Origin of the sequence: Nocardia sp. JCM 34519.1, assembly GCF_020361265.1 — a bacterium.
GTDB classification, from domain to species: Bacteria; Actinomycetota; Actinomycetes; order Mycobacteriales; family Mycobacteriaceae; genus Nocardia; species Nocardia arthritidis_A.
Genome location: NZ_JAIRBR010000011.1, coordinates 171,751 through 229,421, shown reverse-complemented (window position 1 = coordinate 229,421; position 57,671 = coordinate 171,751). Strand labels below are relative to the sequence as shown.

At 66.7% G+C, this 57,671-nt stretch carries 51 protein-coding genes (2 of these 51 only partly in view); 25 read left to right on the top strand and 26 right to left on the bottom strand.

Features of this window, described 5'->3' with window-relative positions; all coding sequences use genetic code 11:
- On the top strand, positions 1–223 hold the 3' end of the coding sequence (locus tag LGY53_RS25965; protein ID WP_225729329.1) for an LLM class flavin-dependent oxidoreductase. The gene continues 635 nt to the left of window position 1, outside the view; 223 of the gene's 858 nt are visible here — the last part of the coding sequence; its start codon lies beyond the left edge, outside the window; it ends in the stop codon at positions 221–223.
- Positions 224–418: 195 nt separating this feature from the next.
- Here LGY53_RS25965 and LGY53_RS25960 read toward each other — a convergent pair whose 3' ends face one another.
- Positions 419–868, bottom strand: coding sequence for a hypothetical protein (locus LGY53_RS25960; RefSeq protein ID WP_225729328.1), 450 nt, complete (start codon positions 866–868; stop codon positions 419–421).
- A 14-nt stretch (positions 869–882) separates the two neighbouring features.
- The gene (locus LGY53_RS25955) at positions 883–1,296 is read right to left on the bottom strand and encodes a VOC family protein (RefSeq protein WP_225729327.1); all 414 of its coding nucleotides are present in this window, start codon (positions 1,294–1,296) and stop codon (positions 883–885) included.
- A 66-nt stretch (positions 1,297–1,362) separates the two neighbouring features.
- Here LGY53_RS25955 and LGY53_RS25950 point away from each other — a divergent pair, with 66 nt between their 5' ends.
- Positions 1,363–1,734 (top strand): helix-turn-helix domain-containing protein, encoded by a 372-nt coding sequence (locus LGY53_RS25950; RefSeq protein WP_225729326.1) that lies wholly within the window; start codon positions 1,363–1,365, stop codon positions 1,732–1,734.
- Positions 1,735–1,770: 36 nt separating this feature from the next.
- Positions 1,771–2,490, top strand: a complete 720-nt coding sequence (locus LGY53_RS25945) for a haloacid dehalogenase type II (RefSeq protein WP_225729325.1) — start codon at positions 1,771–1,773, stop codon at positions 2,488–2,490.
- Positions 2,491–2,556: 66 nt separating this feature from the next.
- Here the strand turns inward: LGY53_RS25945 and LGY53_RS25940 are convergent, their stop codons facing one another.
- A complete protein-coding gene (locus LGY53_RS25940) occupies positions 2,557–3,480 on the bottom strand; it encodes a LysR family transcriptional regulator (protein WP_225729324.1) in 924 nt (307 codons plus the stop codon).
- Between the two features lie 152 nt (positions 3,481–3,632).
- Here LGY53_RS25940 and LGY53_RS25935 point away from each other — a divergent pair, with 152 nt between their 5' ends.
- The 3 genes from LGY53_RS25935 to LGY53_RS25925 are packed head-to-tail and all read left to right on the top strand — an operon-like array spanning position 3,633 to position 6,471.
- Positions 3,633–4,349: a TauD/TfdA family dioxygenase gene (locus LGY53_RS25935; protein WP_225729323.1), complete on the top strand. Its 717-nt coding sequence runs from the start codon at positions 3,633–3,635 to the stop codon at positions 4,347–4,349.
- A complete protein-coding gene (locus tag LGY53_RS25930; RefSeq protein WP_225729322.1) occupies positions 4,350–5,120 on the top strand; it encodes a TSUP family transporter in 771 nt (256 codons plus the stop codon).
- 34 nt (positions 5,121–5,154) lie between these two features.
- Positions 5,155–6,471: a KamA family radical SAM protein gene (locus LGY53_RS25925; protein ID WP_225729321.1), complete on the top strand. Its 1,317-nt coding sequence runs from the start codon at positions 5,155–5,157 to the stop codon at positions 6,469–6,471.
- A 59-nt stretch (positions 6,472–6,530) separates the two neighbouring features.
- On the opposite strand, the gene LGY53_RS25920 is transcribed toward LGY53_RS25925, so the two are convergent.
- Positions 6,531–6,833 (bottom strand): DUF4286 family protein, encoded by a 303-nt coding sequence (locus tag LGY53_RS25920; protein ID WP_225729320.1) that lies wholly within the window; start codon positions 6,831–6,833, stop codon positions 6,531–6,533.
- A gap of 122 nt (positions 6,834–6,955) precedes the next feature.
- Between LGY53_RS25920 and LGY53_RS25915 the strand changes: the two genes are divergently transcribed.
- The 6 genes from LGY53_RS25915 to LGY53_RS25890 all read left to right on the top strand — a co-directional run bounded on the left by LGY53_RS25915 (position 6,956) and on the right by LGY53_RS25890 (position 14,297).
- Positions 6,956–7,405, top strand: a complete 450-nt coding sequence (locus LGY53_RS25915) for a helix-turn-helix transcriptional regulator (RefSeq protein WP_225729319.1) — start codon at positions 6,956–6,958, stop codon at positions 7,403–7,405.
- Positions 7,406–7,410: 5 nt separating this feature from the next.
- Positions 7,411–7,821 carry a VOC family protein gene (locus LGY53_RS25910; RefSeq protein WP_225729318.1) on the top strand — a complete coding sequence of 137 codons (411 nt, stop codon included), beginning with the start codon at positions 7,411–7,413 and terminating at the stop codon, positions 7,819–7,821.
- A 50-nt stretch (positions 7,822–7,871) separates the two neighbouring features.
- Positions 7,872–8,687 (top strand): LLM class F420-dependent oxidoreductase, encoded by an 816-nt coding sequence (locus LGY53_RS25905; RefSeq protein WP_225729317.1) that lies wholly within the window; start codon positions 7,872–7,874, stop codon positions 8,685–8,687.
- Positions 8,688–8,748: 61 nt separating this feature from the next.
- Positions 8,749–10,002, top strand: coding sequence for a threonine/serine exporter family protein (locus tag LGY53_RS25900; protein ID WP_225729316.1), 1,254 nt, complete (start codon positions 8,749–8,751; stop codon positions 10,000–10,002).
- 245 nt (positions 10,003–10,247) lie between these two features.
- Complete coding sequence (locus tag LGY53_RS44220) at positions 10,248–13,052, top strand: CdaR family transcriptional regulator (protein ID WP_225729315.1); 2,805 nt, start codon at positions 10,248–10,250, stop codon at positions 13,050–13,052.
- Between the two features lie 180 nt (positions 13,053–13,232).
- Complete coding sequence (locus LGY53_RS25890; RefSeq protein WP_225729314.1) at positions 13,233–14,297, top strand: chitinase; 1,065 nt, start codon at positions 13,233–13,235, stop codon at positions 14,295–14,297.
- Here LGY53_RS25890 and LGY53_RS25885 read toward each other — a convergent pair.
- Complete coding sequence (locus LGY53_RS25885) at positions 14,270–15,451, bottom strand: aminotransferase (RefSeq protein ID WP_225729313.1); 1,182 nt, start codon at positions 15,449–15,451, stop codon at positions 14,270–14,272. The two genes, LGY53_RS25890 and LGY53_RS25885, sit on opposite strands and share 28 nt — an antisense overlap.
- Positions 15,452–15,686: 235 nt before the next feature.
- On the opposite strand from LGY53_RS25885, the gene LGY53_RS25880 reads away from it, so the two are divergent.
- Positions 15,687–16,487, top strand: a complete 801-nt coding sequence (locus LGY53_RS25880; protein WP_225729312.1) for an acyl-[acyl-carrier-protein] thioesterase — start codon at positions 15,687–15,689, stop codon at positions 16,485–16,487.
- A 76-nt stretch (positions 16,488–16,563) separates the two neighbouring features.
- On the opposite strand, the gene LGY53_RS25875 is transcribed toward LGY53_RS25880, so the two are convergent.
- Complete coding sequence (locus tag LGY53_RS25875; protein ID WP_225729311.1) at positions 16,564–17,121, bottom strand: TetR/AcrR family transcriptional regulator; 558 nt, start codon at positions 17,119–17,121, stop codon at positions 16,564–16,566.
- Between the two features lie 80 nt (positions 17,122–17,201).
- Here LGY53_RS25875 and LGY53_RS25870 point away from each other — a divergent pair, with 80 nt between their 5' ends.
- The 3 genes from LGY53_RS25870 to LGY53_RS25860 all read left to right on the top strand — a co-directional run bounded on the left by LGY53_RS25870 (position 17,202) and on the right by LGY53_RS25860 (position 20,206).
- The gene (locus LGY53_RS25870; protein ID WP_225729380.1) at positions 17,202–17,738 is read left to right on the top strand and encodes a DinB family protein; all 537 of its coding nucleotides are present in this window, start codon (positions 17,202–17,204) and stop codon (positions 17,736–17,738) included.
- Positions 17,739–17,756: 18 nt separating this feature from the next.
- On the top strand, positions 17,757–18,581 hold the full coding sequence (locus tag LGY53_RS25865; protein ID WP_225729310.1) for an LLM class flavin-dependent oxidoreductase: 825 nt from the start codon (positions 17,757–17,759) through the stop codon (positions 18,579–18,581).
- A gap of 200 nt (positions 18,582–18,781) precedes the next feature.
- The gene (locus LGY53_RS25860; protein WP_225729309.1) at positions 18,782–20,206 is read left to right on the top strand and encodes an amino acid permease; all 1,425 of its coding nucleotides are present in this window, start codon (positions 18,782–18,784) and stop codon (positions 20,204–20,206) included.
- A 66-nt stretch (positions 20,207–20,272) separates the two neighbouring features.
- On the opposite strand, the gene LGY53_RS25855 is transcribed toward LGY53_RS25860, so the two are convergent.
- The 8 genes from LGY53_RS25855 to LGY53_RS25820 all read right to left on the bottom strand — a co-directional run bounded on the left by LGY53_RS25855 (position 20,273) and on the right by LGY53_RS25820 (position 29,788).
- Positions 20,273–20,908, bottom strand: a complete 636-nt coding sequence (locus tag LGY53_RS25855; protein ID WP_225729308.1) for a hypothetical protein — start codon at positions 20,906–20,908, stop codon at positions 20,273–20,275.
- 138 nt (positions 20,909–21,046) lie between these two features.
- Positions 21,047–22,627, bottom strand: a complete 1,581-nt coding sequence (locus LGY53_RS25850) for an NAD(P)/FAD-dependent oxidoreductase (RefSeq protein ID WP_225729307.1) — start codon at positions 22,625–22,627, stop codon at positions 21,047–21,049.
- Positions 22,628–22,643: 16 nt separating this feature from the next.
- Positions 22,644–24,218: an NAD(P)/FAD-dependent oxidoreductase gene (locus tag LGY53_RS25845; RefSeq protein WP_225729379.1), complete on the bottom strand. Its 1,575-nt coding sequence runs from the start codon at positions 24,216–24,218 to the stop codon at positions 22,644–22,646.
- 173 nt (positions 24,219–24,391) lie between these two features.
- The gene (locus LGY53_RS25840) at positions 24,392–25,078 is read right to left on the bottom strand and encodes a class I SAM-dependent methyltransferase (RefSeq protein WP_225729306.1); all 687 of its coding nucleotides are present in this window, start codon (positions 25,076–25,078) and stop codon (positions 24,392–24,394) included.
- A 52-nt stretch (positions 25,079–25,130) separates the two neighbouring features.
- Positions 25,131–25,532, bottom strand: a complete 402-nt coding sequence (locus tag LGY53_RS25835; RefSeq protein ID WP_225729305.1) for a hypothetical protein — start codon at positions 25,530–25,532, stop codon at positions 25,131–25,133.
- 103 nt (positions 25,533–25,635) lie between these two features.
- Positions 25,636–27,441 carry a hypothetical protein gene (locus LGY53_RS25830; RefSeq protein ID WP_225729304.1) on the bottom strand — a complete coding sequence of 602 codons (1,806 nt, stop codon included), beginning with the start codon at positions 27,439–27,441 and terminating at the stop codon, positions 25,636–25,638.
- Positions 27,438–28,499 carry an ATP-binding protein gene (locus tag LGY53_RS25825; protein WP_225729303.1) on the bottom strand — a complete coding sequence of 354 codons (1,062 nt, stop codon included), beginning with the start codon at positions 28,497–28,499 and terminating at the stop codon, positions 27,438–27,440. Before LGY53_RS25825 ends, LGY53_RS25830 begins: the two co-directional genes overlap by 4 nt.
- Positions 28,500–28,567: 68 nt before the next feature.
- Positions 28,568–29,788 (bottom strand): MFS transporter, encoded by a 1,221-nt coding sequence (locus LGY53_RS25820; RefSeq protein WP_225729302.1) that lies wholly within the window; start codon positions 29,786–29,788, stop codon positions 28,568–28,570.
- Positions 29,789–29,874: 86 nt separating this feature from the next.
- On the opposite strand from LGY53_RS25820, the gene LGY53_RS25815 reads away from it, so the two are divergent.
- The gene (locus LGY53_RS25815) at positions 29,875–30,327 is read left to right on the top strand and encodes a helix-turn-helix domain-containing protein (RefSeq protein WP_225729301.1); all 453 of its coding nucleotides are present in this window, start codon (positions 29,875–29,877) and stop codon (positions 30,325–30,327) included.
- A 286-nt stretch (positions 30,328–30,613) separates the two neighbouring features.
- On the opposite strand, the gene LGY53_RS25810 is transcribed toward LGY53_RS25815, so the two are convergent.
- From LGY53_RS25810 to LGY53_RS25800, 3 genes are all read right to left on the bottom strand, one after another.
- Complete coding sequence (locus tag LGY53_RS25810; protein WP_225729300.1) at positions 30,614–31,264, bottom strand: DUF4360 domain-containing protein; 651 nt, start codon at positions 31,262–31,264, stop codon at positions 30,614–30,616.
- Between the two features lie 342 nt (positions 31,265–31,606).
- Positions 31,607–32,776 (bottom strand): PLP-dependent cysteine synthase family protein, encoded by a 1,170-nt coding sequence (locus LGY53_RS25805; protein ID WP_225729299.1) that lies wholly within the window; start codon positions 32,774–32,776, stop codon positions 31,607–31,609.
- A gap of 108 nt (positions 32,777–32,884) precedes the next feature.
- On the bottom strand, positions 32,885–33,304 hold the full coding sequence (locus LGY53_RS25800) for a hypothetical protein (RefSeq protein WP_225729298.1): 420 nt from the start codon (positions 33,302–33,304) through the stop codon (positions 32,885–32,887).
- Positions 33,305–33,561: 257 nt separating this feature from the next.
- Between LGY53_RS25800 and LGY53_RS25795 the strand changes: the two genes are divergently transcribed.
- The 5 genes from LGY53_RS25795 to LGY53_RS25775 all read left to right on the top strand — a co-directional run bounded on the left by LGY53_RS25795 (position 33,562) and on the right by LGY53_RS25775 (position 46,501).
- Positions 33,562–34,527, top strand: a complete 966-nt coding sequence (locus tag LGY53_RS25795; RefSeq protein WP_225729297.1) for an ornithine cyclodeaminase — start codon at positions 33,562–33,564, stop codon at positions 34,525–34,527.
- Complete coding sequence (locus LGY53_RS25790; RefSeq protein WP_225729296.1) at positions 34,524–35,837, top strand: alanine racemase; 1,314 nt, start codon at positions 34,524–34,526, stop codon at positions 35,835–35,837. Before LGY53_RS25795 ends, LGY53_RS25790 begins: the two co-directional genes overlap by 4 nt.
- Before the next feature lie 14 nt (positions 35,838–35,851).
- Positions 35,852–37,264 carry an MATE family efflux transporter gene (locus LGY53_RS25785; RefSeq protein ID WP_225729295.1) on the top strand — a complete coding sequence of 471 codons (1,413 nt, stop codon included), beginning with the start codon at positions 35,852–35,854 and terminating at the stop codon, positions 37,262–37,264.
- A gap of 36 nt (positions 37,265–37,300) precedes the next feature.
- Positions 37,301–38,536, top strand: a complete 1,236-nt coding sequence (locus LGY53_RS25780) for an MFS transporter (protein WP_225729294.1) — start codon at positions 37,301–37,303, stop codon at positions 38,534–38,536.
- A gap of 102 nt (positions 38,537–38,638) precedes the next feature.
- On the top strand, positions 38,639–46,501 hold the full coding sequence (locus LGY53_RS25775; protein ID WP_225729293.1) for a non-ribosomal peptide synthetase/type I polyketide synthase: 7,863 nt from the start codon (positions 38,639–38,641) through the stop codon (positions 46,499–46,501).
- A gap of 5 nt (positions 46,502–46,506) precedes the next feature.
- Here the strand turns inward: LGY53_RS25775 and LGY53_RS25770 are convergent, their stop codons facing one another.
- From LGY53_RS25770 to LGY53_RS25750, 5 genes are all read right to left on the bottom strand, one after another.
- Positions 46,507–47,373 carry a hypothetical protein gene (locus LGY53_RS25770; RefSeq protein WP_225729292.1) on the bottom strand — a complete coding sequence of 289 codons (867 nt, stop codon included), beginning with the start codon at positions 47,371–47,373 and terminating at the stop codon, positions 46,507–46,509.
- A 48-nt stretch (positions 47,374–47,421) separates the two neighbouring features.
- A complete protein-coding gene (locus LGY53_RS25765) occupies positions 47,422–48,579 on the bottom strand; it encodes a radical SAM protein (protein WP_225729291.1) in 1,158 nt (385 codons plus the stop codon).
- An 85-nt stretch (positions 48,580–48,664) separates the two neighbouring features.
- Positions 48,665–49,048, bottom strand: coding sequence for a hypothetical protein (locus tag LGY53_RS25760; RefSeq protein ID WP_225729290.1), 384 nt, complete (start codon positions 49,046–49,048; stop codon positions 48,665–48,667).
- 135 nt (positions 49,049–49,183) lie between these two features.
- Positions 49,184–49,768, bottom strand: a complete 585-nt coding sequence (locus tag LGY53_RS25755; RefSeq protein WP_225729289.1) for a hypothetical protein — start codon at positions 49,766–49,768, stop codon at positions 49,184–49,186.
- A gap of 101 nt (positions 49,769–49,869) precedes the next feature.
- Positions 49,870–50,163: a DUF1330 domain-containing protein gene (locus tag LGY53_RS25750; protein WP_167474286.1), complete on the bottom strand. Its 294-nt coding sequence runs from the start codon at positions 50,161–50,163 to the stop codon at positions 49,870–49,872.
- A gap of 135 nt (positions 50,164–50,298) precedes the next feature.
- Here LGY53_RS25750 and LGY53_RS25745 point away from each other — a divergent pair, with 135 nt between their 5' ends.
- The 3 genes from LGY53_RS25745 to LGY53_RS25735 all read left to right on the top strand — a co-directional run bounded on the left by LGY53_RS25745 (position 50,299) and on the right by LGY53_RS25735 (position 53,580).
- Positions 50,299–51,150 carry a LysR family transcriptional regulator gene (locus LGY53_RS25745; protein ID WP_225729288.1) on the top strand — a complete coding sequence of 284 codons (852 nt, stop codon included), beginning with the start codon at positions 50,299–50,301 and terminating at the stop codon, positions 51,148–51,150.
- Positions 51,151–51,270: 120 nt separating this feature from the next.
- Positions 51,271–52,446, top strand: coding sequence for an MFS transporter (locus tag LGY53_RS25740; RefSeq protein WP_225729287.1), 1,176 nt, complete (start codon positions 51,271–51,273; stop codon positions 52,444–52,446).
- 105 nt (positions 52,447–52,551) lie between these two features.
- On the top strand, positions 52,552–53,580 hold the full coding sequence (locus LGY53_RS25735; protein ID WP_225729286.1) for a GAF domain-containing protein: 1,029 nt from the start codon (positions 52,552–52,554) through the stop codon (positions 53,578–53,580).
- A gap of 301 nt (positions 53,581–53,881) precedes the next feature.
- Here the strand turns inward: LGY53_RS25735 and LGY53_RS25730 are convergent, their stop codons facing one another.
- From LGY53_RS25730 to LGY53_RS25715, 4 genes are all read right to left on the bottom strand, one after another.
- A complete protein-coding gene (locus tag LGY53_RS25730) occupies positions 53,882–55,180 on the bottom strand; it encodes an MFS transporter (protein WP_225729285.1) in 1,299 nt (432 codons plus the stop codon).
- Positions 55,173–55,934: a DeoR/GlpR family DNA-binding transcription regulator gene (locus LGY53_RS25725; RefSeq protein ID WP_225729284.1), complete on the bottom strand. Its 762-nt coding sequence runs from the start codon at positions 55,932–55,934 to the stop codon at positions 55,173–55,175. Before LGY53_RS25725 ends, LGY53_RS25730 begins: the two co-directional genes overlap by 8 nt.
- Before the next feature lie 108 nt (positions 55,935–56,042).
- The gene (locus LGY53_RS25720) at positions 56,043–57,167 is read right to left on the bottom strand and encodes an NAD(P)/FAD-dependent oxidoreductase (RefSeq protein WP_225729283.1); all 1,125 of its coding nucleotides are present in this window, start codon (positions 57,165–57,167) and stop codon (positions 56,043–56,045) included.
- A 79-nt stretch (positions 57,168–57,246) separates the two neighbouring features.
- Positions 57,247–57,671, bottom strand: partial view of a hypothetical protein gene (locus LGY53_RS25715; RefSeq protein ID WP_225729282.1) — the 3' end only. The gene runs 463 nt beyond the window's last position; 425 of the gene's 888 nt are visible here — the last part of the coding sequence; its start codon lies off the right edge, out of view — the gene reads right to left on this strand; it ends in the stop codon at positions 57,247–57,249.

The window sequence follows — 57,671 nt, the reverse complement described above, 5'->3', positions numbered from 1 at the left end:
TCCCGGCGCGGCCGACCGCGCCGAAGCCGAAGTGCGAAAACTGGGCCATACCAGCGAAGATGGTCTCTGCGCCGTCGGTGATGCCCAGGCGATCGCCGATACCGTCACACAATGGGCTCGGGCTGGTGCCGACACCGTCATCCTTGAACCCACACCCGATGAGCCCGATCCCGTGGGGTTCGTCCGTTTCATCGCCGAAAAGGTGTGCCCGCTCATCGCTTAACGCGCGTCGCCAGCAACGCCGTCCGCAGACCGCGCATGGTCGCAGCGAATGCGGAGGTACGCCTAGGTGGTGCTGTCGGCAACGCCGTGCCCGGCCCGCGCTTGGCCGGAGCGAATGGCGGAGGCACGCCTAATCGGCGCTGCCAGCAACGCCGTCTCTGGCCCGCGCATGGCCGGAGCGAATGTGGAGATACGCCTATGGCTTGTCAGGCCCGATCCTGCGCGGTTTGGCGATGCGCCGAATCCCCGCTGCCGAGGCGTCGTTGCCTGCTCGTTTCCGCCGCACCGCACCGAAATCGATGACGCTCCCGTCGTGTTCGGTTCGGCCCGGGTCGGATATCGGGGTGTGCTGCCACGCGGGACCGAGGTCCAGCGGCCAGGCGCCCGTCTCCCGCTGCAGCTCCGATCGGAGTACGGGTTTGGTGGGTGTCGGATCGAAGACGGAGCCGCTGTCGGAGCGCCAGGTTTTGCGGCGAGGTTCGGCGGCGTCGTCCGTCACGCGCCGGGGGCGATGCGGTAGCCGGATGAGTTTCGCTGTGTGCTTGCCCGTTTCGGGGCGACCGGTTTCGGCGGCATCCTTGTCTTCCGGCGTACCAGGTCGCGCCGCGTCGAACTCGTTTTCACCGGGCCCCGGCAAGTCACTCACGCCCCTATTCTGCCTCAGGTTCGCGCGGTCGTTCCGACGCTCCTTCCCTGGGCACCGAATTCACCCAGAATTCGGGCCCGCAGCCGTGGTGACCACTGCACGTATTCGACATTTGTTCCGTCACTGTGACGCAGGTAGGCGTATCGGCCGGTTTCGCTTTGGAAGGGGCCACCGGTGATCACGGCCGCGGTGAGGTCGGCGATCAATTCGTCGAGATCGTCGACGATCACCGGACCGATCGTCGCGCGGTAACGGTCGGTGTGTTCGGGTGCCCCCGCGATGAGCAGAAAATCACCGACGGCGGCGAGTTCGGCCTGTTCGAAAGCGAATCGGAGATCCGCGGGGGCGCCGACGAGTTTTTCGTAGGTGGGTAGCGCCGTGTCGAGGTCGGCGACGAACAACCGGGCATAGGTCTTCAATATCTGCACGTCGGCGACGCTACTGTTGACATTGCGGTGGCGGGAGTACGCACGTGAAGGTGAGCGGTGTTGTCGATGCGCGAAGAAGAGCGACTAGGGCAAGACGTCGCATTGCGGGTGTTCGCCGCGGTCTCCACGAAGTGGGGTCTGCGAGTTCTCGAGGAGGTCGCGGCGGGCCGCCACCGCTTTCGCGAACTGCACCGCGCCGTCGACGGCATCAGCTACAAGATGCTCACCCAGACGCTGCGCGAACTCGAAAGTCACGGTCTGCTCACCCGATTCGACCATCACACCGCCAATCCGCGCGTCGACTACACCCTCACCGCGGCCGGAGCGGGGCTCGTGGAGACCGTCCACACCTTGTGCGTATGGTCTCGCACCCACCTGGACCAGCTGCTCACCGCACCCGCGCACCGATCGATCGGAGAGCCGGGTCACATGAGGTAGCTGTGAAAGTGCCGGGCGCTTAAGGTGATACCGCTAATGATCTTGAAAGGGGCGGGTGTGGATATCGACGCTGCGGTGTTCGATGTGTTCGGCACGTTGACCGATTGGCGTTCCAGTGTGGCGGGTGAGCTGGCCGCGGCCGGGGCCGGACAGGCCGCGGATTGGTTCGCGGTCACCGACGCATGGCGCGGCCGGTACAGTCCGACATTGGCGAAAGTCCTTGCGGGAGAGCTGTCTTGGCAGTCGCTCGATTCGCTGCACCGGATCATGCTCGACGAGGTGCTTGCGGAATTCGGTCTGGACGGGTTCGACGAGCCCACCCGCGACGAGCTGGTGACGGCCTGGCATCGCCTCCGCCCGTGGCCCGACGCACCGGACGGCCTCGACCGACTCCACCGGTCCGACGTGCTCACCGCGACGCTCTCGAACGGCGGCGTCAGTCTGCTCACCCGCCTGACCAAACAGGCCGGGCTGCGCTTCGACTGCATTCTGTCGGCGGAGTTGGCGAGCTCGTACAAACCCGATCCGAAGGTCTATCTGCGCGCCGCCGAACTCCTCGATGTCGCGCCGGGACGACTCCTGATGGTGGCCTGCCACCCCACCGATCTCGCGGCCGCCGCGCGGGCCGGTCTCCGCACGGCCTACATCCCCCGCCCGTTGGAATGGGGCCCTGACGCCCCGCCGGTCGCGCCACCCGCCGACGTCGACCTCATCGCCGCCGATGTCGTAGACCTGGCCGAACAACTGGCGCGCTGATCGAATTCGGTGGGAGGTCAGTCAGGTACGCAGTGCCCGGCAAGACCGAATGCGGCCGGATAACTGCTACTCGCCGACCGCAGGCAACGTGCGCGCACGCTGAGTGACGGCGACCGCGATCTTGACGAACGCATCGCGGAGTGGATGGTGGGTGGTGTTCAACCAGACGATTTTCAGGAACACCGGCGGAGCGTCCGTCAACTCCCGGAAGCGGACGTGTGGATGCCCGTGAAAGGTCGTGGTCGATAGGGGTGTAATCCCTACACCCCGCCTCGCGGCGATCGCTTCGAGCCATTCATCGATATTCCGGGCCGTGGTGATCATCCGGCCGTCCGTCGCATGTCCCCAGAGGTCGACCTCCGTGGTGCCGACAATTCCGATGACGAGTGGTTCGGCGGCCAGGTCGCGCAGCGAGACAGTCCTGCGGTTACTCAATGGATGGTCTGCCGGAAGTGCCGCCACCCGGGGCTCGCTGAGCAAGAACGCGCTGGCGGCTCGATCGTCCGGCGGCTCGCTGCGCAGGAAGGCGACGTGGGTATCGCCCTCGTCGAGGCCGGCCAGCGGTGTCATGGTGCGGACCAATTCGACCTGCGCACCCGGGCACGTCTCCTCGAACTCGCGCACGATTTCCGCCGTGTACACCCCGGCCGCGGTCCAGGTGAAGCCGACTCGGAGCACGATCCGTTGCCCGCGAACGGCATGCTCGGCCTCTCGAATGGTCGTCAGCACCCGATGCGCGTACGGCAGCAGCCGGGCTCCGGCCTCGGTCACCGTCACTTGTTGACCGGATCTGTCCACCAGCCGCGCATCGATCAGCCGCTCGAGTTGCGCGACCGTCCGGCTCAGCGCGGGCTGACTCACGAAAAGTGCGTTCGACGCGCGCGTGAAACTCCCTTGCTCGACGAGGGTGACCAGCGCGCGCAGATGCCGGACCTCGATTCTGCTCCCCGAAGAAACCATTTTGCCCATGCCGTCCCCCAAGTGCGTCACGACACCACCATGCAGAGTAAACCGATAACCACCGGATATGTGTTCAGCGTATACACCATGCGATCTTTGCATTGGCTACACCCCGCCGTACAGATCTAGCCTCCTAATTGAATCGAAAGACCTTGTAACCTATTACCAGTAATGGGGTTGATGTGCGGATCACTGACGAGAAGAGTTTTTCCGAGGCCGTGCTGGCGGATACCGGCCACGCTCTTGTCACGGAACTCCGGAACGAAGGGGAAGCGGTCCACCTGCTCGAGTCCCTTGGTTCGATAATTCCGCAGTACGACGGCAAAGTCCGGCATGATGTGACCTATCAGCCCGGATACCAGGATCAGTCCTATTCGCGCAGTACTAATACGATCCGCGCGCATACCGAGGCGCCGGGGTGGACTCCGGAACCGCCCCGCTACCTGGCGCTGTACTGTCACCGGCAGGACCGGTTCGGCGGCGGCCACACCGATCTGCTCGACGGTGCGGTGCTGCGCGAACGGCTGCCAGCCGCGGAACTGGATCTCATGACCGCTATGCCGATCACATTCCCGGGACGAAACGGCTCGATCACCGCGCCGATGTTCGAGACATATGCGGACGGCCGCAAACTGTTGCGGTTCAGCTTCAATTTGTTGACCAGCGGCAGCTACGAAGCGAAATTGACCGAGCCGGCTCCGGACCCCGCGGATCTTCCGGCGGGCGCGGCGGGGGTTTCTCTTGCCCACCAGGTCAGTGCGCTGTTCGATGAATTCCGGACACGAATCCTTATTCCGGAAAACGGCCTTTTGATCTGGGATAATCAGCGCCTCCTGCACGCCCGATCCGAATATTCCGACCGGGCGCGCCATCTGACCAGATTCTGGCTCAGCATATAAATGGATTTCTCGACCGCCGTACTTCTGTTGCCGATCGTCGCCTTCGCCGCGGGCTGGATTGATTCCATCGTGGGCGGCGGCGGCCTGCTACAACTTCCGGCCCTCATGATCGCGGTTCCCGGCGCTCCGGTGGCCACGCTGCTCGGAACGAACAAACTGGCATCCGCCGCCGGCATGTCGATGGCCGCGCTGACGTACACCCGCCGACTGACCGCGGACCGGCAGATCGCGTGGCGCGCCGGGCTGCTCGGCATCGGCACGGCGGCCACCGGAGCCGCCTGCGCGGGGGCCATGTCCTCGGCCGTGCTGCGCCCGATGGTCCTCGCGGTCCTCGTCGGCGTGCTGGCAATCGTCGTGCTGCGCCCCGGTTTCGGAGCCACCGAGCGGGTAGTAACGAGACCTGTGCTGCGCGGTGTCCTCGCCACCGCGGTCGCCGGACTGGCCATCGGTTTCTACGACGGAATCGTCGGCCCCGGCACCGGCACCTTCCTCGTCTTGGCGTTCACCAGCATCATCGGCACGGACTTCCTGCGCAGTTCCGCGCTCGCGAAGATCGTCAATACCGGCACCAACGCGGGGGCGCTGACCGTCTTCGCGCTGCAGGGGCACGTGCTGTGGAGCGTCGGTCTCGAGATGGCCGCGGCCAGTGTGCTCGGCGCGCGGCTGGGTTCGATAACGACCCTCCGGCGGGGAGCCACATTCGTGCGGGCGGTACTGATCTGTACCGCGATATCGCTGATCCTCAAGCTCGGCTACGACGAATTCGGCTGAGCCGCAACAAGACCCATGGAAGAAGGGTGACACTGTGACCGCGGCGATTTCCCGCCCGCCGGTCCGGACGTTCCGGGCCTACACCACAAAACACCTCGACGAACTGACCGCGCGAGCCGGGCTTTCCCCGGCCGATCGCCTGGCCGTCAGAGCGGTTGCGACCGTATTGCCGTTCCGCACCAACAGTTATGTCGTCGACGAGCTCATCGATTGGTCCGCCGCACCCGATGATCCGATCTACCGGCTGGTCTTTCCGCAGGCGGACATGCTGCCGGCCGAGGACGTCGCCGTCATCGCGGATCTGCTCAGCGGCGCGGCCCCTCGGTCGCAGATCGAGGCCGCCGCGCACGCGGTGCGGATGAAGCTGAATCCGCATCCGGCCGGGCAGCGGCAACTCAACGTGCCCAGACAAGGGACCGAAGCGTTACCCGGCATGCAGCACAAATACCGGGAGACGGTGCTCTTCTTCCCGAGTCAGGGCCAGACCTGTCACGCGTACTGCACATACTGCTTTCGCTGGGCACAGTTCGTCGGCGAACCCGAGCTCAAGATCACCGGCGGGATGATCGATCGGCTGGTCTCGTATGTGACCAGCCACCCCGAGATCACCAGCGTGCTCATCACCGGCGGTGACGCGATGATCATGAACGAGTCGGTATTGCGTCGTTACGTCGATCCGCTGCTGCGGATCGAGCAACTCGAGTCGATCAGGATCGGTACCAAATCGCTGGCGTATTGGCCGCAGAAGTTCATCGGCGATCCGGACGCCGACGATATGCTCCGCCTGTTCGAACGCGTCCGCGCGGCCGGGAAGAACCTCGCGTTCATGGCGCATTTCACCCACCCGCGCGAACTGGAGCCGCCGTCGGTGGCCGAGGCGATGCGCCGCATCACCGATACCGGTGCGACCATCCGGACCCAGTCACCGCTGATTCGCTCGATCAACGACGACCCCCTAATTTGGGAAACGATGTGGCGCAGCCAAATACGGCTCGGTGCCGTGCCCTACTACCTGTTCGTCGAGCGTGATACCGGGCCGCGGGACTACTTCGCGGTACCGCTCACCCGCGCGTACGAGATCTTCCGGGACGCCTACAAGAACGTCTCCGGGCTGGCGCGAACCGTTCGCGGCCCGTCGATGTCGGCCACCCCCGGCAAGGTGTGCGTGGACGGCCTGGTGGAGGTGAACGGTGAGCAGGTCTTCCAGCTGCACTTCATCCAGGCTCGCGATCCGGAGCTGGTCAACCGGCCGTTCTTCGCGAAATACGATCCGGCCGCGGTGTGGCTGGATCAGCTCACCCCCGCGTTCGCCGACCGATTCCCGTTCGAACCGGGCACGCGGGCGGCATGAGATCCGCCTCGAATTCCTCGACGAGCGCTGAATTCCCGGGTGCACGGTTCGCTCATCCCTCAACGAACGCTGAATACGACCTCCCCGGTGTACCGGGTGAAGCTCACCTTCCCCGACTCGACGAACCGTGCGCCCTCGGCGCGCAACGCGACGGCCGGACCCGACTCGTACGCGGCGAAGGTCTCCCGATCCGGGAAAAGGTAGCGGCTCTCGACGCGCCCGTCGTCGAGCAGGACGACCTGGCCGGATACGGCCGCGCCGAGCTCGACCACCTTCGCGACATGCCCGTTACGCATCCAGTCCAGGTACTCCGTCCGCGCCTCGTCGTCGGCGAACTCCGCAGTGACCACATATGTGAACATGTTTGAAAACTAGTACAGGACAACGGTATCCGGCTCGACGAGAAATTCGCATCGCCGGAACAGATCCGGCCCCGGCCGACCTGAGCTGGGCAAATCTGGCCGGTCGTGGCACTATCTGGCAGGTGAGCAGCACATCCGCCACGGAGCAGCACCTGCGTGATCTGGCCCGGTTGCGCCGCGTCCGGGACCGGATCGACCGCGAATACGCGCAGCCGCTGGACGTCGAATCGCTCGCCAGGGATGCGCATATGTCGGCGGGCCACCTCAGCCGCCAGTTCCGGCTCGCCTACGGCGAATCGCCGTACGGCTATCTGATGACGCGGCGCATCGAGCGCGCGATGGCGCTGCTGCGGCGCGGTGATATGAGCGTCACCGAGGTTTGTTTCGCGGTCGGGTGTTCGTCGCTCGGCACCTTCAGCACCCGTTTCACCGAACTGGTCGGCGTCGCGCCGAGCGTCTACCGGCGTGACGCCGCGCTCGCGACCGCCGGGATGCCGTCGTGTGTCGCGAAGCAGGTAACCAGACCGATCAGAAATCGAGAAGCCTCGGTTACCTCGCAGCAACTAACGTGACCGCTATGGATATCAGCATCGACGCCAGCTTTCTTCCGCAGCGGGATCCGGACGCCGCGCTGGAGTTCTATCGCGACATCCTCGGCTTCGAGGTGCGCAACGACGTGGGTTACAACGGGATGCGCTGGATCACCGTCGGCCCGGTCGGTCAGCCGGATACCTCGATCGTGCTGTATCCGCCGGAGGCGAATCCCGGGATCACCGAGGACGAGCGCCGCATGATCGCGCAGATGATGGCGAAGGGCACATTCGGGCATATCATCCTGTCCGCCAAAGACCTCGACACCGTCTACGAGCAGGTGCGGGCCCGCGGCGCCGAGGTGGTGCAGGAGCCGACCGAGCAGCCGTACGGGGTCCGTGACTGCGCGTTCCGCGATCCGTCGGGCAACCTGGTCCGCATCAACGAGCAGAGCTGACGCATTCGATCGAGCGGAATATTCGACGGCCGGACCTGGTTCGTCCCCGTATGCAGATAGGTGTGAACACCTTCGTCACCGATGAGGGCATCAGCGGTCCGAAACTCGGCGTCGCGCTGGAAGAGCGCGGATTCGAATCGTTGTTCGTCGCGGAACATTCGCATATCCCGGCGAGCAGGCAGAGCCCCTATCCCGCCGGCGGCGAACTGCCGCGGGTGTATTACCGCGCGATGGATCCGTTCGTCGCCCTCGGCGCCATCGCGGCCGTCACCGAGCGGCTGGTGCTCGGTACCGGGGTCACCCTGCTTATTCAGCGCGATGTCATCCACACCGCCAAGGAGGTCGCGACCCTCGACACGATCTCCAACGGCCGCTTCGTCTTCGGCGTCGGCGTCGGCTGGAATCTGGAGGAGATGGCCGATCACGGCACCGACCCGCGCACCCGCGGCGCGCTGCTCGACGAGCAGCTGCGGGCCATCCGGCAGATCTGGACCGAGGATCTCGCCGAATTCCACGGCCGCTTCATCGATTTCGATCCGATGTACGCCTGGCCGAAACCCGTCCGGCAGCCACCGATCTATATCGGCGGCGGGGATGCCGCGGTGCGGCGCGCGATCCGGCACGGTGTCGGCTGGCTACCGATCGCGGTAGCGGATCCCGCCGAGGTGCCCGCGCAATTGGCTCCGCTCGAGGGCCGGGATCTGCCGATCACGGTGCTCGGGGCCGCGCCCGTTCCGGCCCTGCTCGACGCGTACGCCGAGGCCGGGGCGGAGCGGGTGACCTTGGTCCTGCCGGGCCAGCCGGAGTCGGAAACCCTGCGCACCCTCGACAAATTCGCGAATGTCGCCGAGCGCTACCTGAGCTGAGCCGCCGACCCGCCGGTCGGGCTGCGCCGCAATTCCGCAATCGGACAGCTACCTTGAGCACATGCCGGATACGGATGCCGACGGCCCGCCAGCGTACGGCGCGCTGGATTTCCTCACCCGGCTGACGGTGGCGATGCTGGAATCGGGATCCGCCACCGACGCCGTGGTCGACTCGGTCGGGCGCTGCGCCGTCGCGCTCGGCGTGCGCGGCGCGACCGTCGTGACGCTCGGCCGCGTCGTGACGATCGACCACGCGGTCGGCAATCGGCACGCCGTCACCCGGGTCGCGATGGCGCGATCGCTCGACATCTTCGACTGTGACCGGATGCGGCGACTGGATCGGGTCGCGAAGACCGTGATTCGGGAACGGCCCGAAACGGCAAGGGCCACCGCATTATTGGCGGATGCGCTGCGCGCCAGGCCGCCGTGGCCGTGGTGGGTGGTGCCCGGCGGCGGCGCGCTGCTCGCGGTGTGCATCGCGCTGCAGGTCGGCGGTTCGCCCGCGGCCGCGGCGCTGGCGGCGGTCGTGTTGATCGCGGTGAATCTGATCGGTCGCGGGGTCGGCAGGCTGCGGTTGCCGTCGATGTACACCGTCGCCGCGCAGTCGGCGGCGACGGTGGGTCTGGGCGGTGCGCTGTACGCGGCCGGGCTGCTGCCGATCACCGGGACCGCGGTGCTCATCGCCACCAATTGGCTACTGCTCATGCCGATTCCGCAATTGCTGCTCATCGCGACCGATGCGGTCGGCACGCGCGGGCTCACCGCGCTGGAGCGCGCGGCGTCAGCGGGTGTGACCGTGATCGGCATCGGCGTCGGCGGCGCGCTCGCCCTCGCCGCCTCGCACCGGGTGGTCTTCACCGGGCCGATCCATTCGGAGCTGCCGGTGCTGCCGGTCTGGCTGGCGCTGATCTTCGCGATCCTCGCCGCGGTCGGCAATGCCGTGTTCAACCGGGGCGGACCGGATCTGCTGATACCGGCCGCGATCGAGGGCCTGGTGACGGGTGCGATCTATCAGGTGCTCGTCCATGCCGCCGAGGTGAAACCGCTGATCGCCGCGCCGCTCACCGCGATCGTGCTCGGATTCGCCGCCGGGATCGTCGCCGACCGATTCCATCTGCCGGTCACCGCGATGGCGTTGATCGGAATCACCGGTGCGCTGCTGCCCGGTCTCACGGTGTATCAGGGACTCATCTCGGAGCTGTTCCATCGGTCCGGTTTCGGATTCTTCGCGCAGGCGGTCGGCATCTGCGTCGCGCTGGGGGCCGGTGCGGCGCTCGGGGTCGCGCTTTATGTGCGGTCGATCCGGCGGGTCTGAGCGCATCGCGGTTGACCGAATCCTGGTGCGTTACAACAGCGGCTCGGTCCGCGATATGTCATCGACGGCACGGCTTCGCGGATGCCGGTTTCGGTCGGATGACAAAGTTCGGCCGCCGATGTTGTTCCGCAACCGAATTCGCGGAATTCCCAACGGTATTTCTCGTCGGAATGCCTGGTCGGCGCACCGAACTCCTTGTGAATAGCCCAATGTCCGGGCCGGTCGGGCGTGGAAACGTGTCGCGCGTGAGATATGCGGCGTGGCATGGAATCAATGGTTGGGCCGCGACGGCCGCGGTGGCGTTCGTTGTGGCGGGTGCTCTGCAGCCCGGTGTCGCGGCGGCCGGGCCGCCGGTTTCGGCGGCCACCGATCGGCAGGAGCAGCAGCTGGCGACCCGTGACGGGGTCGCCGTGTCGTATGTGAGCTTTCGGCTGCCGTTGCCGGATAACGCTCCACCGCACCCGGATTCGTGCGACCGAGCGGGTTTCCTGCGCTACCGGCCGGTGGGCGGGCCCGCGGATTCCCGGGATGCCGACGCGGTGGTGGTCCAGCAGCAGGGGTTCACCGGCGGTGCGATGAATTCGGATGCGGTGGCGGCGAATACGGTCCGCTCGGCGAAGGCGTCGGGGCGTTCGGTGGAGTTCTGGGCCTTGGCCCGGCGTAGCCAATGCCTGGATGAGACAACGGGTTTCGACTACGCGCTGCGCACGGGCAACTACCTCGACGCGGTCGATTACTACTTCAACGGCAAACCGGTCGACGGTCGAACGTTCCCGGGTTTCAAGAACTCCGGCGATCTGGCGATCCTCGACTGGATGGGGCTGGAACGGATCATCCGGGACCAGTACGAGATCATGCTGGCCGAGATGCCGGATCAGGCTGAGCGGCAACGCAAGTACGTGTGCACCGGGATCTCCATGGGTGGATTGGTCACCGGGTTCTTCTCCGATTGGGATTTCGGCGGCGGCGATCCCGCGACCGCGGGCTACAACCAGTGCGCCGCATTCGCCGCGCAGGACACCATGGTGTCATCGGATCCGGCCGCGATCCAGAACACCCCGTTCTTCCACGACATCACCGACGCCATCGTCGGCCCGGTCAACGGGCTGGTGAAGGCCGGGCTGGACAGTGGGGTCCTGCCGGTGCGAATCCTGGGTCCGACTCCGGTGATCGGTACCAAGGCGCTGCTGCTCTACCGGCTCGCCGGGCTGGCGGCATATCTCGAGCCGGATGCGGAAAGTCAACTGCTGGCACATATTCCGCGTGATCCGGAGATCGAGGCGACGCTGGCGTTCATGTCCGGTCAGAGCTGGGGCGGGGTGCTCACCGGCAGCGACGGCACGCTGCGCGACTACCGGCTCACCAATACCGCGTTGCTGGGCAGCCTGATCGACAACAACTCCGGCAACTTCGCGCTCTTGCAGCAGGGCGTCGGTGCGCTGTCCGGCGGTCCGGTGGCCGAGAAGACATTCCCGAATCCCGGTGGTGCGGCACAGATTCCGGTGTTGGGCAACTTCCTGCGGATGAGCACGGGGCCGCAGACCCGAGTCGCGCCGACCGATCACAACGTCCTGTACACCTGGCGCAACTACAACGACGTGGCGGGCATCCCGTGGACCGCGCCCAACCATGAGATCGCCGATATCCGAGAAGTGGCCCGCCAGTTGGGTTCCGGCGGCCCGGCCGCCTATTGGGAGACTTATTTCCCGCTGCGGGTGGTGCTCGACATCGCCGCGGGTTACGGCGGCGCACGCGGCGGTGATATGTCGAATCTGCGCTACCACAATATGAGTCGCACCAAGCCGAATCTGGTGCTCTACGCCGGTGACAGCGTGGTGCAGTACGGAATGACCTGGCTGCCCAATCCGCCACTGGCACAGGTGGAATCCCTGCCCGGCTACACCCACATCGACTCCATCGGCGCGGCGGCGGTGCAGAACAACGGCAAACCCGACTACAGCGGCCAGTACCTCGCGGAATTCATCGGTGCGGAATTGCCGAGGGCGACCGAGGCGAACCTGCGCCTGTTCCTGCGATCGGTGCAGGAGCAGCGGGTGCCGCGCCAGGACGAACTGGCCGAACTGATCGCGATCGCGGTGCGCCGGGCGCGGGCGGGAATGGCGCTGGACACCGTGCTTTCGGTGTATCACCAGGGTGCGGTGGTGGCCTGGAACGCCATCGCGTCGGCGGCGCGAACTCCGGAACAGCGCGAGCAGTTGCTGGCCGCGGTGCCGTTCATCCTGGGCTATCTCGGCGCGGTGACGCCCGGGGTCGCGGCCGCATACGTGCGTGAGCGCCAGGATCTGCACTGGGAGCAGCGCGAGGCCAAACGCGCGGTGGCGCAGGCACTTTTGCAGGGCAACCCCGTCGAACTGCTGGCCGAGCGGTTCGGCATCGCGCTCGACGGCGGATTCCAGGTGCTGGTCTTCCGGCTGGCGGCGGAGCCGGATGACGAACCCGGCGGCGTCCGGCCGGTGCTGCGCATCGCGCAGACCGAGGTGGACGCGCTCTCACCGCGTGCGCTGAGCGTGCTGGAGCGCGGCGGCGGCACCGTCCTGCTGCCGACCGCCGAAAGCGATGCGGTCGCGAAGCTGAGCGGATTCGTGACCAGGTTGTCGGCGAGTGCGGGTGTGCGCACCGTCGCGGGTCTGGCCACCGCCGCGAGCGTCGCGGATATCGTGACGGGCGCGGCGGAAGCCGCCGAGCTCGCGCTGCTGGCCCGCCAATTGCGCCGTCCCACCGGCATTTACCGGATGAGTGAGCTGGCGCTGCAATATCAGCTGGCCAGGCCGGGCCCCGCGCGGGCGTGGCTGCTGGGCCTGCTCGGCCCGCTGCTGGCCCATCCGCATCTGCTGGAGGCGTTGCGCGCGTTGATCGCCCACGACTACAACCGGCAGGAGGCGGCGGCTTCCCTTGTGCTGCACCGCAATACGCTCAACTATCGGCTGGGCCGGATCGCCACGATCACCGGATACGATCCGGGAAGGCCCGATCACGCCCAGCTTTTCGCCGCCGCGCTCACCATGCGGGATCTCGCCGACGCCGATTGATCACCCCAGTTGTCGCCAGTCGAGATGATCACGCCGGATGTGGTTCAACTTTGTCATGAATTCCACATTTGACGCGCGCGGTCGGTCGTTCGGCGATTCCGGGATGCGCGAGGGCGGTATCGGACTCGGGCGGAGTGAGACATGAACGTCCGGGTAGCGCGAAAAGCGAACAGTCGGCGAATGCGCTTGGCGGCGATCGGAATCGGGCTGCTGCTCGGGCTGACCGGATTCGCCCCCGCCGCGACGGCTCGGGACAACGGCACACCGGCGGACAGCACCTGCGCGACCAAGCCGCGCCCGACAGGTCAAGTGCTGCAAGGCTATTGGGAGAACTGGGACGGCGCGTCCAATGGCGTGCACCCCGGCATGGGCTGGATCCCGATCACCGATTCCCGCATCGCCGGACACGGCTACAACGTGATCAACGCGGCGTTCCCGGTCATCGAATCGGATGGCACCGCGCTGTGGCAGGACGGGATGGACCAGACCGTCAAGGTCGCGACCCCGACGGAGATGTGCCAGGCCAAGGCGGCGGGCGCGACCATCCTGATGTCCATCGGCGGCGCGGCGGCCGGTATCGACCTCAATTCCAGTGCGGTCGCCGACCGGTTCATCGCGACCATCGTGCCGATATTGCAGACCTACAACTTCGACGGCATCGATATCGACCTGGAAACCGGCCTCACCGGCTCCGGCGACATCAATACGCTGTCCACCTCGCAGGCGAATCTCGAGCGGATCATCGACGGCATCCTGGCCCAGATGCCCGCCGGCTTCGGCCTGACCATGGCGCCGGAGACCGCGTACGTCACCGGCGGCAGCGTCACCTACGGCTCGATCTGGGGCGCGTACCTGCCGATCATCAAGAAGTACGCGGACAACGGCCAACTCTGGTGGCTGAACATGCAGTACTACAACGGCAGCATGTACGGCTGCTCCGGCGACTCGTACCAGGCGGGGACCGTCCAGGGGTTCACCGTGCAAACGGATTGCCTGGCAACGGGTTTGACCGTGCAGGGCACCACCGTCACCGTGCCGTACGACAAGCAGGTCCCCGGCCTGCCCGCACAACCGGGTGCGGGCGGCGGCTATATGTCACCGGATCTGGTCGCGCAGGCGTGGAACCATTACGGATCCGCGCTGAAGGGCCTGATGACCTGGTCCATCAACTGGGATGGCTCGCTGGGCTGGACCTTCGGCGATAACGTCCGGTCGCTTCAGGGTCGCAGCGCCGCGGCGGGCTGAGTGCCGGAGGCGGCGAGCCGTCCGGCGAAATCGGTGATCGAATCCGGATCGGTATTGCTGAAGCTGACCCGGATGGTGCCGCGGTCGTCCGGCATGAACGCGGTGCCCGGGATGACCAGGGTGTCGTATTCGAGTATCAGCTCGCGCACCACATCCTCGGTGGACCGCCCGGCGAACGGATGCCGTATCCAACCGAAAAACCCACCGGTGGAAAGCATTTCGTAGCCGCCGGGCCGACCGGCCATCACCTCGGTGAACCGGTGCCGCCGCACGGCGATATCGCGGGCCCGCGCGCGCCGCCACGGTCCGGCCGACCGGAGACCGGCCAGCGCGGCCTCCTGGCCGATCCGGGGCGCGCAAATCGCAACGCAGTCGAGCAGTTTGGCGACCTCGGCGCCCAGCTCGGTGGACGCGACCACCGCGCCGACCCGGTAGCCGGGGATGGCCAGATCCTTGGAGAAGCTGTGCAGGCCGACGACGGTGCGGGTCCACTCCGGGTCGGCGAAGAGCGGATGCGGCGGCTCGGTGGTGTCGCGGAACGAGCGGTAGGTCTCGTCGAGGATCAGCGCGATATCGTGGCGCGCCGCCACCTCCGCCAGCGCCGCGATCCGCTCGGGCGGCACCGTGACGCCGCTCGGATTGCCCGGCGTCACAACGAGTATCGCCCTGGTGCGCGCGGTGATCAGCGCCTCGGCCGCCTCGGGATCCGGAATCAGATCGGGGCCTGGATCGAGGTAGACCGGCATGATGCCGGTCATCCGCAGCCACATGTCGTGGTTGAAGTAGTACGGCAGGCTCAGCACGATCTCGTCGCCGGGCGCGGCGAGCGCCGACGCGACCAGACAGAAGGCCTGGTTACAACCGGCGGTGATGATCACGTTTTCCGGACGGACCAGGCCGCGGTAGTCGACGGTCAGCTCGGCGGCGAACGCCTCGCGCAGCGCGGGCAGCCCGGCGGTGGCCACATAGGCCGCGCCGTGCGGATCGCGCGCGGTGGCGGCGATATGTTCGACGACCTCGGGGGCGGGCGGATACTGCGGCACCGCCTGCGCCAGATCGAGCAGGTCCAGCCGCCCGGCGCGCTGGCCGAGCAGGGCGTGCGCGCTGGCGATCGGCGAGTAGATGGCCTCGATTGCCAACGGGTTCAATCGCATACCGCGCTCCAGCGGTTCGGCCGGCCGAGCCTGGATAGGTCTGTCATATAAATACCTTCGCACGGATCCGCGGTCGCCCGCCTGCCGCCGGAGTAGGGGCCACCGCGCCGCATGTTGCGGCAACCTGCCCGCGACCGATAACTGAGTTAGGCTCGATCCACTGTGGCCCAGCGTTGTCGTCACAGGCAGTCCACCGTTGTCCCGCCGTTCGGCCGAATATCCGGAGATCGCAACCATGCCGAAAGAATTCGCCAGCCCGGCCTCGTCCGCGGGGACGGTTATCGAAGAGCATCCAGCGCTGCGCCCGCTGGCCCCGGTGCCGCCGACCGGTCATATCTTCGATATCCGGCGCCGGATGGGGACCGTCGACATGGACGAGCGCATGTGCCTGCGCATCGACGGCATCGCCCGCCAGCTCCAGGAGGCGGGCGTCGACCACCTGTTCCATGTCGATGCGATGGACGACCATCCGCACTGGATCGTGCGCCGCACGGTGATCGATGTGATCCGGCCGATCGAATGGCCCGCCGAGCTGCGGCTGCGTCGGTGGTGCTCGGGGCTTTCGCCCCGCTGGTGCAATATGCGGGTGCGCATCGACGGCGACAACGGCGGCCTGATCGAGACCGAGGGCTTCTGGATCCACATGAACAAGCAGACGATGGGCCCGTCCCGCGTCGCCGACCGCTTCTTCGAGCTCATGTCGAGCACCACCGCCGAGCACCGGCTGCGCTGGCAGCAGTGGCTCACCGATCAGCTACCGTCGGTCGCCGGTACACGATTCCCGTTGCGCCGCACCGATATCGATCACTTCGACCATCTCACCAATACGGCCTACTGGCACGGTGTGCACGAATCATGCGCCGAGGCGGCCGATCTCATGGCGGGCCCGCACCGCTACATCCTCGAATACAACAAGCCGGTGCGGTTCGGTGAGCACGTCGATATCCACACCGACCGCACCGCCGACGCGCTCACCATGTGGTTCGCGGTGGACGGCGACGTTCGCGCGATCGCGCGGATGCGCGCGCTTTCCTGACTCAGGTCGACCTACCACGAGCATCGACAATTGAAGCTCGTCAGACCGGAAAGTTGCTGCGGAACGCGCCCCAAAGTTACTTATAGAGCAGCTTTTCCAGCTGAGCGAATGCCGTAGCGGCCGTATTCGGTGTCAGCTGAACACCTTTGACCACCGCGATCACCAGCTCGACCGCCTCGTCCGGATCGACGTGCGCCGACCACGCGCCCGATTTCATTCCGGCGCCGAGCAATTCGCGTAACCAGCGCCGCCAGTTGGCCTCGTGCCGCTCGAGTACCGCCCGCACCGCGGGATCGCGGCGTGCGCGCAGATCGAGTTCGGCGGTGACGACGAACACCTCCGGCGCGTCGGCCAGCAGGTCGCGCAGATGGGTCAGGTAGGTGCGCAACGACTCGGTCGCACCTTCGGCGGGCGCCACGGCGAACCGGCCGATCGTGTACCGCGCCACCTCGGCGATGATGTCCTGTTTTCCGGGGAAGTGATGGTGCAGGGTCGAGTGGTCGATGCCGACGTCCTCGGCGATCTGCCGCAGCCGCAGACCCTCGAACCCGCCCCGGGCCAACTGGTCGAACGCCGCCCGGACGATCTCGGTCCGCCTGTCCGCCCGCTCGCCCACATCCGCCTCCTCGCTCACCAACCAGTTGGTTGATCGTAGCGTCTGTGGTTGACTGTACTCACTCAACCAAGTGGTTGGTGGAGGAGGGACTGTTGACTATCGATTGGGCAAACGAACTCGGCGATCAACTGGACTGGCACTGGCGAGAACGCCTGCGGCCCAGGCTGATCGGGCTGACGGATGCGGAGTACTTCTGGGAGCCGGTCCCGGATTGCTGGACGGTGCGCCCGCGCCGCGGCGAGCACGAGATGGGCGGCGGCCGATTCACCGTCGACTACGCCTTTTCCGCCCCGACCCCCGCGCCGGTGACCACCATCGCGTGGCGGCTGGCCCACATCACCGTGCACGTGCTGGCCAAACGCGCCGAAATACATTTCGGCACAACACCTGTCGACTACGACACACACGTGTACGCGGGCGCCGCCGCCGCGGCGCTCGACCAACTCGACCGCGCCTACGCCGCCTGGGCATCCGGTATGCGCACGGCGGATCTCGAACGCGGCTGCGGTCCGGACTCCGGCCCCTTCGCGAGCCGTCCGCTGGCGGCGCTGGTCCAGCACGTCAACCGCGAGGTGATTCATCACGGCGCGGAAATCGCGCTGCTGCGCGATCTGTATCTGCGTATGGCTCGGTGAAATAGAGGAGAAATGATGATGGATAGACGTTTTCGCTTCGGGGTGATCGGAGGACCGGACCACACCGGGGCCCAGTGGCGCGAACTCGCCTGCCGCACCGAGGAACTCGGTTATTCGACCTTGCTGATGCCGGATGGTCTGAGCCTGCTCGCACCGTTGCCCGCCGCCGCGGTGGCGGCCTCGGTCACCAAGACGCTGCGCGTCGGCACCTTCGTGCTGGCGAGCACTGTGCGGATGCCGCGAACGGTGGCATGGGAGGCCGACAGCGTCGCGGTGCTGACCGACCACCGGCTGGAATTGGGCATCGGCACCGGGAATCCCTGGATGAACCGGGCGGCCGTCGACGAGCTCGGGATGCCCGAGACCACACCCGCGCAGCGGCTGGCCCTCGTCGAGCAGACCGTGCGGCACCTGCGGGAACGGGAGACAACCGCACACACCCCCGTGCTGATCGCCGCAGGCGGCCCGCGCTCCCGCAAATTGGCCGGGCAACTCGCCGATATCGTCACCCCCGCCAACCACCCACTGGCCGACCGGCAGGAGATCACGCGAATCGTCGCCGAGATCGACGAGGCCGCCGGACCACGCGCGGACCGACTCGAATACCTGATGAACGTCCTCATCGTCGGCGACGCCATTCCCCGGCGGCTGGCACCACTCGCCGGTGACGACATCAGCGCCCTGATCGCGGCCGACTCGCTGAGCCTGTTGCGCGGTACCCCTCGGCAAATGGCCGACGAGATCCAGCGTCGCCGCGACGCATTCGGCTTCTCCTACATCGCCGTCAACGAGCTCTTCATCGAACAGTTCGCACCGGTGGTCGAACTGCTCGCCGGACGATGAGTAGCCGGTTCGTCGCTCGATGATCGGCATTCGCGTTGACGGCGTCGGATATGGGCCGATTTCCCTGGATGGTGGTCGAGCTGGCATCCTTCCGGCGTATGCGGCGACTCGGTCGCCTGACCATTTTGCCTTTAGGAGCCTGTACAGATGCCTCTCGCCGAAGCCGTGATGCCGGATGCGCGACGATGGGGTGCCGGGTTGTGGCGTGGGGGCCGGGTCTCGGTGGTTCGGGCGGGCGCGCGGTGACGACGACGCGAGATCAGGTGGGTACCGAGCTGCGGAGGTCGCTCGGGCGTCGGCAGATGACGATGCTCGGGCTCGGGTCGGCATTGGGTACGGGACTTTTCCTGGGGTCCGGTGCGGCCATCGGTATCGCCGGGCCCGCCGTGATCGTCGCGTACGTGATCTGCGCGGTGATCGCGGGCATCATCTCGGCGTGTCTGGCGGAGATGACCGCGCGCTATCCGCTGCGCGGTGCGTTCGGTGCGCTGTGCGCGCGGTTCCTGTCGCCGTTCGCCGGGTACGTCGCCCGCTGGTCCTATAGTGCGGCCGCGGTGATCGCGGTGGGCAGCGAGGTGGTGGCCGCGGCCACCTATCTGCGGTTCTGGTGGCCCGGCCTGCCGATGTGGGTGGGCGTCGCGGTGGTCGCCGGGATCATCGTCGCGATCAATCTGGTCGGCGTCGGCTCGTTCGGCGCGGTGGAATTCGTGCTGTCCAGCGTGAAAGTCATTGCGCTTTCGCTGTTTATCGTCTTCGGATTGCTGCTGGTCTTCGTCGGGCTGCCGCGTTTGGACGCGGTGGGCGTCGAAAACCTCACCGGGCACGGCGGATTCGCCCCGCACGGCTGGGCGGCGGTGTGGCAATCGATGTCGATCGTGATCTTCGGATTCGTCGGCATCGAGCTCGTCGCCATCTCGGCGCCGGAGGCGAAGGATCCGCGCGGCGCCATCGAGGCGGCGATGCGCACGCTGATCTGGCGGCTGGCGTTCTTCTATATCGCGGCGGTCGCGATCGTGCTCTGCGTCGTGCCGTGGACCGACGCCGCGACGGGCGGCGGCGTCCGGTCGAGTCCGTTCGTGCAGGTTTTCGGCGCGGTCGGGATTCCGGCGGCGGCCGCGATCACGAACTTCCTGGTGCTGGTCGCGGCGGTCTCGGCGGCGAACGCCAACCTCTACGGCGCGACGCGATTGATCAACTCGCTGGCGCTGGACGGTATGGCGCCCCGGATACTCCGCGCGACCTCGGGGCGCGGCGTTCCGGTGGCGGCGGTCGCGCTGGCCGCGACCGGCACCCTCGTCGCGGCGGTGCTCACGATGTCCGGCGTCGCCGATATCTATGTGCTGCTCACGTCGGTGTCGATGTTCGGCGTGCTGGTGACCTGGCTGCTGATCCTGGTGTCGTACTTGCGTTTTCGCGACGGGGCGCCGCGGGCGGGATTCGCGGCGAAACTGGGTAAGCCCGCCGCGCTGGTCGGCATCGCCGGTGTGCTCGCGATCGTCGCGACCGCCGCCGCGGTGCACATGATGACGATGTCGCTGGTGATCGGGCTGCTGTTCCTGCTGATGCTGGCCGGGGTGTATCGAGCCGCCGGGTTGCACAACCGCTTGCCCGCCGCGACGGACTGATCGTTGGGCGCGGGCGAGCCCGTGGTGCGGGGCTCGCCTGGCCGTTATTCGTTGTGTGACAATCGGTTACGGGCCGACGGTGATCGGCTGTGACGGATCCGTCGTGTTGTTCAACACGAGGGTGCCGGATACCGATCCGGTCGTGGCGTCCGTCGGGCAGATCGGGTCACCGGTGGTCCTGATCGGGGCCGAGACGTTGTCGATCGTCACCGTCGGGGGATTCCCGTTGGTGAAGGTGCCGGACAGCGTCACGGGGCCGTCCGGTGCGACCACGGTGGTGCAGTTGGCCAGGCCACTGCCCTGAATTACCATGCCGCCCTGCGGAATTGTGAGGCTTCCGGTGATCGTCGACCCGTACTGCACCTGGACCCCCCAGGTGCCGCTGGTGCTCACCGAGATCGTGACCGGCAGGCTGCTGGAGCAGTCGCCGATCGTCGGCGACCCGATCTGCACCGACACCGGACCGCTCGAGTTCTGATTGGCCGGCGCCGCGGGTACGGAACCGTTCGCGTTGACGGTGTTGCAACTTCCGGTCACTTCGCCCGCGGCGAAGGTCAGCGGGCCCTGGTTGGTGGCCGAGACGGCGGCGCCCGCCGGGGTGACCGTTGTCGAGGCGTCGGCCTGAGCCGGGCTCGCGACGGCGACCGCGGTACAGCTCGCCGCGGTCAGCGCCAGGCATGCGAAGGTGAATCTGCCGAGCATTACGCACTCCTCGTGGAATGAGGGATTATTCGACGACGGTGATTCCGTCGTCTGAAAAAGATGTGATTAAGATACCGGCGAGAGTGATCCGAGCGGGCGGTCTCAACTGGGGAAAGGTTCCCCAGGATCCCCACAGCTTTATCCGCTACTTCGGGCCGCTCGGAATAACTCCGGAAAATCAACCGAACCGACAGAATTCCCACCGGTGCGGTAGCTGTAGTCGTTCAGCGGGAAGTGCCGGTTCTCCCAATACATTTCGAGCTGGGTCGAGGGGCGGAAGGCGGCGCCGTCGCCCTGGTAGTTGATGTAGTAGGTGTTGGAGGTGACGCAGCCCTGGGTGAACAGGTGGGTCCGCTTGGCGCGTTCGTCCATGCGGGCGAAGTAGCGGTCGTGCGGACCCTGGCGCACCTCGACCCGGGTGGCGCCGCGCCTGCGGGTTTCGGCGATCACCCTGGCGGCGTGTGCCGAAGTGGCCTCGATCAAGGGGATATACGAGCCGGGCGCGTACGCGTACGGGCCGATCACCAGGAACGCGTTGGGGAATCCCGGGACCGAGACGCCCTGGTATGCCTGATACCTGTTGGTGTCCCAGAATTCGCCGAGTTCGATGCCGCCGCGGCCGTATATCGGATAGGCGGGTGTCGCGCCTTTTTCCATCACCCGGAATCCGGTGGCGCACAACACCATATCGAATTCGCGTTCGGCGCCGTCCGCGGTGACGATTCCGGTGGGGGTGAACCGGGCGATCGGCGTGGTGTCGAGTTCGACGTGTGATCGGGTGAAGGTCTTGAAGTACACGTTGGAGACCGACGGCCGCTTACAGCCGAGCCGATAGTCGGGGGTGAGCTTGCGGCGCAGTTCCCGATCGCGCACCTGGCTGAAAAGGTAGCCCTTGAGCGCTATTTCACCGATGCCGATGGCCGCACCGGTGAGCCTCGGGTAACTCGAAAGGGCCAGGCCGGCGCCGAGACCGGCGTTCACGCCGACATTGCCGACGAACCGGACCGTCTTCTGCAAGGGCGGAAAGTTGAGGACCGAGTTGAGCGCCGGGCCCATCGGGAAGTCCAGTTTGGGGCCGATCCAGATCGCGCGCCGCTGATACACCGTCAGCTGCGCCACCGACTTGGCGAGCTCCGGTATCACCTGTAAAGCCGTTGCGCCCGTGCCTATTACGGCTACTCGCTGGCCCCGATAATCGTAGGAGTGGTCCCACCGCGCGCTGTGCATGATCTTGCCGGTGTATTCGTCGATACCAGGAATGTCCGGTGTCTGCGGCACTTCCAGGCCGCCTACCGCGCCGATGGTGAACCGGGCGGTGATCTCGTCGCCGTGTTCGGTGCGGATCCGCCACATATCGGCCGCCTCGTCGAAGGACGCGCCGACGGCGCCGCAGCCGAGCCGCAACTTGTCCCGCAGGCCCTGCCTGTCGACGACTTCCTCGGCGTAGCGCTGGATTTCGTGACCGGGTGCGAAGAATCGCGACCAGTTCGAGCGCTGCTGAAAGGAGAAGTTGTAGACCGGCGACGGCACGTCGACGGCGACGCCGGGATAGGTGTTGGCGAACCAGGTTCCGCCGACCCTGCCCCATTTATCGATGATGAGGAAATTCTCGACGCCGACCCTGCGCAGCGCGACGCCGGCGCCGATCCCGCCGAGTCCGGCGCCGATGATCACGACATCGTATTGGGGGACGGTGCGAGAACCGTTGGTGGAACTCATCGTTGAGACCTCTTCTTCAGGATCGTGCCGACGCCTCGGCGACGCGCGCAACCCTGTTGGTGGCCACCACGGGCGGCGCCTCGTAGCTGTAATCGTCGAGAGGGAACCGGCGATGCCCGCGGCGGGCGCGGAAGAATCCGGTCGGCCTGATATAAGTGCTGTCGCCCTGCGAATTTCGGTAGTACGTCGGCACGTGACCGTTGAGTTCGGTCAGATAGAAACGCATGGCCGCGCCGTGACGGTAGATATCGCGGTGATACGCGTCGTGCACGTCCTGGCGGATCGCCATATAGGTAGCGCCACGGCGGCGCGCCTCCCGGATGGCGCGCACCGCGTGATCGGCGGTCATCTCGACGAAGGCGTGCCAGCCGCTGCCGGTCCACGAATAGGGTCCCACCAGCGTCCACCGATTGGGTAGGCCGGGCAGCGAAACGCTTTGGTACGCCTGCAATCCGTGCTCGGCGTAGAACGCGCCGAGATCCAATCCGTTCGCACCGACCACCATGCCGGGCAGGTACGTCTCCGGGTCGGAGAAGACGTGGTATCCGGTGGCCAGCACGATCGCGTCGAAGGTGCGCTCGACGCCGTCGGTGGTGCGGATGCCGTTCGCGGTGATCCGTTCGATCGGTGTGGTTTCGAGTGCGACATTCGCGCGGTTGAAGGCGAGCAGGTAGCCGGTATTCGCGGTGGGGCGCTTGGCGATCGGGCCGTAGTCGGGTGTGAGCTTCGCTCGCGTCGCCGGATCACGCACCATGAGCCGCAGCAGCCCCCGGTATCCGGCGATGGCGGTCGCGTCGGCCGCACGCATGGCCGGGCGTACCAGGGGCATCGGCGCATTGGAGAGGACGCGCAGTCCGGCGTCGACCACCAGCAGCACCGCGCCGTGGGTCGCGGCCTGTAGGCCGGGGGTGCGCAGGGCGAACTTGACGATGCCGGGAATCCTCGGATTCGGCTTGGGAATACACCAGACCGGGGTGCGCTGGTAGACGGTGAGGTGGCCGACTCGTGCCGCGATGGACGGCGTGATCTGCACCGAACTCGCGCCGGTGCCGATGACGGCGACGCGCCTGCCGTCGATGTCGTAGTCGTGATCCCAGTCGGCGGGCCGCAGGATCTTGCCGCGGAAATCGGTGAGCCCCGCAATCCCCGGATCCTGTTTGGGGTTGATGAACGCGCCGACCGCGCTGATCACGAATCGCGCCGTGATCACCCCGCCGTCCGCGAGATGCAGGTTCCACCTGTGGTTTTCGGCATCCCACCGCTCGGCGACCACATTCGTGCCGAATCTGATGTGCGGATACAGCCCGAACCGGCGCGCCACGTCGACGTGATACTGCTTCACCTCGGCTCCGGCCGCGAACAGCCTGCTCCAGTTGGGATTCCGCGCGAACGAGTACTGATACGCGATCGACGGAATGTCGACTTCCAGCCCTGGATAGTGGTTTTCGTGCCAGCTGCCACCCACCTCGTCGGCGCGGTCCAGTATGGCGAATTCGGTGATCCCGGCCTGCTTCAGCTTCACACCCGCCGCGATCCCGCCCGGCCCGGCACCGATGACGACAACCTCGTGGTCGGGGCGCGAATCCCGCACCGCCGCTTCGCCGTTCGATGCCGTGGTCACGATTGTCTGGGCCTCTCGGGGTGCGGACGGCCCTGAAGCCGCCGCTCATGGACATTCACGCGCAAAATGCGCGTAGCACCCAGGGTAAGACCGTCTGAGACACTATTCAAGACTCGATCTCGAGAATAAGATGAACTCGTCTGTCACCCGATACGTCGTGGCGACCGGGCCGTCCAGCATGCGACCAACCCGCGAACCGTCAGCTCGACCTCGCCGAAGGCCGCGTTCAAAGCGGTTGAGAGGCCGTCGAAATCGTCATCGGCATTGTGGAAAATGTGGCGGGCGTTGTAGTTCGAGAGCGTGGTGCGGGCCATCCAGCCCGTCGGCACGCCGCGCGCGAGGATGGTGGATCCGAAGAAGCGGCCGGTGTCGCTGGTCGCGTCAGCGATGTGGCGAAACGCGATACCCTTCTCGGCCCAGTTCCCCGGCACACAGTGCATCACGTAATTCGCTGCGACAGAGTCGAATCGAGTATTCAACCCCAACGGTTCGACGACATTTCCGACGAGCCGTTCGGGTTCGATCCCACGTTGCCGCAGCCGTCGGGTGGTCATATTCAGCGAGTTCTGGTTCAGGTCGAACAGCGCCACGGTCGGATCATCGACGGGGAACGTGGCCTTGCTCAGATACCACCCGCTGCCCGGGCCGATGTCCAGATGGTTTCCGGAGAGGTTGGCGTTGTACAGCGCCAATTGCTCCCCGGACGGGCAGCGCCACACGAGAGAGTTGTTGAACCTCAGCACGATGAGGTCGTAGACGGAAAGGGATGCGGGCGTGAAGATGGCGGCGCCGGAATCCGGCGCGGGTGTGCCGACGGAGTTCTTGCTCACGGATTGATCCTGGCCGTGTGCGATCGCGCACGCAATGTCAGCGCTGGGTGGTTCAGCCGAAGTTGATGATGCCCTGGCAGCCTGCTTGCGAACTGCCCGACCACGGTTGGGACGTGACTCGGAACGAGATCACGCCCGGGTCGTTGGTGCCCAGGTCGATGGAGTTGGGGGTCCAGAGCCAGGTGTTGGGTAGTTGCAGGTCGACGTTCTTGGAGGGGATCAGCAGGTGGGTTTGGGTGGTCGGGTTGAAAGCGGTGACGACCACCAGCTCGAGTGGTACGCGTGCGGCCGTGAAGATCTGCGTTCTGCTGCAGACGCCGTTGGTGACGCCGAGTTCGATCCGCAGCGGCGGCGGGTCGGCCGCTGCGGGGGCCGCGACCGTGAGCAATCCGGCGGCGACGGCGCCGAGTAGGCCGATAATGTTGCGGTACAACGGTTTCTGGACAATGTGCACGATCTTGCCTCGCTTCTCGAAGTGGAATGGGCAAGCTTCGGTGACAAACCTTCGGCAATATTGTAGCTAACCGTCTGCCGGTCGACCTCCACATCGAGGCGCGTCACCGCACCCGGAACACCGGCCCCTGCGCGGTGAACGGCAGCCGGGCGCCTTCCGGGATGAGGAAGGCGTGGTCGCGCCGGATGCGCAACACATCGCATTCGGCGTCGGTGATAACCAGAATCGGTGCGCCGGAAGGGAAGTCGCGGGCGCGCTGCAGCAGGTCGATGCCGGGCTGGAGCACCGTGCCGCCGCGCCCACGCACCCGGACCCGTCCGGCGATCTCGGTGACGGGGAGGAATCCGGCGTCGTGCGGGGCGGCATCGCAGAAGATGACGCGCGCGGCGGGCACATCGCGCGCCTCGGCATAGGATGCGATGGCGCCCAACGCCTTTCCGAGCAGTGTGCGGCTCATCGAACCGGAGGTGTCGAGTACGACGCCGAAGGTGCAGCGCGCCACCTCCTCCGGCGGATACCACCGGCCGGCGCGGGGTATATCCGGGGTGGCGGACTGGCGGCGGGACGGCCGGGCGTAGCTGCGCACCGGTTGCGGGCGCGGCACGAATTCGTCGAACCACCTCGCCAATTGGGCGTCCCACGGGATCGGTGGATGGGTCAGCGCACGGATCTCCTCGATCAGTCCGGCCGGGAGCAGGCCGCGATCGCGGGTGCTGTGCAATTCGAAGCCCTGCGCCAAACCGCGACGGTAGAACTCGTCCAGGTCGACATAATGGGCGGGGCCGCGGGCGATCGGCTCGCCGAGAATATCGCCGCGGCCCTTGCCGCGCAGCGTCGCGAGGCGGCGCAGCCTGCGCAGGTCCACGGCGATGCGGTCGTAGATCTCCTCGGCCGAAAGGCCTTGGAGCTCAGGGTCGTACAGCAAACCCTCGGGCATGTCGCCGATATCCATCTCACGCAGCCAGCCGTTGATGACATAGTCGGCCGCGATATTGAACAGGTACGGGTCGCGAGCGCCGCAACGATCGCCGTGCCGCAGCGCGGCGTGCAGCATCTCGTGTGCCAGCACGAAACGCCACTCCTCGTCGGTGTAGCGGATCAGCGGGTTGATGTAGATCTCCCCGGCCGTCGCGCTGACCGCCGCGATGGAAATATCGTGCGCGCGGGCGATTTCCGCGTCGGCCACCAGGGTGAGACCGGCCGCGATGCCGCCGAGCAGGGGATAGGAGGAGATGAACCAGCTGAGGGCGCGATCCCAGGCGCGCAACGGGATTCGCTCGCCGGTGAACCTCTCGCGCCGTCCGCCCGCCACATCCATGGCGGCCGAGATCGTCCGGGTGAGCGCGTGCGCGAACACCTCGGGCCAATCCGGTACCGCGGTATTCCACGTGTTCATCGGTTGCAGTATCTGGTCGGGCTCTGGTCCGGCGGCGCCACAGGATTCGTACTCCGCCGGAATGCCGTCGAGCCGCCAGCGCCGGGTCAGTTGCTCCTCGTCGCCCGCGGGGTAGGTGGCGGGCAGCCGGTCCGGGCAGCGTCCGACGGCGAACTTCTGCTGGAAGCGGCCGACCACCGCGCAGCGTGCCGCCAGCTCGAACCGATCGGGTTGGCGGCGTTCGGTTTTCGCGGCCGGGACATGACCGAAGCCGAGGTGCAGCAGGCAGTGCGCCAGCGCCCAAGCCCATTCGTCCGGGTCGGCGCGGCGGGTCGGGTGTGCGTGTATCACGCCGTTCGAATCGACGGCGGCCAACCCCTGTTCCGGTGCCGACGTGCATTTCGGGTCCCGGCAGAAGTTGACCTGCAATGCGTCGAGCGCCGGATTCGCCCGCACCAGCGCGAGACCGGCCAGATAGGCGAGCGTCGCCGGGTCTTGTTGGGCCTCAGCGCTTTTCGCGCGCGATCGGGTCACGCCCTGGCCTCGACGAGGCGAGGTGTATCGCGGGCGGCCTCGATCAGGAACCAGCCGGGCAGCACCGGATGGCCGTCGGCGTCGGCGGCGATCACGGTCTGCGCCACCTCGACCGAGATCTCCGCCAACTGCACCAGCAGCGATTTCGCACGGTAGGCCATTTTCATGACCGCGGGCGAGGCGTGCTGCTTGTTCGCGGGCAGCTCCTTGATCAGCCGGCCGCGGAACGAATCCGCAAGGAAATACAGCAGATCCCGGTCCTCGACGCGATGCGGCCATGACGCGTCGCCCTTGAGGATCGCCTCGATGCCGTAGCGGCTGCGGACCGTCTTCACGTAGCCACGGAACGCCGCCGCGTGCGCGGGTGTCAGAGTGCCCTGTGCCAGCACGGCGAGGACGTCCTCGTCCAGGGCCGGGCCGAAGGAATGCAGCGCGTCGGACAATATGTGCCAGGAGCGCGGGGTGGAGAACGGCTCCTCTGTCTTCGGCGGCGCCGTCCACAGGTGGTCGGGGCGATCGGTCAGGTAGTCGATCACCCACGGGTGGATGCCGTGACCGGCCGCCCACTCCAGCCAATCCGCCGATGAGGCCGCGAGATGCACGTGGGCGAGGCGGTTGATCAACGCCGAGGCCATCGGCCGCGCCAATGCGTTGTCGGTGGCCCGATTTCCGGCGCCGATGACGATGCTGCCTTGCGGCAGTTCGTAATTCCCGATCCGGCGATCGAGAATCAAGGAATAGAAGGCCTTCTGCACATCGGGTGTCGCCGCATTGAGCTCGTCGAGGAATAAGCAGTACGGTTCGTCGCGGGCGATCGTCTCCGGCGGGCAGAATATGGAGCGTCCGTCGCGGATCTGCGGCACGCCCATCAGATCCTCCGGCGCCAGCTGCGTGCCGAGCAGGCTCACGCATGCCAAGCCGAGCGATTCGGCGAAGTCGCGCACGAGTGACGACTTGCCGATACCCGGTGCGCCCCAAAGGAATACGGGACGCACCGTGGCGAGCCCGAGTAGCAGCTCGGGCAAGCGGGCCGGGGTGACCGTGACAGCAGCCTGCACGCGGATCCTTTCGATGGTCGAGGTGGCGCGCAGGTGGCGCGATCCGGGTAGATCTCCAGCGTGCGGCACTATCCGCGCGGTTGCAACCGGTTTTCCGGCTGGCTCGCGTGCGGCGCGACCGATGTTCGACGCGGTATCTGGGTGAATCCCCAAACAGCAAGTCCGGCAAGGGAATAGCCCGCGCCCGCCCAGCACGAGGCCGCCCAACCCCAGGTGCCGTATGCCCAGGTTGTCGTGATCGCACCGAGTGCGGATCCGAGGGAATAGAAGGCCATGTAGGCCCCGATGACGCTGCTGGCGCGGTCCGGATGCGCCGCGGTCAACAGATGCTGGCTGCTCACGTGCACCGCCTGGACGGCGAAATCGAGCAGCACGATGCCGATGACCAGCAGCGACAGCGTTGTCCGAAGCTGCGCGATGAGCAGCCAGGACACGGTGAGCAACGCCAGTGCGGAACCGGTGATCAGCTGCGCGCGCCCGGCATCGGCCCATCGGCCCGCGCGGGCGGCGCCGAACGCTCCGGCCAGGCCCACCAGGCCGAACAGGCCGATCTGCGTTGTGCCGAAGTTCCATGGCTCGGCGCCGAGGGGGAGGGCGAGTCCGGTCCAGAGCGTTCCGAACGACGCGAAGAGGAAGAAGGTGATCAGACCTCGGCTCAGGAACAGGCGATCCGTGCGCACGAGCCGTCCCATGGATGCCAGCACCTGCGTGTATCGCGCGCCGGGAGTTCCGTGATCCGCGTCGAGCGTCGCGTGGACGATATACGCCAGGGTCACGCAGAGCACGGCGAGCAGCCCGTACACCGCGCGCCAACCGACCGTATCGCCCAGGACGCCCGCCAGTACGCGGACGCCGAGGATGCCGATCACCACACCCGAGGTGACCGCGCCGATATTGCGGCCCCGCTCGCTCGGCGCGGAGACCGCGGCCACATAGGCGACGGTCACCTGCACCACCACCGCGAACAGGCCCGCCACCACCAGTCCGGTCACCGCGACGGCGCCGTTCGGGGCGGCGGCCGCGACGGCGGCGCCCGTGGCGGTGAGTATCAGATGCGCGGTGATGAGCCTGCGGCGATTCATCACGTCGCCGAGCGGGACCAGCAGGATCAGACCGGCGAAATAGCCGATCTGTCCGGCGGCGACCAGCCCGCCCGTCGACTCGCGCGCCAATCCGAGGCCGGCGCCCGCCGCCTCGATCACCGGCTGGATCGCATAGATCGTCGACACGGCCACCGCGCACACCAGCGCCAGCACGAATCGCTGCGACCTTGTCACACCTGTCGCCATCACACCCTCCCAAATCAGTAGCAAAATGCAACCATTTGACCGTAGGGCATAATGGTTTCGGATTGCAACCGATTGAGAGGTGGTTCATGATCACGACGCTCGGCACCGGCCGCGAATGGACCGATCCCACCTGTCCCGTCGCGCGCACCGCCGACCTCGTCGGCGACCGGTGGAGCCTGCTGATCGTGCGCGACGCCATGGACGGCGCGGCCACCTTCACCGAATTCCAGCAGCGGCTCGGCATCGCCAGGAATATCCTCACCGATCGCCTGCGCAGGCTCGTCGACCACGGCATCCTCGCCACCGCCCCCAGCGGTAAGCGGCACACCTACGAACTCACCGAAGCTGGTCGTGATCTCTTCACCGTCGTGGTGGCGCTGCGCCAGTGGGGTGAACGCCACGCCTTCGCCGCCGGTGAACCCCACTCGGTGCTCGTGGACCGCGACGGCGACCCCATCGCCCAGTTGCGCGCCGAAAACCGCGACGGCGAACCGGTTTCCGCGGCGACCACTCGGGTCCGCAAGGTGGGTGATTTGTAATTGATCGCGCCACAAGCGATTCCGGTAGCGCGGTGACGGCCTGCGTCTCCAGTGAAACGAAATGTCGTTCCGGTCTTCTGGAATGAGGCTGTATGCAATGGATTGGGCGGTGCCACAATCGCTTTCAATACCGCCCAACGGATGTGGCGGATAATGTCATTGCGCGCTTGCCTCTAGAGGTTGGAAAGTTGCGTCATCTGATTCGCGAGGCGACGAGTGAGCGGCCCCGGTCCGTTGACGGACCGGAGCCGCTCCGGCTTTGCCGATGATCGTTATTTCCGCGCGATCAGCACTGCTTCCACGAGAAATGGTAAGTGGTGGTGATACTTCCGTCCGCGGAATCCATGGTCATGAAGCTGGTGGTCCTGGTCGGATCCGAGGAGCCCGCGTTCACCCGCAGTTCGGTATTGATATTGAAGTTGCGGTTTTCGCCGCAGGGCAGGAATACGATCGACCCGACCGGGGCCGTATCCGTTGTCTGCCAGTCGTCGTCGTATACACCGTTGAACGAGTGGTCGATATACGTGCTCGGCGAATTGCCCTGGAAGTAGTACCGCGCCCGCTCCAGGCCACTGGCACCGGCCTCGAGATGGGCGAATCCGCGGTAGTCCGCCTCACCTATGCCGTAGGTGAAACCCTGGGGGTAATGCACCAGCAGGTTCAGCTGGCAATTCTTGCGGAAATCGGTCGGGCTCGCCCCGACGCCGACCTGCGCGGTGTACTGGCTGTACGTCACCGTGAAGGACGTATTGTCCGGCGCGACCGCGACGGCCGCGGATCCGGGCGGGCAGCCGCTTCCGTTCACGGTCTCCACATCGATGGTGATTTTATCCGGTGGCGGTGAATTCAACCCGGGATCCGCGGAGCTGGTCGAGCTGGATATCGGAATGGCGAACGCGAATATCGCTGCGCCGACGGCGGCGAACTTCTTGAACATGGATTTCTCGCGATATCTCTTGTTTGGAAAGGGAATTCGGAGGTCTGTGAAGTCAGGCCTCCCGAGTGCGCCCGGTGTCGGTCCCGATCCCGGCTGGCCCGAACGTGCCGAAATCGTAGCATCGTGACCAGGCGGTATAATGTCCCCAGTTGTGTTCTGCGCCAAGGGAAGGCGGATATCCGGGGACAAATCGCTTGTCCGGCAGCCGAACTCGAGTCGCCTACCGCCAACCGTATTGTATTCCCCAGAATTCGGCCGAATCCAGGCACAACCGAGCGGCCTCACGGGATCAATTCGTCGGCGAACCGGTGGTCGATTATCTTGTCTCGTCAACAGGCCTGTTCACCGGTCCGCCCTACTCGCCCGCGCGGGCTTCGACCAGTGGGGCGGCACATGCGGTCCGTGCTCCGCCGCCCGCCGGGGAATGAGCACGGTGGTGCATCTGGTCCACGACGTCACCGTCGTCCGCGCCGGGTGATCGATGGTCGCGGGTTCGACCGGTGGGTCGATATCGAGGAGTTCGTGTTCGGCGCAGTACGCGTCGTTGTAGACGGTATCGAAATAGCGGTGCGGGCCGTCCGGAAATATCGCGGCGATCCGCACATCCGGGTCGTGCACGCGCGCGATCCATCCCGCCACCAGTGCGACCGCGCCCACGCTCCAGCCGCCGGTCGCATAGTGCGTGGCCGCCAGGGTGCGGCAGGCCCACACCGCCTCCGACGGTGCGACCCAATGGATTTCGTCGAAGGCGCGGTAGTCCACATTGGCCGGATGAATGCTGGACCCGAGTCCGCGCATCAAACGCGGCCCGGCCGGTTGACCGAAGATGGTGGAGCGGATCGTGTCGACGCCGACGAGTCTCATCGATGGGTGGAACCGGCGCAGCACGCGGGCCACACCGGCGGAATGCCCACCGGTGCCGACCGCGCAGACCAGCACGTCCACTCGGCCCAGTTGGCCGATCAATTCCAGCGCCAGCGATTCGTAACCGGCCACATTGTCGGGATTGTTGTACTGGTCCGGGCACCACGCACCGGTATCTCGCTCGAGCAGTTCGGCGACTCGCTCGCGCCGCGCCTGCTGCCAGCCGCCGACGGGATGGGGTTCGCCGACGAGCTCTATTCGCGCGCCGTACGCGTTGAGTAACCGCGCCACCATGGGTTCCAGCCCCGGATCGGTGACGACGACCACCGGATGCCGGGTGCTGATCCCGGCCAGGGCCAGGCCCAAACCCAATGTGCCGCTGCTTGATTCGATGATCTGCGCGCCCGGTGCGAGCTCTCCGCGCTGTTCGGCGCAGCGCACCATGTGCAGCGCGGGCCGGTCCTTCATTCCGCCCGGATTGAACCCTTCGAGCTTGGCCCAGAATCCGCGGCCGCACGGCGCGAGCGGTGCGCCGACCCACATCACGGGTGTATTGCCGACGAGGGCGTGCGGCCGCCGGGCGGGTATGGGCGCCGCGACCAGTGCGGCGGGAATTTCGGTCGGGTCATCGAGCGCAATCTTGTTCATCGACTGTCGCTTCCGGTATCGAGGCCGCCGTCCAGCGGCGAAAGATGAGCAGGGCAGCGAACTCCGGCCGACGGGACCGAATAACACAGTCGGCCTGCCGCTGACCTGTCAGCGCCGAGCGATACAGAAGCGATCGAGCAGAACCCGGCCATCGCACGCCGGAAGTTCCGCGACCGGCGGACCGCGCACCGTGCCGACCCGCGACACCTCGAATTCAACGGGCCGCGAGGCCATTCCGTCGAGCGGGACGGAATGGATCAGGGGTGCGACGATATCGGTCCCCGCCGCCCGGGTCGTGGAGTCGATGACGTCCGGACCGCGATTGTCCGGACACCCGTGTGCCTGTACCTGTGGGGCATCGGTGGTCGACGCGTATGCGGTATCGACGAAGGCCGTCGACCCTTCGTCGTCATCGGCGCAGAGCAGCTCGCAATTCGCCGCGGCGGGTGCGGTCAACAGGATCGCGGCCAGCAGCGCCAGCACCGGGCCTGCCCGCCGTATCCGCGCCTTGCCGAGACCGTGTGGCACCGCATTACCCTCCCCGTTCTCGAAACACGTTACGGTGGAAGGCGTCTCGCGATCACCGAGGACGCGGGCGAGAACATGCGATCGATAGCTGTCAGCTACTGCCGGGATCGTAACCCAACCACTTCGGCCGGCGCGGCATCCCGAACTGGGGACGCGTTCGGGCATGCGCAAGTGGCGATCCACTGTCCGTTGACAATCCCGCGGGCGCTCACCGATTCTCGGTGAATTCTCGGCATGACGATTGGATGGCGGTCTGCATGCATATCCTCACGCGCAGCGATCTGGCGGATCTGGACCTATCCCCGAAAGATGTGATCGACGCCGTCGAAAACGGTTATCTGGCACTGGCGGACGGGCGATCCCGGTGCCCGACGAAGCTGATGATGCCGCTGCCCGACCAGGCGCGGGATTCGGTGTCGTATTCGATGCTCGGCTATGACGGCGACCTCGAATTCCTCGGTTTCAAGACGTCGTACCGCCAGGGCAGCCGGACCAACGAAAAGTATTACACCACAATCAGTTTGTACGACGACGCGACCGGCCTGCCGTTCGCGCTCATGGACTGTCAGCGGGTGGGAGCCTCCCGCACGCCGGCTACCACGGCGCTGATCGCACGCTGCTGTGCCCGACCGGATGCGCGGTCGGCGCTGATGATCGGCACCGGAGTGCAGGGCGTGCACACGCTGCCGTATCTGCTCGCGACGCTGCCGCAGCTGGAGCGGCTGCGGTTGTTCGGCACCCACCCGGATGGAATTGCCTTGTCGCAGCGCATCTTCCGTGAGCACTTCCCGGAAAGGGAACTCGAATTGGTGACGGATGTGCCTGCGGCGGTGGCCGCCTCCGATATCGTGGTCGCCGCCTCGGGGCGGGCCGCGCACCCGCCGGTGCAAACGAGTTGGCTGCCGCCCGGCGGACTGCTCGTCTCGGTGGCCAGCAAGGGTGTCGCCAGCGGCGCGTTGCGGGACGCCGACTACACCGTGACCACCAGCATCGGCCAATTAGGCGTTACCGGAACGCGATTGGCCGGGCCCGACGGCAGCGTGCGCATCGACGCGGTCCTGCCCGACATCCTCGCCGGGCGAGCGGCGGGCAGACGCACTCGGGACGACAGGGTCTTCGCCTTCTCCAGCGGCATGATCATCACCGATATCCCGGTGGCGCATGCGCTCGCCACCCGCGCGATCGCCGCGGGCCGTGGACAGCGAGTCGAACTGTGGCAGTGACAGTTTCGGCTACCGGACCCGCTCTGCCCGCGATCCAGTCCGACTGGGCGCTGCGCGCGCAGGCCGACCCCCGCCTGCTGGCCGATATCGCCCGCGCGGTATCCGGACCGTTCCATGTGATCAATCCGGACCGATTCGGTGACAACCTCGCGGCATTCAAGGGTGCGCTCGACGCCGCGGGCGTGGATGGCCAGATCTATTACGGGAAGAAGGCCAATAAGGCGGGCGTCTGGCTGGACGAATGCGTGCGATACGACGGCGGCGTCGACGTCGCCAGCGCGCCCGAATTGATTCACGCACTGGCGCATGGCATTCGGGGTGAGGACATCGTCGTCACCGGCGCGGCGAAGGCGAACCGCCTGCTGTGGTTGGCGTCTCGTCATCGGTGCCTCATCGCCATCGACAGTCTGGACGAACTCGATCGTCTGATCGACATCGGCGCCCGAGTTCGAATCCTGTTGCGAGTGCTGCCCGAAGCCGATCCGGACAGTCGATTCGGCCTCGACCCGGAGCAGCTCGCCCGCGCCGTCGACCGCTGCGCGCAAGCCATGGACATGGTGACGATGGACGGATTCTCCTTCCACCTCAACGGTTATCAGGTCGGGCCGCGCGTGGAGCTCGCCGATCGACTGATCGACGCGTGCGTGGCGGCGCGCGCCCGCGGACTGGCCGCGACATCGATCTCCATCGGCGGCGGATTCGCCTGCAACTACCTCGAATCGGCCGACTGGCAACGTTTTCGGGACGGCTACCGCCCCGACTGGTTCCATTCCGGTATTCGATTCGCGAAGTTCTATCCCTACCATCAGAGCCCGGCCGGTGCGCGGATGCTCGCGGCGATTCTCGGCGAGGTCGGTGGGCGCTTCGCCGCGACCTCGACCAGGCTGCTTTGTGAGCCGGGGCGCGCGCTACTGGATCAGGCCGGGTTCTCGGTGTTTCCGGTGCAGGGATTCAAATGGCGCGGTGACCACGGCGTCGTCACCGTGGCCGGGTTGAGCATGAGCCTGTCCGAACAGTGGAAAGGCAGCGAATTCCTTCCCGAACCAATACTGTGGCAAGCGAATTCGGCTGCCGATTCGCCGGTCACCGCATTTGTCGGCGGCGCGAGTTGCCTCGAATACGACGTGCTCACCTGGCGTAAGATCACCTTTCCGCGACAGCCGCGGCACGGTGATCTGCTCATCTATCCGAATACGGCCGGCTACCAGATGGACAAGAACGAAAGCGAATTCCATCAGCTGCCGCTGCCACCCAAGGTCCGGCTGCGCGAGCACGACGGCCGATACGTCTGGACGCTCGACACCAACTGATCGAGGGCTACCGCATGATGCCACGATTCGTCGGCGACAAGATCCACCCGCGCGGCTATCGGCCGGTGATCGCGCTGGCGTTGCCGATCGCGGGCATTCAACTCGCACAGGTCGCGTTGACTACCGTCGACCTGGCGATGATGGGTCTGATAGGCGTCGTCGCGGTCGCCGCGGGCGGGCTGGCCATCCTGCTGTACAACCAAGTGCGCACCATGTGCGTCGGCATGGTCACCGGGGTGGGGAACCTGATCGCGGGTGCGGTCGGCAGCGGTGAAAAGCGAACGGGTGGACCGGAAATCGACGATCGGACCCGCGCGCAGGTGCGCGACCTGGTGCGGTCCGGATTTCTCGTCGCCACCGTCGTGGGTCTCGTCGCCGCCATGGCGCTCACCGGGTTCGGGCTGCTGCTGGCGTGGTTCGGGCAACGCCGGGAGATCGTCGAGCAGGCCCGCCCGATGATGATCGCGCTCGCCCCGGGGCTGCTGCCGATGCTGTGGCTGAATGTGTTGCGGCAGTTCGCGGTCGGGATGCGCCGCCCCGGCTCGCTGCTGAAGGTCACCATCGTATCGATCGCGGTCAACGCGGTACTGAATGCCGCGTTCATCTACGGCTGGCTCGGACTGCCCGCACTCGGTCTGACCGGCATCGGTCTGTCGACAACCTGCGTTCAGGTATTCACCCTCGCGGTCTTCTACTCCCGCATCCGGCGCGACCCACACCTCGCCGGGCTGCTCGCCCTCGACTGCTGGAACCTCGATCGCGGTAGCGCCCGCCGCATCGTGCGAATGGGGATCCCCATCTCGCTCACCTACGGTAACGAGGCCGCCATCACCTCGGTCGCCACCCTGTTGATGGGTGCGTTCGGGCCGGGAATGCTGGCCGCGAGCAATGTGGTCAACCAGCTCGCCTACATCGCCTATCAGCTCAATATCGGTCTGTCCCAAGGATCTTCGATTCTGATCAGCCGGTCCGCCGGCGCGGGCGACCGCGCCGAGGCGGGGCGCATCGGCCGCCGTGCACTCACCGTCGGCGCCGCCGCCATGACGGTGCTCGCGCTGGCGTATCTCGCCGCGCCGCACCTCGTGCTGGCGCCGTTCCTGCACGGCGATGACGATGCCGAGGTGGTCGCGACCGCGGCCACCCTGCTGTGGTTCGCCATCGCGCATCAGTATTGCAAAGGCGCACAAAATATTTGCGTCGGAATGCTGCGCGGCCTCGGCAATACGACCGCGGGCCTGCGCATTACGGTGATCGGCTACTGGTTGATCGGGATACCGGCGATGGCCGGGGCGGCTTATCTACTGCACTGGCGCGGATACGGCGTCTGGCTCGGACTCTGCCTCGGCTTCGGCAGCACCGCGGTGCTACTCCTGAAACAATTCCGTGCGGAACTCCGCATCGAATCGGAACCGGCCGACAGCCGCTGACCACGATCGGTGCGGATCAGCAGAGGAGATGGATCGATGTCGGGTGTCAAGCGGTCGGCCCCCGGACCGGTCGAACGAGCCGAGTCGGTCACATCGACGAGACGACGTTCGCTGGCAACGCTTTTCGCCGGCGCGGTGCTGATGAATACCGGCGCGGTCGGCCTGTCGACGGTGGCGACGATGTTCGCCGCGGAGCAGGCCGGGCCGGGTGCGAGCGGGCTGTCCAACGCGGCGCTGGTATTGGGTACGGCGGCAGGGGCGTTGAGCACATCCGCACTGCTGGCCAGGCACGGCCGCCGCGCCGCGCTGCTGGTCATGTATTGTGTGGCCGGCCTCGGCGGAGTGGTCGCGACCGTTGGCGCACTGCGTTCTTCGCTGCCGGCACTGCTCATCGGCGTGCTGATCTTCGGCGGCGGCTACGGCGCGACCCAATTGTCCCGCTATATCGCCGCGGCCGTAATGCCCGACCAGCGGCGCGGATTCGGGGTATCGCTGATCGTGTGGGCGGGGACGGTCGGCGCGATCGCCGGACCCGCCCTCATCGCGCCCGCGTCGGCCGCCGCCGACGGTGCACGGTTGCCCGGCCTGTCCGGACCCGTTGCGCTGTCGGCGATATTCGCCGTCGCGACCGTGGCGGTGACCGTCGCGCTGCCGCGCGCCGCGGGCCGGGCCGACGACGGGCGACCGGAGCGGTCGTCGCTCTGGTCGTCGCTGCGGGCACGAACGGTGCTGGCACCGCTGGTCGCCATGGTCGCCGCGCAGGCGGTGATGGTTTCGGTGATGACGATGACGCCGGTGCAGATGCGCCATCTCGGCAGCGGGTTGGACACCGTGGGCTGGGTGATCAGCGCGCATATGGCCGGAATGTACGCGCTCGCACCGGTATCCGGCCGGATCGTCGACCGGTGGGGCGGCCGGGTCGCCATGACGGCGGGTCTGGCCGTGCTGCTGGTCGCGGCGATCACCGTCGCGGCGGCGCCGGGGTCCTATCGGCTCTGGATACCCGTCGGGCTGTTCCTGGTGGGCTACGGCTGGAATCTCGTATTCGTCGGCGGCAGCGGCACACTCAGCCGCGACCTGCCGACTGGGGAGCGCGCCCGGTTGCAGGGGCGGGTCGACGCCGTGGTGTGGGCCAGTTCCGCGCTGGCCAGTCTGTCGGCGGGACAATTGTTCGCCGCCGGTGGATTTCGGTTGGTGGCCGTGGTCGCGGCGGTGGTCGCCGGGGCCGTGCCCTTGGTGGTCGTTCGCCATCGTGGCGGCGGTCGACGGTGACGGTTCGGTCGATCTGGGGATGACGAACGTATCGCGGGACGCGGTATCTCAATAAACTGGCCAGTCGATGTCGTGTTCACGACACAGACGATGGAACGTTCGATGGTCGATCGCGGTGCAGCGCAGTCACATTCGTCCGGGCAGAGTGCGCTGTCCCGGACGGCCGAGCCGATCGCCCTCGTCGGCATGGCGTGCCGGATGCCGGGCGGGGCGTCGAGCCCCGAGTCGTTCTGGCGGTTCCTGCGCGCGGGCGGTGACGGTGTCGGCGCGATGCCGAAATCCCGGATGGCTATTCCGCATCGGGCCGGATTGCTCAGCGGCATAGACGAATTCGACGCCGAGTTCTTCGGGATCTCACCTCGCGAGGCTGCGGCCGTCGACCCGCGCCACCGGCTACTGCTGGAGGTCGCGTGGGAGGCACTGGAACATGCCGGATGCCCCGCCGACCGGCTGATCGGCGCGGCGGTCGGTGTCTTCGTCGGCGTATCCCACGACGAGGGTGCCCGAATCCCTTCCGGGCCAATGGATTCGGTGTCGGGACATGCGCTCACCGGCGGTGCGGCCTCGTTCGCGGCGGGTCGGCTCGCCTACCATCTCGGGTTGCGCGGGCCCGCCGTCGCGGTCGACACGGCGACCTCGTCATCGCTGGTCGCCGTGCATCTGGCCGCGCAGAGCCTGCGTGCGGGCGAATCCGATCTCGCGCTGGCGGGCGGGGCCAATATCCTGCTGTCCCCGTACTGGTTCCGGGTGCTGTCCGAGGCGCGAATGCTGTCGCCGACCGGACGCTGCCGAGTGTTCGACGCGACCGCCGACGGCTATGTGCGCGGCGAGGGTTGCGGCGTCGTCGTGCTCAAACGTCTGAGCGATGCGACAGCGGACGGCGACCGCATCTGGGCGGTGATCCGCGGTTCCTCGGTCAACTCCGACGGCCGCAGCCGCGGTATCACCGCACCGGACACCGACTCCCAAATCGAGCTGATCCGTGCGGCATTGCGCGCCGCGGACCTGCCGCCCGAACGGATCGACTATGTGGAGGCGCACGGCACCGGCACGCCCATGGGTGATGCGGCGGAGCTGCGCGCGTTGCGCACCGCACTCGGCGCGGACCGCGACGGTCGGCCGCTGCTGGTCGGTTCGGTGAAGGCGAATATCGGCCATCTCGAGCCGGCGGCGGGTGTCGCGGGCCTGCTCAAGGCGGTGCTGTGTCTCGCGCACGGTGAGATTCCGCCGCATCCGCACCTGAAAACCATCAATCCCATTGCCGGAACGGGTATTTCGGTTCCCACCGAGCTGACCACGCTACCGTCCGATCGGCCGCCCGTCGTAGGCGTCAGCTCGTTCGGGGCCAGCGGCACCAACGCGCACGTCATCCTCGAACGGGCTTGCGGCACAGCCGGAAACGACCCGATCGGGCCGGACCGTACCGCGCATGTGCTGGCCCTGTCGGCGAAATCTGCTGCCGCCCTGACGAAGCTGGCCGCAGCATACTCCACCCGGTTGTCCGCGATCGATGACAATCGGCTCGCGGACCTGTGTTTCACCGCGAACACCGGCCGGGCCTTGTTCCCATATCGCGCCGCAGTCGCCGCGAGCACCGCGCAGGGCATGCGGGAACGCCTCGCGGAGTTGGGTTCCCAGTTGCCCGGCGACCATGTGGCGAGGAATATCGTCTTCCTGTTCTCCGGGGACGACGCGGTCTACCCAGGCATGTGTCGTCGGCTGCTCGATACGGAGTCACGCTTCCGGGAAACCCTGAACGAAGCCGATGAAGTACTGCGGCCGCTGCTCGGCTGCCCACTGTCGGATGTGCTCAACCGCGACGACCTGCTCGCCCAGCCCCGCTACGCCCGCCCCGCGCTGTTCGCCGTGGAGTACGCGCTCGCCCGGCTGTTGCGGCATTGGGGTATCGAAGCGGATGTGCTACTCGGCCGCGGTGTCGGTGAGCTGGTAGCTGAATGTGTAAGGGGTGCGTTGGATTTCCCGTCCGGCTTACGGTTGGCCGCAGAAAGCGGTGCGCGTGGGGGAACCGGTTTTTCACCTGGTGGGATCGACGGTGTTCCGAGGGGATCCGATCGCGCGCGTGGCGGGTTCGACTGTGCTCCTGACAGGTGCGACCGTGCGCCAGGCGGGTTCGATCATGCGCGTGACGGGTTGGATCGTGAGCGTGACGGGTTGGATCATGCGGCGGGCGGGCCGGACGGTGCCGTGGGTGGGCCGGATCGTGCTGCAGGCGGTCTGGACCGTGCCGCAGGCAGGCTGGATCGTGCCGCGGGTGGGTTGGATCGTGCCGCGGGTGGGTTGGATCGTGCCGCGGGTGGGTTGGATCGTGCCGCGGGTGGGTTGGAGTCTGCGGCAGGTGAGATCGACCGTGCGCCGAGCGAGTTGGGCTGTGCGCCTGCTGGATTCGCCGACAATGTGCGTGCGGTAGCGACGCAGGGTGGCGGTGTCTTTGTGGAACTGGGGCCGACCCCGACACTGCTCGGTGCGGCCGGTGCTGCGGTGCCGGGCGCGCTGTTGTTGCCGACACTGCGTCGGGGACAGGACGATTGGCAGGTGCTGGGGGAGTGCGTTGCCGCGTTGCACACCGCGGGTGTCGCGATCGACTGGCGTCGTTTCGACGAGGGTCGGGGTCGGCGTTTGGTGACCGCGCCGACCTATCCGTTCCGGCGGAATCGCCATGGGGAGGCCGGGCGGTCCGAGGAACCGCCGCTGCTCGGCCGACGACTGCAATCCCCGCTGCCCACTGCGCAATTCGAATCGACGCTGGCGCCGGCGATATACCGGGCGATCGACGAACATGTGGTGTACGGCAGTCCACTGGTCGGGGCCGGTGTACACCTGGCCATGGCGGTGGAGGCGGCACGCGAGTCGACCGGGACCGGGGCGGTGACCATCCGGGACTACGAATTGACTCGGGCGCTGTGGCTGGATCCCGACGACCGCAGGCGCGTCCAGTTCGTGGTGGAGCCCGACGGCTCGTTCCGGCTGCATTCGACCGACGCGGCCGAACCCGCCGACTGGGACCAGATCTGTCAGGGGCGCACGGAAATCGCCGCCGAACCGTCCACGATGGATGTCGCAGCGATCCGGGGGCGGCTGACCGGCGAGCTGACCGCCGACGACCTGTACCGGCGGCTGTGGCGGCGTGCCGTGTACCTCGGTCCGGCGGCGCGCTGGGCCGAACATATCTGGTACGCCGACGATGAGGCGATGGCTCGGCTCAGCTCGCCCGAGCACATCCGATGGGATGGGCGCACGCCGCACCCCGGATTGCTGGAGGCGATGTTCCACACCGTTTCGGGTTGTCTACCCGAGCAGCCACCCGTGGTCACTCGGATAGAGCGATTCGTCTGGCAGGGCACGTCCACCGGCCAGCCGCTTTACTGTTACTGCCGAGTCGATCCGAACCCGCCGCTGGCATCGTTCTTTCTCGCGGATGCCTCCGGCAGAGTCGTCGCCGAGGCCCATCACGTGGAATTCCGTGTGGTGCTGCGGAACTGCCCCGCCGTCGTCCACGACCCGGCCCGCACCAGGGACGCGCTGGACTCCGGGTCGGTGCTTGCCGCCGAACCGGTGTTGGATGACGCTGCCGCTGGGTCGGCTCTCGATGGTACTGTCGCAGAGCCGACACACGATGCGGTTGCCGCTGTCCCCGAGCCGATACCCGTTGCGGCTGTTGCCAATTCGGTGCTCGATGACATTTCCCTCGATCGAATGCGCGACGGGCCGAACACCGCCGAACCGAATAATGTTGCCGCACAGCCGCTCAACGATGCCGATCGAATACGCACCGTGGTGATCGCAACGCTGGCCCGGGTTCTGGACATCCGCGAAGCCGATCTCGACCCCGGCATCCCGATGACCGATCTCGGCCTGGACTCATGGATGGCGCTGGAGGCACAGGACGCGCTGCGCGACGACCTGGGCGTGGCCCCGCCGCTCGACGCATTCCTGAACGCCCCCAGCGTCAACAGTTTCATCGCCGACCTGATCGGCGCGCCTGAAGCGGAGGGACATGGGCCCGCGCCGTCGACACCGAACGAGGCCGCTCGCCATGATCCGTTCCCGCTCACCGATTTACAGCACGCATATCTGGTCGGCCGGTCGACGGCGTTCGAACTCGGCGGAGTCTCAACCTATTCCTATTTCGAAGTCGATATCGTCGGCCTCGAAATAGACCGGCTCACCTCGGCGCTGCGGGTGCTGATTCGGCGGCACGACATGCTGCGGGCGGTGGTCAGTGCGGACGGCACCCAGCGGGTGTTGCCGACGGTGCCCGAATTCACCATCCGCACAGTGGATCTCGCCGACTTGTCGGCCTCCGATCGGGACGCCGCGCTCGATCGCATCAGAAGCGAGTCGAAGGGCCAGGTCTTGGATGCGGCCACCTGGCCGCTTTTCGACATCAGGGCCACCCGGCTGGACGCACGAACCACCCGGCTGCACATCGGCCTCGACGCGCTGGTGGTCGACGGTTGGAGCGCGGCGCTGCTGTTCCGGGAATGGGCCACGGTATACCGGGATGGTCCGCACGCGCTGCCGGAGCTGTCGCTGACCTTCCGCGACTATCTCGCCGCGCTGCGGGAGCGGCGCAATGCCCGCCGGCGCGCCGAGGCCGAGCGGTACTGGCGTGAGCGGATCGCCGAATTGCCCGGGGCGCCAAGGCTTCCGCTCGCCGTCAACCCGGCCGAGGTCGGCGTCCCCGAATTCACCCACCACACAACGACATTGTCCGCCGCGGAATGGACCGAGCTGCGACGAATAGCCGGCGCGCACGGCGTCACCCCGTCCGCGGCGCTCTGCACCGCGTACTCGTGGATTCTCGCCGCATGGAGCGGCACAAGCTCTTTCACCCTCAATGTGATGTTCGCGAACCGGGTGATGTCGCACGAGCAGGTGGACGCCGTTGTCGGGAACTTCAGCACCACAACCCTGCTCGCGGTGACCCTCGCCGACGAAACCTTCGCCCGCACCGTCGAACGGATCCAGAGCCGGCTGTGGGCGGATCTGGAACACGGCGATATGTCCGGCGTCGAGGTGCTGCGCGAGGTGAATCTGCTGCGCGGCAACATCATCGGCGCCAGTATGCCGGTGGTGTTCGCGAGCATGGTCAACTTCGCGGGCCGGGACGGCGCGGGCGGTATGACCGGCATGGTGCATCACCTGCTCGGGCTCGGCGAGGCAGCGACGGAGGTGTACAGCTGCGTTCGCACGCCCCAGGTGTGGCTGGATCACCAGATCATCGAGGAGGCAGGCGAACTGGTCGTCAACTGGGATGTGGTGACCGGTCTGTTCCCGGACGGCATGATCGAGACGATGTTCGGCGCGTACGCCGGACTGCTGCGTCGCCTCGCCGCCGACGAGTCCGCATGGCAGCGGCCCGCTCCGATCCTTGTGCCTGATGCCGATCTGCTGCCTCGCCGGTCGGCCAACGCTACCGGCGAATCCGTCGACGCGGGCCTGCTGCACGAGCCGTTCCTGTTGCGGGCCAAGGAGAATCCGCATGCCATCGCCGTGATCTCGGCCGCGGCGACCCTAACCTACGGTGAGCTCGAAACGCGATCGGCGCGGCTGGCGCGCCGACTGCGGGATCGGGGTGTCGGCAGCGGAGCGCTCGTGGCGGTTGTGCTGGAGAAGGGCGCACATCAGGTGGTCGCCGTGCTCGGCACGCTCAGGGCGGGCGCGGGCTATGTGCCGATGGACGCCGACGTTCCGGCCGAACGGTTGCGGGTGCTGCTCGCCGAGTCGGGCGTCGCGGCGGTCCTGACCGAGCGGGCGGTCGAACAGCGCACCGAGTGGCCGGTCGGCATAGACCTGCTGTGCGTCGACGAACCCGAACCGGACGAGATAACCGATGACGGGCCGTTGACGTGTTCCGCCAGGCCGGATGATTTGGCATATGTGATCTTCACTTCCGGATCCACCGGAACGCCCAAGGGTGTGATGATCGAGCATCGCGCCGCCCGCAACACCGTGCTCGACATCAACGAGCGGTTCCGGATCGGCCCGGAGGACCGGGTATTCGGACTGTCCGCGTTGAATTTCGACCTTTCCGTCTACGACATCTTCGGCACGCTGGCGGCCGGCGCGGCACTCGTGCTGCCGGAGCCCACGGCAGCTCGGGAACCGGCTCGGTGGGCGGATCTCGTTGCCGCGCACGGTGTCACCGTGTGGAACAGCGTGCCCGCGCTGATGGAGATGTTCGTCGATCACCTGACAGCGCAACCGTCGCCGATTCCGTTGCGGGTGGTGCTGCTCAGCGGCGACTGGATCCCGGTGAGCCTGCCCGACCGCATCCGAAAACTGGCCCCCGCCACCGTGATCTGCGGTCTCGGTGGCGCGACGGAGGCTTCGATCTGGTCGATCCATCACCCGATCGAGCGGGTCGACCCGGCCGCGACATCGATCCCGTACGGAAAACCGTTGCGCAACCAGCGATTCCACGTGCTCGACGAGGCGTGGCGGCCATGCCCGACCTGGGTCCCCGGTGAGCTGTACATCGCGGGCGCGGGCCTTGCCCGAGGCTATCTCGGTGACGAGGCCAAGACGAAGGCCGCCTTCGTCCGGCACCCGGCGACCGACGAACGGATGTACCGCACCGGGGATCTCGGGCGTTATCTGCCGGACGGTTCCATCGAATTCCTCGGCCGCCGCGACACGCAGGTCAAGATCAACGGTTATCGGGTGGAGCTCGGTGAGATCGAGGCGGCACTGCTGCGCGACACCCGAGTTCGGGCCGCCGCGGCCGCTGTCGTCGGCGAACAGCAGGATCGGCGGCTGGCCGCCTACGTCGTTGCCGACGCCGTGACACCCGACGAGTTGGTGACGGCACTGCGCGCCGAACTACCCGACTATCTGGTGCCGAGGCATATCGTGCTGCTCGACGCACTTCCGTTGGGCCGCAACGGAAAACTGGATCGCGCCGCACTGCCCATGATCGAACTGCCCGCGGCTGCCCCGCCCGCGCTGGTCGCGCCGCGCGACGACATCGAGCGGACGCTGGCCGATATCTGGGCCGAGCTGTTCCCCGGCCGGGACTTCGGCATGGACACCACATTCTTTGCGCTGGGCGGAAATTCGCTGCTCGCGGTGCGCCTGATGGCCCGCATCGGCACACAGCTGGGCCGTGCGCTACCCCTGTCCGCCCTCTTCGAGCATCCCACCATCGCCACGCTGGCCGAGGTGGTGCGCGCGGGGCGGGCTCGCCGGCGCGCGCTGGTGCCGATCAGGGAAACCGGTTCGGCGACACCGTGGATCCTGGTGCATCCGGTCGGCGGCGATGTGCTCTGCTACTCGGATCTGGCTTCGCGGCTCGGCCCCGACCAGTCGGTGTACGCGCTACAGATACCGGACACCGACGAGCCGCTGACCACCATTCCCGAACTGGCCGCGCACTACATCGACGCACTCCCGCGCGGTCGGTACCGGCTCGGCGGCTGGTCCATGGGCGGCATGATCGCGCTGGAGATGGCGGCACGGCTGAACCGGCGGGGCGCCGAGGTCGAATTCGTCGCCATGATGGATGTGCTCGAACCGCCGATCCCCCGGAATCCGGACATCCCCGCGGAGGCCACACTCTTGTCCTGGTTCGCGAGAGATCTCGCGGGTCTAGCCGGAATAGATTGGGCACCGGTGGAATTCGATTCCATCGACGATCTGCACGACTGGGCGCGCGCCACGGGCGTCCTGCCCACCGACGTGGACGCCGACACGCTGACCGCCATCGTCACGCGATTCTCCCGCAACACCCGGGCACTGCTGACCTACCGGGCTCCCGATTACGCGGGCGCCGTTCGCTTTTACCGCGCGGCGCACGGTGCGACCCCGGCCACCGCGGCCGCATGGCTCGCGCATTGCACGGGCGACGCCCGGATCGTCGAACTGCCCGGCGATCACTACGGCATCGTCCGGCCGCCCCATGTCGAGGCCCTCGCCGAGGCGCTGCTGAACGAGATCCAGAGGTAATGCGGTTACCGCGGAACAGCGAAATAGCCGCGGCAACAGAACTGCAGGTCTATCTGCCCGTTCGGTTCGGCGTAGCCGTCGTGGAGCATGTTCTCGGTGGGGGCGATGTAGGCCTCGCCCGGATGGATGGTGATCTTCGTGACCGGGTAGCGCGGGAACACCTCCATGAAGCGATTGCCCAGGGAGCGGCGCGGGTTGTGCGCGCCGTCGAGCAGGCCGCGTCGGCGCAGCGCCCGCTCCATCGCCTGGAGGGGAGCGTTGACGCAGAGCAGCCACCGGTCGTGGTGACCTACGTTGACGGACAGGCGATTCGGCGCCGCCGCGCGCTCCGCCAGCGGGCTGTCGTCCCAGCTGTCGACGTGCAGTCCGACCCGGCGGCCGTCATCTCCCGTCGTCATCGTCGGGTTCCCCGCGGGTGTCCTGCCGTAGATGAGCGGGTTTTCGATACCGGGCCGCGCCGGATCGTTCAGCGTCATGGCCCAGCGGATCGCCTCGACCAGCGCCATGCGGCCCGCGGGACCGTCGATCAGTGCCGCCAGCGCCTGCCCATCGCCGTCGGCCGCTGCGGCGCGCAGTGCGGTGAACGCCGAAAGCACCTGGGCGGGAACGGGAAGAACGGCGATCCAGTCACCGGGCCGGGCCTGCGGGGCGGGCGTGCCGTACAGGATGGCGCGTTCATGACAGGTCGGCGACCGCCACCGCTGGCCGGGTACCATCGCGCCATCGGAATACGTTGCGGCGCAAATGGCTTCGGTCGCCGGAAGAACGCCGGAACTCAGTTCCACCCGTCCGGCGACCGGTGCGCCGGACGGGAGCAGCAGGGTAATTCCGTCGAGGAGGCCGGGGTGGTCGATATCTTTTGGGATGATCATGGGTGTTCCAGTGGCCGGTAAGTGGTTGGGGTGCCGCGTATTTCGTGGTTATGCGGCGGCGTGCTGTCGTTGCCACCGCGCTACCGTCTCGGGTATCCGGCCGCGCAGCTGCTCGATGATGTAGGCGATCACCGGCCTGGCGGTGCACAGCAGGGTGCCGTGGCCGTCCTGGTCGCGATCGCGGGTCTCGGTATCGGCGACCAGCGAGCCGCCGCAGACGTCGAAGAACGGGCAGGACAAGCAATTTCGGGCGACCCTGCGCTCGGCCTCGACCGCACAGCGTTCGAAGACCGGGCTCGCCAGCATATCGGCGAACGGCTCGGTGAAGATATTGCCGATCGACCATTCGGGATCGCCGTAGGGTTCGCCGTAGGTGAAGCACGAACCGTCGGTGTTGACCAGCACCACCGGCAACCATTCCCGGCGGTCGCAGTATTCGGTCCGCTGGTTCCCGGCCAGATGCTGGGCCGCGAACTGCACGTAGCCGTCGAGCGGAGCCGGGGGTCGCGCCATCGTCTCGCCCGCCAGCCACAGATCGACCAGTCGGGCAAGGGCGCACAGCTCCTGTTCTCTGCTCACCTCGAACGGTGTGGTCTGGCCGGGTTCGCCGGTATCGAACAGCGGCAGCACCCGGAAGTGCAGATTCCGTTCCTCGAAGAAGCGGAACACCTCGTCGACGGCGTGGATGTTCTGTGCGGTCAGGACCGATATGCAGCCGAAGGGGATACCGTCGGCCAGCAGCGTGTCCAGGTTCCGAGCCACGCGGTCCTGCGAGTCACGGCCCGCCGCGTTCACCCGCAATCCGCCTGCCACGTCTACGGATACGCCAATGGAATCGAAACCCTCGCCGAGCAGCCGGCGGTGTTCATCGTCCAGCACAACGAGATTCGTCTGGACGCTGTTGCCCGTCGGGATCTCCGCACCGAATATCTCCCGCTGATCGGTCCACGTCTGTCGGTAGAAACGCGCAGGCTGCAGCAGCGGTTCGCCACCGTGCCAAATGAATTCGAGCTTGGTCCGCGCGCCGTCCCGGTTGTCGGTGAATCGGATATAGTCACGCAGGTTGCGATACATGGCGGCCACCTGCGCATTGGACATGGCCGCGCGATTGCCGAGTTCCGGGTATTCATAACAATATCGGCAGCGCAGATTGCAGAATTTCGAGACCTTCACCACGATCTGCATACTTCTGTTGGTCGAATCCACTTGGGGCACAATCTTTCTTGCGTTGACGTACGGGGAACGCCCACCGCCGGGACGTGCACGGCCTGGCGGCGGGCGGGTGCACGGATCAGGGTTGGGACAGCTGCTGGAAGGGGTCCGGCGGCGGATTGACCGGCGGGGGCGCCTGGTGGAACGGCTTGAACTGATCGAAGCCTGTGCCCTGACGGAATGGGCCCTCATGGAATTGATGGAACTGGTGGAACGGATTCGGTTCCACCGTGTCCTGATGCACACCGTGCGCGGCGGTGAGTTCCACGGTGGCCCCCTGGCCGAGCAGTGTCGACAGGTGAGTCAGCGGTGCGGCCCCGACCGCGGGGGTCGGCACCGGCGGGGCGGTCGCCGCCTCGGCCGGACCGGCGACGCCGGCCACGACAGCCGGAACGGCGGTCATGGTCGCGGCGATCGCGGCGAGCCGGGCTATGGCCGCGGCTCTACTGCTTGGAGATGACATTCGGTTTCCTTCCGGTTGAGCCCCCGCCGGTACCGGTGGGCATCGGCGGGGACATTTACGGATACGTCCGGGCGTTACACGCCGGGACCGGAAACCGATGCGGTGCACATCCTTCGAACGCTGGCCAGACGAGACTCACTGGGCCACAACATCGTCGGCGGATAGACCGCCGCGACGGGCAATGGGCAGCAGCGCGCCGAGAATGCCGAGGCTCGCAAGGGATATGAGATCCAGCGAGATGGCGGACAGCAGTACGCTCGCCATCAGCATGACCGGACTCCACCACGGCAGCCTGCCCGCCCGTGCGAGCAGGATCGCCAGCACTACCAATCCGAGGTAGAAAAGCTGCGGCCCAACGGTGTACACCGCGAGGTGGACGCCCGGGATCATCCAGAAATCGTGGTAGAGCTCGTTCATCCGAGCGTTGTCGCTCGCCATGGCGGCGACGACGATATCGGCGCCGAACTGAATGATCGCGGCGATCAACCCGGCGATGGTGACGGCCACGACGCCGCGCCGGGCCGCGGTGCGCGGCAGTTCCCCGCCCAGGCCGAGCACCACCGGAACGAACAGCACCAATGCGGCCAGCCCGGCGAGATGCGCGGCCTGCCAGGCGAAACCGGGACCATACTGCCCGCCCGCCCTTCCGGCAAGCCGGATCAGACCGTATCCGCAGAAACACAGAGATGCCGAAACAGTCAGCGCACCAGAAAATTTCACCTACTCATCCTGGCGGCCCGCCGCTCAGCGGACCTCAGGGAAAACCCTGGTTCAGGCCCTGAACGGCGGAACCATACCGCTCCCAACCGCTTTGAGCGCGGTCAGTCGAGCCCTTCGACCACCCGGACATCGCGCCGCACCGTATCGCCGAGCACGGCGACGGCTTGCTGATAGCTCGCACTGCGGTAGGCGGCGAGCGCCGCCGCGTAACTGGGGAACTCCACCAGCACGGTGCGCTCGGCGATGCCGAGCTCGAATCCGGTAACCCGGCCGCCTCGGGCCAGTATCCGCCCACCCGCCGCCTCCAGCGCCGGTTTGGCGAGCGCTCCGTATTCGGCCAGCCTTTCCGGATCCTGCACCGAGCGATAGGTGCCGACCAAGTATCCCTTCGCCACTTCCGACCTGCCCTTCTTATTCGAATGTTTTCCGGGACGGATACTAGGTGCCGGATCGCGGCAGGCTTAATTCCTTTTCCGAATGCGGTATGCACCACAGTTATGTTGGCTGGTCACGGTCTATGCTCGATGGTTATGGATGTCGAATTGCGGCAACTCCGCGCATTTATCGAATTGGCTCGGGAACGGTCGTTCACCCGGGCGGCGGAGCGATTGCACATCACCCAGCCTGCTCTTACGCGCACCATCCAGCAGCTGGAAACCGCGGTGTGTGCCCGACTTTTCGAGCGCAGTTCGCGCCACGTCGCGCTGACCGCCGAGGGCCGCGAGCTGCTGGAACCGGTGGAACGCGCACTCGGCGAGCTGAACCGGGCCGTCGACGCACTGCACCAGCGGGGCACGGTCCGGTTGGGTTTCAGCTGGCTGATGCCGGATCCGTGGGCGCAGAAAACCATCGACGAATTCGAGCGCAGCTGCGGCCACCGGGTGCAGGTGACGCGCTGCGAGGACCCGCTGGCCGATCTGCGGCGGCACGCGATCGATATCGCCCTGGTCCGTGGGGATGTCGATGCGGAACGGTCGATCCGGCTGGTGCACCTGTTCGACGAGGCGCGCGTCGCGGTGGCGTGCTCGATCCGGTCGGAGCTGCGCGACGCCGAATCCATCGATTGGCGCGAGGTGCCGCGCTGGCCACTGGTGGCGAACGTGGTCAGCGGGGCCACCGGGCCATGGTCGTGGTCGCCCGGCGCGGGTCCGGCGACGGTGATCGAGACCGCGAACTACGACGAATGGGTGGAAGCGGTGGCCGCGAATAGGGGCATCGGCGTCGCGCCGGAGAGCGGACGGCGCCGGATAAACCATCCCGGAGTGATGTTCATCCCATTGCTGAACGCACCCGCATTTCCGGTTCGACTGGCATATTTGCCGCAGTCGCAACGGCTGCCGCTGCGCCGTTTTATCGATGTGGCAGTGGCCTCGGTGGACTGACGCTCACATCGATCTATACGCTGCGGAAATAGATCCGGCACATCAGGCATTTCTCATCGGCGTGCGGAATATCTAGCGTTATCCGCGGGCTTCGTCCGCTGATGCCCGGAAAGAGCGCTGATGATCGATCACGAATTACGTACAGAGAAATCTGCGGCCGTCGCAGGAATCCGGATATTCGCCGTATACGCGGGTGCGGCACTCGGCCCGCTCGGCGGTGGAGTGGTGGCCCCGATGTTGCCGCAGATCGCCGGCTCGTTCCACGCCTCCACCGATACGACGGCATTGACGATGACCGCGTACTTCATTCCCTTCGCGGCCGTGCAGCTGATCTCGGGGACCGTCGGGGAACGTTGGGGTAGGCGCCGGACCGTGCTTGCCGCATATCTGATCTACCTGATCGCCGCGGTCGCTGGGGCGGCGGCGCCGAATATGGTGGCGCTGTTGGCGACTCGGACGATCATGGGTACCGCGAACGCGTTCATCTCGCCGCTGCTGCTATCCGGATTGGCCGATATGGTGCCCACCGCCCGGCTGAGCCGAGCGGTCGGACTGCTCGCCAGCTGCCAGGCCGCCGGACAGTCGGTGGCGCCACTGCTCGGAGGTATTGCGGCAGCGACGAATTGGCGTTGGGCGTTCGTCGGCGTCGCCGTCGCGGCCGGTGCGCTCGCGCTGGCGCCACCACCGGGAGCGCCCCGCCCGGGCGCCCGAGCACCGCGCCTACGGCCGCTGGTGAATCGGCGGATGGGCAAGCTGTCGGCGGCCGCGTTCGTCAGCTACTTCGGCGCGGCCGGATTGCCGTTCCTGGTAGCGCTGTACGCCGGGGAGCACCTGCGGGTCCGGCCCGCCGTGATCGGTGTCGCCCTCCTCGGATTCGGCGTCGCCGGACTGCTGCTCGGCGCGAGCTGGGGCGCGCTCGGCGACCGGTTCGGCGCCCGGCGCTGCGGGGCGATCGCCGCCGTCTGCTCGGCGGTGCTCGTCATCGCGACCGGATCGACGACAACGCTGCTGGAGCTGGTCATCTGCTGGACCGCCGCGGGCGTCGCCTACTCGATGCTCAATGTGTCGCTGCAAAACCTCACTGTCCGTGAGGTTCCCGACAATCGAGGTGGCGCGCTGTCCGCGGTGTCGGCATTCCGATTCGGCGGGGCCGCCGTCGCCCCCGTCGCCCTGCTGCCGCTGTACCACGTGGCGCCCGAGCTGGCGTTCCTCGTCTCCGGTGGATCGCTGCTGGTGGCGACGGTCAGCCTGGCGCTCTTGCGGCCGCCGGTCGCGCTCGCGGCACTGCGGCCGTGACTCGGAGCTCCGGGCGAGGGAGCAACAGATGTGGTTGGCCGCCAGTGGTTTTCGACCGGACTATTGTTGGGTTCGATCGACGTCCGGTACGAGAGAGGATGTGCTGTGCCGACAGGGGGGCACAACGAATATCTGTTCGAGACAATGGGTTCGGAGCCTCGGCTGATCGCCGACGGCGGTCGCGCACGCGATTTCCGCAAGGTATCCAGCATCTTTCGGGGCGCCGAGCGGACGTTGATGAACGGTCTGCTCGCCGAGGTCGTCGCGACGGGGGAGACCGTGGTCCGGACCGGCCGCACCGCCGACGACGAACCGCGCACGATCACCGGATTTCCGGTGATCGGTCCGGACAACAACGTCGCCGGTGTGCGGGTCGCGGCCGGTGCCGATACCGTAGCGCCCGTTCACCATCGGACCACCGTCGCTTATCAGTGGGAGCTTGGGATTCCGAACGGTCCACCGCGCCTGCACATGCCGCAGCAACTGGTGGATCTGTTGGAGATCACCGAAACCCACCGGGATCGAGTGGTGTTCGGGCCGTTGGACTTTTTCATCCGGGTCGCCCGGACTCCGCAACTCGTGCGGATGTGGGAGTCGATCGTGGATGCGCAACCCGGCTATGTGGACTCCGGGACGTTGCTCATGCAGACCGGTGACGGGCGGCCGTGGGCGCTGCTGTACGCGCAACGATACGTGACGACCGAGGTGGGCCCGCGGCTGCGGGTGCTGTGCCAGGACGTCACCGACATCATGGACACGCGTGAGATGCGCAGGGAGATAATGGATGTCAACCTGGCGCACGCGGCCATCGAGTCCAGTGGGCAGTTCGGCAATATCTGGGACTGGCGGTGGCCGGTCACCTGCATCCTGAAATGGATTCCGGGTTTCCCGCCCGGTCTGGGGCACGGCGCCAGCAGCGGCCAGCGGCCGGGGCTGCATCCGGACGATATCGCCCGGATGCCCGAGATCCGCGCGCGTGCGTTCGCCGAAGGGCATGTGCGAGAACGTGTTCGAGCGCGCCGATTGGCAGGCGGTTGGATGTCGGGCACCTTCACCTGGCGTCCCATCGATCCGGAGGTATCGAAGACCATCGGTTTCGCATTGGTGAAGTTCGATGAGCCGGACAGCGAGTGACCGCCAGGTTGGCCGAAATTGTCAACGGATACCGATCATGGCTCGACTACTGTCGTGAATTGCGGTATGTCACTTCGAGGTCGGCCCCTTCCGGCGGTCCTCCCGCCATCCCGTACCACGCGTACCTCCCGATGAGGTTGTGGCGCCCCCGCACATCCGGGGCGTTACCCGCGCTCGACGGTTCCCGCAGGCGACTGCATGCGCCCACACCATCGAGGCCGAGGTATGCCCATCTTCCACTCCGTCCATATCCATTCGACATACCGCGAGTGCACCGAGGACCCCCAGCCGTGGGGTTCCGTCAGCATTCATCAGGACATCGGTTGCCGTTCGACCGAATCCGGTGAAAGTTGTTGGGGGAGTGCTGATCCCCGAGCTCCCGGAGGTGGACCGCCCGACGCCGCGAGTCGACGCCGAAGGCTCCGCTGAACCGTGCCGTCGCGGCGATCACGATGGCGAGCACGGGGAGCACCCATAGGGCGGTGCTCAGTCCGGTGCGGTCGGCCAGATGGCCGATAAGTGGCGGACCCGAAACATAGCCGAACCATCCCAGCGCCGCGACGGTGGCGATGGCCGAACCGGGATCGGTGTGCGAATTGTCTCGGCCGACAGCGGCTGCCGCGCTGAACGCGCTCGGCACGAGCAACGCCAGCCCGACTCCCGTCGCGGCAAAGCCGAGTACCGCGGCCATCGGCTGGTGAAGTGCCAATGCCGCGCAGATGCCAACCGCGAACACCGTCGCCAGCGCCGGAAGAAGTGTCCTGTTGCCGAATCGGCGTTGCAGCACAGTGCCGCTCAGCCTCGTCAGCACCATCGTCAACGCGTACGCCGCGTAGCCGAGGCCGGACGACGCCGCACCGGCGCCGAGGTCATCGCGGAGATAGGTCGCCGACCAGTCCGCGACCACGCCCTCGCACAACATGGAAGCAAAAGCTATGCCGCCCAACATCAACACCGGTACCGAGACGACTCGTCGCGTTGAATTTATTTCGGTTACAGCAGGTTTCACGCTATCGGCGATAAGTGCTCGAGACAGCGCCCAGACCAGCGCGATCGCGATCGTGCCGAGCCCGGCAAGCTGGCTGCTCAGCTCGACGCCGATCGCGACGGCACCCGCGCCGACCAGCGCGCCCGCGAAGCCGCCGATGCTCCAAATCCCGTGCAGCCGAGACATTATCGGTGTGGCGACCGCCTGCTCCACCGTCACGGCCTGGGTATTCATCGCCACGTCGAACGCGCCCTGGAACAGGCCCCAGAACGCGAGCGCGACGAACAGCAGGATCGCCGAATCCGCGAGTCCGACCGCGACCCCGCAGACCGCATACCCGACCACCGTCGCCTGGATCATCCGCGTGCTGCCGACCCGTGACAGCAACCAGCCCGTTATCGTCATCGCGGTCACCGAGCCGATCGGGGCGCCGAGCAGTACGGTGCCCAAATCCGCGTCGTCGAGTTCCAACCGGTCCTTGATCTGTGGGATGTGCGCGGTCCACGATGCGAACAGCAGCGCGTGCACGAAGAACGTCGCCGCGATCGAAACCTGGGCGCGCACAAGCGGTCTCGCCTCGGTGACGGTCGCGGTTCGCGCCGGATCAGACACGATGCACCTCGATGCCTTCGGCCTGTAAGGCCGCGACCGCGTCCTGCGGGGCGTCGGTATCGGTGACGACGATATCGATGGCCGAGGTCTGGCAGACGACGGCCATCGCCGTGCGCGCGAACTTGCTGGAGTCGACCATCGCGATGGTCCGCGTCGACGCGGACATCGCCGCCCGCTTGACCGCCGCGTCCTGAAGGTCGTAGGCCGTCACACCGCGGTGGGGGCTGAAGCCGCAGCAGGTCAACAACATCGTGTCGAACCGAAGCGTCGCCAGATTCTGCTCGGTCATCGGCCCGACCAGTGACAACTCACCTGACCGCACGGTTCCGCCCGGCAGCAGCAGCGAAATCCGCGCCGCCGCCGCGAGTACCGCGAGCGAATTGACCGCGAGGGGCACGACGGTGACCCGGCGTGGGCTCAACGCGTGCGCCGCGGCCAAACCCGTTGTGCCGCTGTCGAGGACAACCGATTCACCATCGGCGATGAGCGAGATGGCGGCGGCGGCGATCCGGGCCTTGACCGCACTGCGCTCCAACTCCCGCATGGCGAACGGCAACTCTTCGCCCCGCAACATCGAACTGACCGCGCCGCCGCGCACCCGCCGCAGCACCCCGGCCTGCTCCAGATCGGCCAGATCACGCCGAACCGTAACCTCCGATGTCCCTAATGCGCGGGCCAGTTCCGCAACGGTGACCACCTCGGTGGCCTGCAACGCCCGAACGATCTCCGCATGCCGGTCCTCTGCCACAGTCATACTCATAACGTACATCATCTGTGATCATTCGAAAGCAATCTGTGATCGATTCGAAGGATCGCTGCTGGGATGCGCCCGTGTCCGATTCTGTTCGTTGCCGGTAACCCGCTACCGGGCGTCGGCGCGCAGCCGGGCGAAGTTGTCGTAGGTCCGCTCGACTTGGGCCCGGCCGATCGCGGTGTATTCGCGCAGGCGTTGTTCGTAGCGGGCCACCGCGGTCGGCAGATCCGAGTCGCCGTCGCGCGCCTCGATCAACTCGGCGGTGAGCAGATCGGTATGCAGCAGTGCGACATTGGCGCCGTTGCCGCCGGGCGGTGCGAGGTGCCCGGCGTCGCCGAGCAGGGTGACCGCGCGAGTCGGCCACGCGGGCAACGGATCTCCCAGGCGCATGGGCACGATCCCGCTGTTCTCGGGATCGGCGTGCCGCACCAGGGCGCGCAGCTCCGGATGCCATTCGCGGATCGAATCGAGTATCCGGCTCGGGTCGCCGTCCGCGGGCGCCGGGCCGGGCATCAGGAAAACCCAGCGGATATAACTGGAGACGTCGAGCAGCCGCACATCCGGCGCCATGGTCTGCGCGGACAGTGCGGGCGACCGACGAAAACGCATGGCGCCCAGCATCAATTGAATGTCCGGGCTGGTGACGAAGAGACTCCGCCCGGAAACCAACCCCGCGAACCGCTCGGTGAGCGGAGTGCGCCCGATGGCGGCGCAGATCGGGAGTTCGCGCATCTCGACCTGCGGCAGGAGTTGTCTGCGCACCTTGGAGCCCAAGCCGTCCGCGCCGATGACCAGATCGGCCGATGCGCGGCGGCCGTCGGCGAACGCCAATTCGACGCTTCCATCGGCCAACTCGGTATACCGCTCGAACCTGTGGCCGAACCGGACATGGTCGGCCACATCGGCGAACAGCAGGTGGCGCAGCACATTGCGGTCGAACATCCGGCCGTGCTGGCTGACCTCGGGCTTGTCGAGCGCGATCAGCTGTGGATCCACGGTGCGTGCGGTGCCGTGGAATTCCTCACCGATCGCCTCGAGCAGCTCGTGCAGCCGGGTGGGTACCGCGCGGCGTAGCGCCGCGAATCCCTCCTCCTCCAACGTGATTCGGTATCCCTGGAAGCGGGCCTGCAGCGCCGCGTCTCGTTCGTAGACCTCGACCTGGAACCCTGCTGCCAGCAATCGATGGGCCAGTGCCAAACCGCCGAGTCCGGCGCCGATGATCGCAATTCGCATGCGGCTCAGCGTGCTCGGACCCTCTTGCGGCGCGCTTGCGCCGCACATGCGTCGGCTCGGGACAGGCTCAACGCACCGGTCAGGAATTCTTGCGGGTGAACGTGTACACCGAGCTCTGCATCTTGCAGGGAATCGGCTTGTCGACCACCACCGTGAGATTGCCGGAGGCCGGATCGTAATCCAGGCCCTCGGATTCGAAGGTGCCGTGGCAGACGCTGAGCTGCGGCAGAGTGCCGACGGAACGCACCCTCGCCGATTTGTCCTTGCCGTCGAGCACCCCGCTCCAGCTGACCTCCAACAGGGTGGGCGTGGTCCCGCCGCCGTTCGGGACGTCGGAGGTGCACAGCAGCGTCGTCGCGTCGAAAAAGGTGCAGCCCTGCACATTCTGCACCGGCTTGTCGAGGTTCAGATACCCGGACCGAGTGATCGGTCCGGCCTGTGCCGCCGCCGTATTGAGCAGCGGTGTCGGGAAAATCAGGAAGCGGGACATGCGATCCCACTCGC

Excerpts from the sequence above, each read along its gene's own strand:
- LGY53_RS25880 (WP_225729312.1), top strand. The coding sequence starts at position 15,687 with ATGCCGAAAGAATTCGCCAGCCCGGCCTCGTCCGCGGGGACGGTTATC.
- LGY53_RS25745 (WP_225729288.1), top strand. The coding sequence starts at position 50,299 with ATGGATGTCGAATTGCGGCAACTCCGCGCATTTATCGAATTGGCTCGG.
- LGY53_RS25910 (WP_225729318.1), top strand. The coding sequence starts at position 7,411 with ATGGATATCAGCATCGACGCCAGCTTTCTTCCGCAGCGGGATCCGGAC.
- LGY53_RS25720 (WP_225729283.1), bottom strand. The coding sequence starts at position 57,167 with ATGCGAATTGCGATCATCGGCGCCGGACTCGGCGGTTTGGCACTGGCC.
- LGY53_RS25760 (WP_225729290.1), bottom strand. The coding sequence starts at position 49,048 with ATGTCATCTCCAAGCAGTAGAGCCGCGGCCATAGCCCGGCTCGCCGCG.
- LGY53_RS25810 (WP_225729300.1), bottom strand. The coding sequence starts at position 31,264 with ATGTTCAAGAAGTTCGCCGCCGTCGGCGCAGCGATATTCGCGTTCGCC.
- LGY53_RS25930 (WP_225729322.1), top strand. The coding sequence starts at position 4,350 with ATGGATTTCTCGACCGCCGTACTTCTGTTGCCGATCGTCGCCTTCGCC.
- LGY53_RS25785 (WP_225729295.1), top strand. The coding sequence starts at position 35,852 with ATGATGCCACGATTCGTCGGCGACAAGATCCACCCGCGCGGCTATCGG.
- LGY53_RS25885 (WP_225729313.1), bottom strand. The coding sequence starts at position 15,451 with ATGCGATTGAACCCGTTGGCAATCGAGGCCATCTACTCGCCGATCGCC.
- LGY53_RS25775 (WP_225729293.1), top strand. The coding sequence starts at position 38,639 with ATGGTCGATCGCGGTGCAGCGCAGTCACATTCGTCCGGGCAGAGTGCG.
- LGY53_RS25850 (WP_225729307.1), bottom strand. The coding sequence starts at position 22,627 with ATGAGTTCCACCAACGGTTCTCGCACCGTCCCCCAATACGATGTCGTG.
- LGY53_RS25805 (WP_225729299.1), bottom strand. The coding sequence starts at position 32,776 with ATGAACAAGATTGCGCTCGATGACCCGACCGAAATTCCCGCCGCACTG.
- LGY53_RS25770 (WP_225729292.1), bottom strand. The coding sequence starts at position 47,373 with ATGATCATCCCAAAAGATATCGACCACCCCGGCCTCCTCGACGGAATT.
- LGY53_RS25855 (WP_225729308.1), bottom strand. The coding sequence starts at position 20,908 with ATGCTCGGCAGATTCACCTTCGCATGCCTGGCGCTGACCGCGGCGAGC.
- LGY53_RS25780 (WP_225729294.1), top strand. The coding sequence starts at position 37,301 with ATGTCGGGTGTCAAGCGGTCGGCCCCCGGACCGGTCGAACGAGCCGAG.
- LGY53_RS25905 (WP_225729317.1), top strand. The coding sequence starts at position 7,872 with ATGCAGATAGGTGTGAACACCTTCGTCACCGATGAGGGCATCAGCGGT.
- LGY53_RS25945 (WP_225729325.1), top strand. The coding sequence starts at position 1,771 with ATGATCTTGAAAGGGGCGGGTGTGGATATCGACGCTGCGGTGTTCGAT.
- LGY53_RS25900 (WP_225729316.1), top strand. The coding sequence starts at position 8,749 with ATGCCGGATACGGATGCCGACGGCCCGCCAGCGTACGGCGCGCTGGAT.
- LGY53_RS25890 (WP_225729314.1), top strand. The coding sequence starts at position 13,233 with ATGCGCTTGGCGGCGATCGGAATCGGGCTGCTGCTCGGGCTGACCGGA.
- LGY53_RS25865 (WP_225729310.1), top strand. The coding sequence starts at position 17,757 with ATGGATAGACGTTTTCGCTTCGGGGTGATCGGAGGACCGGACCACACC.
- LGY53_RS25815 (WP_225729301.1), top strand. The coding sequence starts at position 29,875 with ATGATCACGACGCTCGGCACCGGCCGCGAATGGACCGATCCCACCTGT.
- LGY53_RS25795 (WP_225729297.1), top strand. The coding sequence starts at position 33,562 with ATGCATATCCTCACGCGCAGCGATCTGGCGGATCTGGACCTATCCCCG.
- LGY53_RS25920 (WP_225729320.1), bottom strand. The coding sequence starts at position 6,833 with ATGTTCACATATGTGGTCACTGCGGAGTTCGCCGACGACGAGGCGCGG.
- LGY53_RS25725 (WP_225729284.1), bottom strand. The coding sequence starts at position 55,934 with ATGACTGTGGCAGAGGACCGGCATGCGGAGATCGTTCGGGCGTTGCAG.
- LGY53_RS25740 (WP_225729287.1), top strand. The coding sequence starts at position 51,271 with ATGATCGATCACGAATTACGTACAGAGAAATCTGCGGCCGTCGCAGGA.
- LGY53_RS25950 (WP_225729326.1), top strand. The coding sequence starts at position 1,363 with ATGCGCGAAGAAGAGCGACTAGGGCAAGACGTCGCATTGCGGGTGTTC.
- LGY53_RS25820 (WP_225729302.1), bottom strand. The coding sequence starts at position 29,788 with ATGGCGACAGGTGTGACAAGGTCGCAGCGATTCGTGCTGGCGCTGGTG.